The following is a 56,416-nucleotide window of genomic DNA, read 5'->3' on the forward strand; positions in this document are numbered from 1 at the left end:
GCGGAGGGAGCGCTAGCGAGTGGAGCGGCCCCGCCCGACGGGCGACAGGCTGTTTCGCGCGGAGCGCCAGCGGCGCGGGAAACCGCCTGTCGACCGCGACGGGGGGTTCCAGGGGGTCGTCCCCCTGGGTCACATCGGCGGGCGCTGGAGTTCCAACGGGTCGTCGGCGGAGGGCCCAGTCGTGAGGGTCTTGGCCTGGGCCTGGACGCCGGCCCAGCGCAGCACGTCGGCCTTCGCCTTCGACTGCTGCGCGGCGGGCAGGTAGCCGATCAGGCGGCCGCTGTGGTTCATGCCGGGGGCGACGTAGACGGCGGAGTCGCGGCTGCCGCCGCCGAGGCGGAACGGCTCGGCTCCCCACGGGTCGTTCTGGCCGTAGAGGAACAGCATGTGGTCGGCGTGCCGCTTGACCCAGGTGTCGATGTCGCGCATCGCCTTGCCGTTGTCGAAGCGCATCGGGATGTCGCGCGGGACGTAGGTGCGCGGCTGGTAGCTGCTCTCGTACCGCAGCAGCGGACGCAGGTAGGTGAACTTCGGCGACGGCCAGCCGAGCTGGGTGCCCGCCTGGTAGTAGTACGGGATGTAGGGGGCGAGGCCCTGGTCGGTGTAGAACGACAGCCCGGAGATGTCGTCGAGGGTCTTGTAGAGGTCGTCGTCCGAGGCGTTCACCGCGGGCAGCGAGGCGCAGTCCGACTGCAGGTGGTACTGCCAGAAGCCCCACACGTAGTCCATGACGGAGTTCTCGAACGCGCGGTCCGGGGTGCGCAGGATGTCGAACGTCCACTTGTTCTGCGCGGCGGCGGCCTTGAACCGCTCGAGCATCGCGGGGCGGCGCTTGAGGAACTCGCGGGCGAGCGCTTCGACGTGGGTGCGGCACTCTGGGTCGGTGCCGACGGTCTTGAAGAACTTGTCGTAGGCGCCGTCGGCGTTGTTGTCGACGTCGTTGGGCGCCACGTAGACGACGCTGCCGTCGACGTCGCGGGGGTAGAAGCGCTTGTGGTAGACGACGGTCATGCCGCCCTTGCTGGCGCCGGTCGAGATCCACTTGCCCTTATAGATCGTCTTGAGCGCGCCGATGATCCGGTGCTCGTCGGTGGCGGCCTGCCAGATCGTGTCCTTCGTCCAGTCCGCGGGCTCGGGCCGGGACGGGGTGAAGTAGCGGTACTCGACGGAGATCTGGTTGCCGTCGACGAGCGCGGTCGGCTCGGCGGTGAACATGGTCTCGGGGGTGTCGTAGCCGCTGGTGTAGAGCACCATGGGCCGGTCCGCCGACTTGTGCTGCAGCATGATGCGCTGCTCGAACCACTTCCCGTTCGGGTGGCGGTGGTCGACGGGCTGGCGGTACTCGAGCCAGAACCAGCGGTAGCCGGGAATCGTGGAGGCCTTCTCCGTCACCTGCATGCCGGGGATGGCCTTGAGCCGGGCGAGGATGTCGTCCGACTGGGCCGCCTCGCCGGCCGTCGCGGGGGTCGCCGCCTGCGCCGCGGTGGCGCCGGTGCCGGCCATGCCCGCGGCGAGCAGCAGGGCGATCGCTCCTCGTGAGATGCGCCGCATTTCATCCCTTCCACGTGGGTTCGCCACATTTCGCGACGCGACACTAGAGGGATATCTGCAGCGAAAGCGGATCCTGGTGCGCTTGTTACTTATCCGTGACTGCGCCGGTCACTCCGCGGGGACGACGTACCGTCCGATGAACTCGCGCTCCTGCGGGGTGAAGCGGCGCAGCCGGTTCGCCTCCACGTCGAACGCGACGAGCGTCGAGGTGGCGGTCGCGTAGACGTTCTCGTCATCGCGCACCTCGTAGGCCAGCTTGAACGACGCTGCGCGCACCTCGGTCACCCACGTCTCGACGCGGATCGGGTAGACGGTCGGCAGCAGCGGCAGCTTGTAGTCGATCTCGTGCCGGGAGATCACCATGCCGCGGACCGGCTGCTCGCCCTTGCGCACCGGGTCGCCGTGGAGCATCTCCAGGCGCGCGTCCTCCAGGTAGCCGAGGAACTTGACGTTGTTCACATGGCCCTGGGAGTCAATGTCCCCGAACCGGATGTTGAACTCGTAGACGTGCCGGTACTCGGCCGCGGGCAGGTCGGTCTGCTGCATGTCCTCGCCTGGGGGTCGGGTGCCTGGGGCCGGCGACGGGGGTCTGCACCGGTCGGCCCGATGTTACCGGCCGGTGGCCGCGTCCCGAGCGGGCGCCCTGCTCAGTCCCGGGCGTCCCGGACCAGGCACGGGCGCTTCGGGTCGAACGTCCAGCCGGGCACGAGGTACCGCATCGCCGCCGCGTCGTCGCGGTCGCCGAGGCCGTGCTCGCGGTACAGCCGGTTCGCCGCCGCGACCCGCTCCTCGTCGATCTGCACGCCGAGGCCGGGGGCGTCCGGCAGCGCCACCTCGCCGCCCTCGATCCGCAGCGGGTCGCGGGTGAGGCGCTGCCCGTCCTGCCAGATCCAGTGCGTGTCGATCGCCGTGATGTCGCCGGGCGCGGCCGCCGCCACGTGCGTGAACATCGCCAGCGACACGTCGAAGTGGTTGTTGGAGTGCGACCCCCAGGTCAGCCCCCAGGCCTGGCAGAGCTGCGCCACCCGCACCGAGCCGCGCATCGTCCAGAAGTGCGGGTCGGCGAGCGGGATGTCGACCGCGTCGAGCCGGATCGCGTGCCCGAGCTCCCGCCAGTCCGTCGCGATCATGTTGGTGGCGGTCCGCAGCCCCGTCGCGCGGCGGAACTCCGCCATCGTCTCGCGGCCGGAGTAGCCGCGCTCGGCGCCGCACGGGTCCTCGGCGTAGGCCAGCACGCCCGCCAGGTCCCGGCCGACCCGGACGGCCTCGTCCAGCGACCACGCGCCGTTCGGGTCCAGCGTGATCCGCGCGGACGGGAACCGCGCGGCGAGCGCCACCACCGCCTCCGCCTCCTCGTCGGGACGCAGCACCCCGCCCTTCAGCTTGAAGTCGGCGAAGCCGTACCGGTCCCGCGCCGCCTCCGCCTGCCGGACGATCGCGTCCGCCGTCAGCGCCTCCTCGTGCCGGACGCGCGGCCATCCGTCCGCGCCGTCCTCCGGCTCCGGGTAGGGCAGGTCCGTGCGGCGCCGGTCCCCGACGTAGAACAGGTAGCCGAGGACCGGGATCCGCGTGCGCTGGACGCCGTCGCCGAGCAGCGCGGCGGCGGGCACGCCGAGGTGCTTGCCCATCAGGTCGAGCAGGCACGACTCGATCGCGGTCAGCGCGTGCACGGCGACCCGCGTGTCGTGCGTCTGCGGGCCGCGCCCGGCCGCGTCCAGGTGGCCGAACGCGGCCCGCACGCCGCTGAGCACCTCGTCGGACCGGCCGATCCGGCGTCCGACGACGAGGTCCCGCGCGTCCTCCAGCGTCCGCCGGATGGCCTCGCCGCCCGGCACCTCGCCGGCGCCGGTGTTGCCGGACTCGTCGGTGAGCAGCAGCAGGTTCCGGGTGAAGAACGGCGCGTGCGCGCCGCTGAGGTTGAGCAGCATCGCGTCGCGGCCGGCGACCGGCACGACCCGCATCTCGCTGATCCTGGGCGTGCTCATCGTCGTCCCGACCTCCCGGCTGTCCCCGTCGACCCCACCTCACGGACGATAGGAGCCTGCGGTGATACCCGTCCAACACTGTTTGCGCATCGTCCGATGCTCGTACTGGATCAATCGACACCTCGTCCCAGCCCGGAGACGCGGAGGTGAGTGAGGGCGTGGACGGTGGACGAGTCGCGCCACTCGTACGACCGCAAGGCCATGCCGGGGAAGCGCGCGAACAGGCGGGGCAGGGTCTCGACCGCTTCCATGCGGGCGAGCGCCGCGCCGAGGCGGTAGTGCATGCCGCCGCCGAACGCCAGATGCGGCAGCGGCCCCCGCGCCAGGTCCAGCGGCCCCCGAGCCCGGTTCGCCGCGTCGAGGTGCACGCGGACGGCCTCGCCCGCGCGGACGTCCCGGCCGCCGAGCCGGTGGTCGGTGAGCGCCGTCCGGACGACCTGCCTGACCGGCCCCTCCACGCGCAGCAGCTCCTCGACCGACCGTCCCGGATCGGCCGCCAGGTCCTCGCGCTGCGCCGGATCGCGCAGCAGCGCCAGCACCGAGTTGGCGATGAGGTTCGCGGTCGTCTCGTGCCCCGCCGCCAGCAGCAGGACGCAGGTGCTCGCGATCTCGTCGAGCGCGAGCCCGTCCGGCACCGTGAGCATGGCGCTGATGAAGTCGTCGCCCGGCCGCCCGCGCCGACGACGTCAACCCGCGACCGCATCATCGATGTCGCGATGGAGCTCTTCGCCCGCAACGGCTACAAGGGCACGAGCGTCACGCAGATCGAGCGCGCGGTCGGCCTGACGCCCGGCGCCGGCGGCATCTAGCACCACTTCCGCAGCAAGGAGGCGGTGCTGAAGGCCGGCATCGAACGCCACATCGGCCGCATCGCCGCCCTGCGCGACATCCGGCACGTCTTCGCCGGGGTCGGCGACCCGCGCACCGAGCTGACGCTCACCGCCCGCTACGCGCTCACCGAACTCGACAACGAGGCCGAGCTGCTGCGCATCGTCGCCTCCGAGGCCCGCGCCCGGCCCGAACTCGTCGAGGACGCCGTCCAGCAGATCATCAGCACCACCTACGGCGGCTTCGCCGGCTGGCTCCGCGACCGCGCGGGCGTCCCCCCGGAGCAGGCCGACGCGATCGCCGCGGTCGGCCTCGGCGCGCTGCTGTCGTCCCGGCTCCTGCGCGCCCTCCTCGGCACCGACCCCATCGGCGTCGACGACGACGCGCTCGTCACCACCTGGGTCGCCATGATCCTCAGCCGGATCCCGTCCTGACGGCCGGTCCCGGAAAGCCGGACGGCCGCGCCGGCACCATCGAGGCGCCGGCGCGGCCGTCCGTCAGCGGATCAGTCGCGGGTGAGCTTGCGGTGCGTCACCCGGTGCGGGCGGGCGGCGTCGGCGCCCAGCCGCTCGATCTTGTTCTTCTCGTAGTCGGCGAAGTTGCCCTCGAACCAGAACCAGTTCGAGCCCTCCTCCCACGCCAGGATGTGCGTGGCGATGCGGTCCAGGAACCACCGGTCGTGCGAGGTGATCACGGCGCAGCCGGGGAACTCCAGCAGCGCGTTCTCCAGGCTGGACAGCGTCTCGGTGTCCAGGTCGTTGGTCGGCTCATCCAGCAGCAGCACGTTGCCGCCGAGCTTCAGGGTCAGCGCCAGGTTCAGCCGGTTGCGCTCACCGCCCGACAGCACCCCGGACGGCTTCTGCTGGTCGGGCCCCTTGAACCCGAACGCCGCCACGTACGCGCGGGACGGCATCTCGACCTGCCCGACGTTGATGTGGTCCAGGCCGTCGGAGACCACCTGCCACACCGTCTTCTTCGGGTCGATGCCGCCGCGCCCCTGGTCGACGTAGGACACCTTCACGGTCTCGCCGAGCCGCAGCTCACCGGAGTCCGGCTGCTCCTCGCCGACGATCATCCGGAACAGCGTGGTCTTGCCGACGCCGTTCGGGCCGATGACGCCGACGATGCCGTTCGGCGGCAGGTTGAACGACAGGTCCTCCATCAGGGACCGGTCGCCGAACCCCTTGCCCAGCTTGTCCGCGACGATCACCGTGTTGCCGAGGCGCGGACCCGGCGGGATCTGGATCTCCTCGAAGTCCAGCTTGCGGGTCTTGGCCGCCTCCGCCGCCATCTCCTCGTAGCGCTCCAGGCGCGCCTTGCTCTTCGTCTGCCGCGCCTTCGGGTTCGAGCGGACCCACTCCAGCTCTTCCTGCAGGCGCTTCTTGCGCTTGGCGTCCTTGTTGCCCTCGACCTTCAGCCGGTCGGCCTTCTTCTCCAGGTACGTGGAGTAGTTGCCCTCGTAGGGGTAGCAGCGGCCGCGGTCCAGCTCCAGGATCCACGTCGCCACGTTGTCCAGGAAGTACCGGTCGTGGGTGACGGCCAGGACGGTGCCCTCGTACTTGGCGAGGAACTGCTCCAGCCACTGCACGCTCTCGGCGTCCAGGTGGTTGGTGGGCTCGTCCAGCAGCAGCAGGTCGGGCGCCTCCAGCAGCAGCTTGCACAGCGCCACCCGCCGCCGCTCACCGCCCGACAGCTTCGACACGTCGGCGTCGCCGGGCGGGCAGCGCAGCGCGTCCATCGCCTGGTCGAGCTGGCTGTCGAGGTCCCAGGCGTTGCGATGGTCGAGCTGCTCCTGCAGCTTGCCCATCTCCTCCATGAGCTCGTCGGAGTAGTCCGTCGCCATCTTCTCGGCGATCTCGTTGAACCGGTCGAGCATCGCCTTGGTCTCGGCGACGCCCTCCTGCACGTTCCCGAGGACGGTCTTCTCCTCGTTCAGCGGGGGCTCCTGCTGGAGCATGCCGACGGTGAACCCCGGCATCAGGCGCGCGTCGCCGTTGGACGGCTGTTCCAGACCGGCCATCATGCGCAGCAGCGTCGACTTACCGGTGCCGTTCGGCCCGAGAACGCCGATCTTGGCGCCCGGAAGAAAAGACAGGGTGACGTCGTCCAGGACGACCTTGTCGCCATGTGCCTTGCGCACTCGCTGCATCGTGTAGATGTACTCGGCCATGTTTCAAGACTAGGGGGTCGCCACCACCATTTCGTCGCCCTCCACCCCACGCCGACCCGAAGATCCCCGGCGGGGAGACCCCTGGGCCGGGCGGGTGACCCGCGGGCCCTGCGGGCACGGCCCTCGGCACCGGCAGGCGCAGACCTCACCACCGGCGGTCGCAGGACTCACCACCGGCGGTCGCAGGCCTCGGCGCTGCGGAGGAGCGGGCCTTGGCGCCGCGGAGGGGATCAGGCTTCGCCGGGGCGGGGGGTGTCCACGGCGGGGAGGCAGACGCGGTCGCGGCCGGACTCCTTCGCGCGGTAGAGGGCGAGGTCGGCCGCCGCCAGCAGCTCGATGAGGTCCTCCCCGTGGGTGCGGAACAGCGCGACGCCGACCGAGACCGTGACCGTGACCGTGCCCTCCTCCGCGGGGACGGCGAGCCGGCGGACGCGGCCGCGCAGGCGTTCGGCGACCCGGCAGGCCTCGACCGTGTCGGCGCCCGGCAGCAGGACCACGAACTCCTCGCCGCCGAACCGGCCCACGACGTCGTAGTCGCGCAGCTGGTGGCAGAGGGTGCTGGCGACGCCGACGAGTACCTGGTCGCCGATCAGGTGGCCGTGGGTGTCGTTCACCCGCTTGAAATGGTCGATGTCGATCAGCAGCAGCGCCAGCGCGTCGTGCGTGCGCTGGGCCCGGGACAGCTCGGTGTCGGCCTCCCGCTGCCAGGCCGCCGCGTTCAGCAGCCCGGTCTTGGCGTCGGTGCGCGCGGCGGCCTGCAGCTGCTGGTGCATCAGGCTGCGCTGCAGCAGCATCACCGGCGGCAGCGCCAGCAGCAGCAGCCCGAGCGTCAGCGCGCTCGTGATCGCGACGAGGATGCCGACGCACAGCTCCACCACGTCCAGCAGCAGGATCTCGCGCGTCCAGAGGACGTCGCGCCAGCGGCTCTCGGGGTTGGCGGCGTGCGCGGCCACCGCGACCAGGGCCGTGTTGACGATGGTGAACAGCGCCGCGCAGCCCACCGCCGCCGGGATGCCGGGATACGCCTGCACCACCCAGTGCGGCGCGCCCTCCAGCGGCTCTGGAACGACCCAGTGGAACACCAGCGAGGCGCATGCCCCGGCGATGCCGTGGGCCGAAGCGACCAGACCTCTCCTGTAGACGAGGGTCCGGCGCACCCGGAACTGCAGGAGCGCCTGCATCGGTATCGGGATCAGCAGCGCGTACAGCGGCGGCAGCAGCAGTGCGACGGGCAGCCACCAGGCCGACAGGAGGTCGCGGGCCACCCCGGCCGGCATGCCGAGGCGGCGGCACCCCTCGATGCAGACCGCTCCGCACGCCAGCAGCGCCGCGAAGGCCGCCGCGTCGTGGAGCCGGAAGGGCGTGCGGAACAGCAGGGCGACGATCAGCCCCAGATGGACGGCGACGACCGCCGGCACATAGACCACGAGCAGGGACGGGCGCCCCAGAAGCGATCGGCGGCGGGGCACGCGGGTGAGTTCCCCGCCCCGGTCCTCGGCGGACGACTGCACTGCCGTCATCCTTCCCCCTTACACGCATCACGTTGTGTAACACGATAGTTGCAACGTGTGCGGAACGGGCGGGAAACAGGTACCTTCGGTAGGGCACATGCTGGTGACCGTTCTGGGCACCATGCATAGGAGGCCGCGGATCCGCGGACCTCGGCACATCCTGAGGGGGGCAACACCATGCGCGGCGTTTCCTGGATCTAGGCGGGCCGCAGGACCCCGACGGCGCGGGGGCGAAGACCGGCAGCGATCGATCTGCCGGCCGCGCCCCCGTCCGCTCAAGGCCCGACCTCCCCATCCGGACGCCCCGGCGCCCGTCGTGGACCTGTGCACACCACCCCTCACTCACCGCACGGCCCCGGTGACTCTTCGAACCCTCGCCCGCACAGCACTCTTCCTTCCGTCTCCCGGCGGCTTCCTCTCACCACGCCCCCTTCGCCCCCTCCACCCCAGCCCTCAAGGCCCGTCCCGCGCCTGCGCTCGCCCCCGCCCGCCGGGGCTCGAAGTCAGGCGGCTTGAGTGGCGGGTTCGGCTTCGGTGTCGGGCGGGGCGGTCAGGGCCCACTGGTCGGCGGCGTCGCGTGCGGCCTGGCGGTCCTCGTCGGTGAGGGCGCCGCCGCGCTGGACGGGGCGGAAGTCGGCCGTGCCCCGGCTCAGGTCGTGGCCGACGGTGCTGGCCTCGACCTCGGCGGAGAACCGCCACTGGCCGTCGCGCTCGTACTGCCGGACCCGGAGCCGGCCGGTGACCAGGACGGGCGTGCCGCGGCGGAAGTCCGAGGCGTTGACGTTGTCGGCGAGGCCGCGCCAGCAGTTGACGGTCAGGAACATGGTGTCGAGGTCCTGCCAGGAGCCGGTCTCGCGGTCGTAGCGGCGGGGCGTGCAGCCGACCCGCAGGGACAGGAACGGCGTGCCGTTGCCGGTGACGATGTAGTAGGGCTCGGCGGCGGTCCAGCCGATGACGGTGACGTGCGCTTCGTTCACGAGTCCTCCGTTGATTCGTGGCTTGCGGAACCAACGGTGCCCGAGCCGTCACCGTGCGCGACAGCCCCGTGGAAAATGTGGATAACTACGCGGGCGGGCGGCCGAGGGCGATGTCCACGTCGTGCCGGAAGCCCGCGTAGACGCGCAGGTCGGCGGCGACGGGCTCGAGGACCTTGTCGCGGGCGACGCGCTCGATGCCCTCGCGCATGTGCTCTTCCATCTTGTCGCCGTGCTTGGCCGAGGACAGCGCGACGAGGTTGCGGCAGGCGGACGCGGTGAGCCAGCCCATGCCGAGGGTGCAGACGACGAGGACGGCGACGTAGGGGATGAGGCCGGCCTGGCCGATGAGGCCGCCCGGGTCGTCCCCGCCGATCTCGAGGACGCCGTAGGCGACCAGGACGCCGATCCAGATGACGCTGAGCACCGCGACGAGGACCAGGAAGTACTGCCAGGTCTTGATCAGCCACCACCAGCGCGGCACCTGGTTGAAGGTGGGCAGCGCCTCCTTGAGGGACTCGCCGAGCGCCTCGGGGATCTCGGTGGCGTGCGAGCGGGCGGCGGCGCGCACGGAGCGGGCCCAGTGGACGGGCAGTTCGCCGGTGATGCCGTCGGTGACGCCGGCGAGGGCGTTGTCCACGTCGCCCTGCTGGGCGCCGATGGGGCCGGTGAAGGCGTTGCGGAGCTCCTCGCGCAGCTCGGTGAGGCGCATCCGGCGCAGCGGGTCGGAGCGGAGCCGGGTGATCAGGGCGCTGACGGGCCAGCCGACGAAGTCGGCGGCGCGCAGCTCGTAGGCGCTCTCCATGGCCTCGGCGACGGCGGGCGCGCCGGCGGCGTCGCTGAGGGCCTGGACGAGCTCGGTGCGTCGGCCCTCGTCGACGGCGGCGGGGGGCTCGGCGGTGAAGCGGTGCTCGGCGAAGCGCTCGGCGACCCGGTCGACGTCGGCGGCGAGGCGCTCGCTGCGGGCGCGGCGGGCGGCGACGGTGTCGACGAGGACGTCGCGGAAGCCGTGCACGCCGTCCTCGGCGACGGCGGAGGTGGTGATGATGCGCGGCTGGGCGAGCCCTTCGGCCTCCAGGAGGCGGCGCAGGTCGGCGACGCAGTCGTCGATCTCGTCGGGGGCGAGCCGGTCGACCTGGTTGAGGACGATCAGGGTGACGCCGGCGTACCGGGCGAACGGGACGATGTAGTTGCGGTGCAGGGCGGCGTCGGCGTACTTCTGCGGGTCGACGACCCAGACGAGCAGGTCGGCGATCGCGACGAACCGGTCGACCTCGGCGCGGTGCATGGCCTGGACGGAGTCGTGGTCGGGCAGGTCGAGCAGGACGAGGCCCTGCAGGGAGCTGTCGGCGCGTTCCAGGTCGAGGGCGCTGGCGCGGGCGTAGCGGTGCCGCTTGTCGACGTCGAGCCAGTCCAGCAGGGGGCCGGCGCCGTCGAGGCCCCAGACGCAGGCGTGCGCCTTGGAGGTCATGGGGCGGCGCATGCCGGTGGGTGAGAGCTCCAGCCCGCAGATGGCGTTGAACAGGGAGGACTTGCCGCTGCCGGTGCCGCCGGCGAGGGTGACGACGGTGTGCTCGCCGGACAGCCGCAGCCGCTGGCCGGCCCGGTCGAGCAGCGCGTCGGCGTCCTCGAGGAGGGGGCGGTCCAGCCGTCCGGCGCCGGCCTGGACGAGGCGGTCCAGGCCGTTGAGCCGGTCGGTCAGGGTGGGGGCGGCGGGCTCGGCGCGTCCGGCGGGCACCGCCGGGTGCGCGCCGGGGACGTCCGTGCCGGGGACCGGGATGCCGCCGGGGCTCGTCGGCGAGCCGGCGGGCAGGGCCGAGGTGGTCATCGGGCGACCTCGAGGTTGTAGGTGGCCTGGTACAGCTGGACGGGGACGGTCTCGTCGGGCAGGCCGGCGCCGTCGAGCACCTGCCCGAACCGGATGGCCTCCTCGTCGAACAGCATGCCGATGCGGCTGCGCAGGTCGGCGCGGGCCTTGGCGCCCATGCCGCGCAGCGACTCGGCGCCGAACAGCGCCTTGAGCAGCCGCTGCGGGACGGCGCTGTTGCCGCCCTCGACGGCGACGTCGGAGGTGCCGTAGCCGAGCAGGCCGATCATCAGGACGAGGGAGACCGCCTCGGTGTCGAACGAGACGAGCTTGGCGACCGAGCGCTTGGTCACGCCCTCGGTGCGGATCAGCTCCTGGACGTGGTCCTGCCAGGAGCTGACGGCGCGGGTGACGCGGCGCGACAGCTCCGGCGAGACGTGCCCGATCTCGTCGCCGCGCCCGGCGAGGACGGTGCCGCCGGCGGGGTGGTCGCGCCAGCGGGCGACGACCTGCTCGGCGCCGTGCTCGGCGGACGACATGATCAGCGATTCGAGGCCGCTGCGCAGCGCGGCCTTGAGCGCGCGCACACGGGCGGGGCTGCGGCGGCGCCGGCTGGAGCCCCGGCCGCGGCGCGCGCGCTGGACGTGCAGGGCGCGCAGCAGGTCGCCGGTGCCGGCGAAGTCCTGCCAGCGGGCGAGGACCTCGCCGCGCAGCAGGGAGCCGTTGCGGGTGGCCTCGTCGAGTTCGGCGAGGGCGGTGCCGTAGGCGGCCTCGACCTGCTGGGCGAGTTCGGCGCGCTGCTCGACCTGCGCCTCGACCTGGCGGGCCAGCTCGGGGACGCGGGTGCGGAAGCTGTCGAGGACGGCGGCGAGGGTGTCGCTGATGACGATCTCGCGGTCCTCGACGTCCTCGGCGACGCCGGTGAGCCAGGCGCGGATGTCCTCGACGGTCTCCTCGGGGAGCCGGCTCTCCTCGATCCGGGTCTCGGGGATCGTGAAGCGGCGGGCGTCGCCGACCTCGTGCTCGTCGAGCATCCGGCCGAAGTGCTCGACGACGTCGGAGCTGGCCTGCCCGACCGATCCGGCGCGCCCGCCGGGGCCGTCGCCCTGCGGGACGCGGGAGAGCACGACGCCGATGGTGGCGCCGTTCTCCTTGGCGCGCTGGAGCATCTGCCACACCTGCGCGTCGGCGTAGCGGGCGGCGGTGGTGACGCACAGCCACAGGTCGGCGGCCGCCATCAGCTTGGTGGCGAACTCGTAGTGGTCCTCGAAGACGGAGTCGAAGTCGGGGCTGTCGAGCAGCGCCAGGCCGGGCGGGAGCGCCTCGCTGGCGATGATGACCAGCTGGTCGCCGGCGATGGCGTCGGGCGCGGGGCCGCGGACGCGTCCCATGCCGGGCAGCATCGGCCCCTCCATGAACCACTGCACGTGGTCGGGGTGGCAGACGAGGATCGGGCTGCTGGTGGTGGGGCGGAGCACGCCGGTGGCGCTCACCCGGGCCCCGACGAGCGTGTTGACCAGCGTGGACTTGCCCGCGCCGGTCGACCCGCCGAGCACCACCAGCATCGGCGCGCCGGCCGCCTGCAGGCGGGGCAGGACGTAGTCGTCGAGCTGGTTGCGCAGCTCGTCGCGGGCCTCGCGGGCCTCCTCGACCCCGGGGACGTCCAGCAGGAAGTCGAAGGCGCCGAGCTGCTCGCGGAGCGCGGTCAGCGCCCTGACCAGCTCGCCCTGCCGCACCGTCGCGCCGCCCCACGGCGCGGGCCGGGGCCGGGCCGTACCGCCTCCGCGCGCTCTGCCGCCCGGCGCCTTGCGCTCGGCCGTATCGCCGCCCGGCGCCTTGCCGCCGCCTTCCGGCGCCTCGTCGGCGCCGGGCTCCGGCTTCTCGCCGGCGCCGGACGCGGGCTCCTCGGCGGACGCGGGGGTGTCCGGCTCTTCGGGCATGGCGCTCCCGGACGCGGGCTTCACGGGGTCGTCGCCTCCGCGTCCGGTGCCCGCCTCCTCGTCGTGGACCGCGCTTCGCTCTGCGGGGGGTGTCACGGATCCCGTCCCAAGTCGGCTCGAATCATGTCGATCTCTCGCGCCACGTCGACCACGTCGCCCACGACCACGATCGCCGGGGGCCGGACTCCGCCGGCGGCCATCTCGTCGGCCACGGTGCCCAGCGTCGCCGTCAGCGTCCGCTGGCCCGGGAGCGTGCCGTCCTGGACGACGGCGACCGGCGTGTCGGACGACCGACCATAGCGCACGAGGGCGGGCGCGATGAGGGCCATCCGCTCCACGGCCATCATCAGCACGAGCGTCCCGCGGGCGCGGCCGAGCGCCTCCCAGTCGACGGTGGACTCGGGGTGCCCCGGCGGGACGTGCGCGGAGACGACGTGGAACTCCTGCGCGACGCCGCGGTGGGTGACCGGGATACCGGCCGCGGACGGCACCGCGACCGAACTGCTGATCCCGGGGACCACCATGACCGGGACGCCGTTGCGGGCGCAGTGCAGCGCCTCCTCGCCGCCGCGGCCGAAGACGAACGGGTCGCCGCCCTTCAGCCGGACCACGAACTTCCCCTGCTTGGCGTGCTCGACGAGGTAGCCGTTGATCTTGTCCTGGGTGACCGTCCGGCCGTAGGGGATCTTCGCGGCGTCGATCACCTCGACGTCGTCGGCCAGCTCGTCCAGCAGCCCGCCGGGGGCGAGCCGGTCGGTGACGACGACGTCGGCCATCGCGAGCAACTGCCGGCCGCGGACGGTGATCAGGCCCGGGTCGCCGGGGCCGCCGCCGACCAGCGCGACGCCGGACGGCTTGCGCCGCGAGTTCCGGGACTCCAGGGCGCCGTCGCGCAGCCCGTCCACGACGGCGTCGCGGATGCCGGCGGCGCGGCGCGGGTCGCCGCCGAGCAGCACCCCGACGGTGGCGTCGCCGGCCTGCCCGCTCGCGGGCGTCCAGGCCGGGGACGACTCGGCGTCGTCGGCGCGCACCGACCAGATCCGGGCGGCCTCCGCGTCGGCGACGACGTCCCCGTTGGTCTTGGCGTCGTCGGTGACGGCCTGCACCAGCCAGGCGCCGGCGCAGTCGCCGCGCCGGTAGGGGCGCGCGTGCCAGGCGATCCGGCCGGCCTCCGCGAGGCCCTGCAGGGAGGGCGTCACCTCGGGCGAGACGAGGACGACCTCGGCGCCCGCGTCCAGCAGGGCGGGGACGCGGCGCTGCGCGACCCGGCCGCCGCCGACGACGAGGACGCGTCGCCCTCGAAGGCGCAGACCTAGCAGGTACGGGGGCACGTGGTGATTCTTTCGGACGCCGGTGACGGACAAGTGTCTTTGCGGAACAAAGGTACTCGGGTTGGGGAGTTCATGGAGAGGGGCTCCGGCCGTTCGATAGCCGAGCGTGACTCATTCCGAGATCATGTCGTTACGGGGCGCGGTCTCCTTTTCGGTGACCCCGGCCGAGTCGAAGGTGGCGACCTCGTGCAGCACCCGCACCGCGCCCTGGACCAGCGGCAACGCCAGCAGGGCGCCGGTGCCCTCGCCGAGCCGCAGCTCCAGGTCGACCAGCGGGCGCAGGCCGAGATGATCGACGGCGGCGGAGTGGCCGGGCTCGGCGGAGCGGTGCCCGGCGACGCAGCCGGCGAGGGCGTCGGGGCTCAGCGCGGCGGCGGCGAGGGCGGCCGATCCGGCGATGACCCCGTCCAGCACGACCGGGACGCGCAGCGCCGCGGCGCCGAGGACGAACCCGGCGATCCCGGCGTGCTCGAAGCCGCCGACGGCCGCCAGCACGCCGAGGGGGTCGCGGGAGCCGGCGCCGTCCAGGAGGCCGTGCCGGGCGAGGGCCGCCCGGACGACCTCGACCTTGCGGGCGTGGGTGGCGTCGTCGATGCCGGTGCCGCGGCCGGTGACCCGCTCGGGCGGCAGGCCGGTGAACGCGGCGACCAGCGCGGCGGACGCGGTGGTGTTGGCGATGCCCATGTCACCGGTGATCAGGCAGCGGGCGCCCTGGGCGGCGAGCTCGCGGGCCACCTCGATGCCGGTCGCGACGGCGCGGCGGGCCTGGTCCGGGGTCATCGCGGGGCCGGCCGTCATGTCGGCGGTGCCGGGCGCGATCTTGCGGGACAGCAGGCCGGGCGCCGGCTCCAAAGGCGCGGCGACGCCGATGTCCACCACGGTGACGCGGGCGCCGACCTGCTTGGCGAACGCGTTGACGACCGCGCCGCCGGCCACGAAGTTCGCGACCATCTGCGCGGTGACCTCTTGCGGCCACGGCGTGACGCCCTGTGCGTGGACGCCGTGGTCGGCGGCGAATACGGCGACGGCGGCGGGCTCGGGCAGCGGCGGCGGGCACCGCCCGGCGAGCCCGGCGAGCCGGATCGAGACCTCCTCCAGTACGCCGAGCGACCCCGGCGGCTTGGTCAGGCGGCCCTGCAGGTCGCGGGCCTCGCCCATCGCGGCCTGGTCGGGCGGCGCGACGGCGGCCAGCGTCTCCTCGATCATGCGGCCCGCTTCGTTGTCCGGCACGTCGTCTCCCTCAGATTCCCAGCTCACCGAGCACCTCCAGCAGGGCGTCGTTGGACGGGCGGTCGCGCACGGCGATGCGCAGCCAGTCGGTGCCGAGGCCGGGGAAGGTGTCCCCGCGCCTGACCGCGTAGCCGCGCTGCCGCAGCAGTGCCCGGATGCCGAGCGCGTCCGGCACGCACAGGCACAGGAACGACGCGCGGGCCTCGGGCACCACGTACAGGCCCCGGGCGGTCAGCTCGCCGGCCAGCCGGTCGCGTTCGGCGGCGAGGTCGAGGGCCCAGGCCGTAGCCTCGGCGACCGCGTCCGGCGCGCAGCACGCCTCGATCGCCACCAGCGCGGGCGTGGACACCGCCCACAGCGGCTGCGCTGCCGCCAGCCGGCTCACCAGGTACGGGTCGGCGAGCAGGTACCCGGCGCGCAGCCCGGCGAGGCCCCAGGTCTTGGTCAGCGACCGGATCACCACGATCCCGGCGGGCAGCCGGGACGCGAGGGTCTCCGGCTCGCCCGGGACGCAGTCCATGAACGCCTCGTCCACCACGACCGTCCGGCCGGGCCGGGACAGCGCGGTGATCGCGGCGGCCGGGTGCAGCACCGAGGTCGGGTTGGTCGGGTTGCCGATCACGACGAGGTCGGCGTCGTCCGGCACGACGGCCGGGTCGAGGGTGAAGTCCTTGGCGAGGACGGCCCGCTCCACCGCGTGCCCGGCGGACCGCAGGGCCGCCTCCGGCTCGGTGAACTGCGGATGCACCACGACCGCCTTGCGGGGCTTCAGGACGCGCGCCAGCAGCACGAACGCCTCGGCGGCGCCGGCGGTGAGCAGCACCTCCTCGGCGGCGCGGCCGTGCCGCCGCGCGACGGCCCGCCGGGCCGGCCGCGGGTCGGGGTAGCAGGCCAGGTCGGCGACCGACGCGCGGAGCCGGTCGGCGAGCCAGGCGGGCGGCGTGCCGGTGCGCACGTTGACGGCGAAGTCGGCGAGCCCGTCGCCGACCTCGGCGTCCCCGTGGTGGCGCAGGTCGACCTCGCCGGCGTCGTCGGCGGGGCCGGCGGCCACCGGCCGGTGCCCGATCACGGCGCGCCCTGCCGGAAGGAGGACCCGCCCTGCCCGAAGGGCTGCGGAGTCTGCTCGAAGTACAGCAGCGCGTTGACGGCCGCGGCGGCGACCGCCGGGCCGCCCTTCTCCGAGACGTTGCTGAGCTGCGGCAGCCCGCTGGCCCGCAGCGCCTCCTTGGCCTCGGCGGCGCCGACGAACCCGACGGGCGTGCCGACGACCAGCGCGGGCCGGACCCGGCGCGCGATGATCTCGAAGATCGCCTCGGGCGCGGAGCCGACCACCCAGACCGCGCCCGGCCCGACCTCGGAGTAGGCGATGCGGACCGCGGCGGCCGGGCGGGTGATGCCGGCGGCGCGCGCCATCCGCGCGGCCGCGGGGTCGTCGGCGTGGCAGGCCGTCTCGCGGGCGGTGATCCCAGCGGCGGTCATGTGCTCGTCGGTGACGATCGGGGCGCCCGAGCGCAGCGCCGACCAGCCCTGGACGAGGAAGTCCTCGCTGGTGACCAGGTCCACCGCGTACTCCAGGTCGGCGGTGGCGTGGATCACCCGCTCGGCGACGGCCCGCCACAGCGGCGGCATCGGGGACAGGTCGACCCGGGAGCGCAGGATCTCATAGGACCGGACCTCGATCGGGTGGGGCTGGCGTACGGTCACTGCGCCTCCGGATTGAGCACGGTCGGGTGGGTCACGGTCGGTCCTCGCGGTCGCCGGGGGTTCGTCGTCGGGCACCTAGGGTTTCACGGGTCGCCGGTCGCCATGACCCGCCTTCGCCGGGTTCGCGGGCTTCGCCGGGATCATCGGGTTCGCCGGGACGATCCGGGCCACCGCCGCCGTGGCGCGCGCCGTCGCGCGCTTCTCCACGACGAGGCGGGCGTCGCCGCCGAGCGCGCGGGCCCCGTGCAGGGCCGCCGCCTCGGCCACGCTCGCCGTCCCGGTCCGGGCCCGTACGCCCTCCGCCGGGTTCGGCACCGCCACCTGCGCCAGCACGCCCACAGGGTAGGCGACGAGGTGAAATCCGAGAATTCGGGCGGCGTCGCGGACACCGCCCGTGCCCGCGCGCGCTTCGGCGGTCGCCACGCACGCGACGTCCTCGCCGCGCAGGTCGTCGCGGTCCAGCACGGCGGCGATCAGGTCGCCGATCTCCCGCGCGTCCGCCCGGCTGGACGCGCCCACGCCGATCACCAGGGTCATAGGACCGAGCGTCCGGGCGGGGGCGGGAGGGTCTCGATGCCCCTGATCCGCTTCGCGGCCGGCGGTTCGGGGACGGGCGCGGGGCGTTCGGCCCAGAGGAGCGTGATCGGGGACGGCGGTTCCGGGGGGCCGGTGAGCGGGGTCGTCTGGACGGTCGTGGCGCGGGCGGTAAACCCGTGACCTGCGAGGACGTCGATGAGCGCGGGGGCGGCGCCGACCGGTGCCGTGGCGGCGAGACGGCGCAGGGCATGCGCGGCGCACGTGGCGAGCGCCTCCGGGGACGCGTCCGCCAGGAAGACGGCGTCGGGTACGGGCAGGTGATCGACGACCGTGCCGATCTCGCCCCGCGACACCGCGACCCGGACGCCGTGCCTGCGGACGTTCTCCCGCAGCCGGACGCAGACGGAGTCGTCGCGGTCGAGAGCGACGGCCGCCGCGCCGAAGCGCGCGCATTCGATGGCCACCGAGCCGTCACCGGAACCGATGTCCCACACCATGTCCCCTATGCGCGGCCCCAGTTTCGCCAAGGCGAACGCACGCGCCTCCGGTGTGAGAGCCGGTTCTCCAAGGAAGGCCTCCTGAGGCAGTGCCCAGGCCGGTTCCCTTAGTGCCGGGCCCGCGATCCATGTGGGCGCGTCCTCCGCGCGCCGGTTGTCCAGCACGAGGACCACGTCCGGCTTGTTCCACGGCCGGGTGGTCGCCTCCGCCGGACGGACGTGGACGACGCGCTCGTCGGGCCCGTCCACGTCCTCGCACACGATGAAGGAGCGCGGCGTCTGCGGGAACAGGGCGCGTCCCAGTTCGGCGGGCCCCGTGCTCGGGGCCGTCAGGACGGCCACCTTGGGGTGCGCGCGGCAGGCGTTCACCGCGCGCCGGAACTCCGCGGCGGAGACGACGAGCGCGTCGTCCCAGGGCACGCCCGCCAGCGCGAAGGCCCGAGCCGCCAGCGCCGTGCCGGAGCGCGGCGCGCCGTCGCGGCCGCTGACCGTGAGCACGGCTACCGCGCCATCCGCCCGAACATCCCCACCATGCGCTCTCCCTTCGCGTCGACCAGCACGACCTGCGCCGCCACCGGGCTCTCGGCCGCGCCCGCCGCCTCGGCGGCGAGGCGTTCCAGCTCGCCGGCGGTCCGCCGGCACAGTTCCCGCCCGCACGGGCCGAGCCGTCCGGCGGCCTCCCACAGCTCGTAGGCGCGCTGCGGCGTCCCGGCGGCCTCGACGCCGGCCGCCAGCGCCGACCCGCCGTCCATGTCCGCGGTGATCGCGGCGAGCGCGGGGACGCCGCCCGCGATCGCGGCCTGCTCGTCCACCCCGGACACCAGCACGACCTGCGCGAGCCCTTCCGCGACCGCGCCGCGCAGCGCGTCGAGGCCGATGGGGGCGAAGCAGTCGTCCGGCAGGTCCGGCAGCATGCGGCGGGCGGCGTCCGCCGTGTCCGCGCCGTGCATCACCAGCGTCCGCCGTACCGCCGGTGCCTCCGTCGCCTGTGTCCCGGTCATGCCCGTCCTTTCCCGTCATGGGCGCTGTCGTGGGCGTCGAGCCTCCAGGAGGCCGCGCCCGGCCCGGAGCGCGGCGCGCCGCGCGCCCCTGGATCGATCAGCATTCCGGGCCGTCCTGCCGGAGATCGGGGGCGATGCGGCTGAAGACGAACATGTCCCGGTTGACGCCGTCGGCGTCGCGTTCCGCGCCCCGCGCAACGCCTTCGCGCACGTAGCCGGCCTTCTCCGCGACCCGGATCGAGGCGTGGTTGGTGGTCAGGGCGCGCAGTTCGACGCGGAACAGCCCGCAGTCGCGCAGCGCCCAGTTCGAGACGATGGTGAGGGCCTCGGTCGCGTACCCGCGCCCGCGCGCGCTTGACCGCACCCCGTATCCGACCTCGCAGGTCAGCTGCGCCCAGTCGACCTTGAACAGGCCGATGGTGCCGACGAGGCCGCCGGTGTCGCGGTCGGTCATCGCCAGATGGATGCCGAGGCCGAAGCGGTGCACCTTGTGGACGCCCTCGCGCAGGAACCAGGCGAGCGGCTCGGCCTCCAGCGCGTCCGGGAAGTTCGGCGGGAGGAAGTCCTCGCCCGCGCGGATCACCTCGATCAGGTCGGGCGCGTCGTCGAGCCCGAACGGGCGCAGGACGAGGCGCCCGGCCTCCAGGCGCACGCTCCCGGTGAAGACGTCCACACCGCTCCCCTCCCCGCCCGTACCGTCACAGGCAGGCCGCGACCATCCGGCTGGCGAACCACGGCGATCCGGCCCAGTGCAGGTGGAGGTAGGACGCGACGCAGTCGCCCCGCACGAAGCCCACCGGGCCGGACGCGGACCACTGCCAGGCGGCGGTCTCCCCGCGGTCGGGGACCGTCACCGTGCGGTGGAACTCGTGCCCGTGCACCCGTTCGCCCGCGCGCGCGACGACCGAGTCGGCCACCGCCACCGCGGCACGATAACCCAGCGCCAGCCGCGGGGCCATGGCCGCTTTGGCGCCATTCAGCACACCGCACATGGGCGCGCCGTCGAGTTCCTCCGCGAGGTACAGGAGCCCGGCGCACTCGGCGTACACGGGCCGGGACGCCTCCGCGAACGCCGCAAGTTCCTGGCGCAGCGGCTCGTTGGACGACAGCTGCGCCGCGTACACCTCGGGGAACCCTCCCCCGACGACGACTCCGCGCGTCCCTTCCGGCAGGCCCTCGTCCTGCAGCGGATCGAACCGGACGACCTCCGCGCCCGCCGCTTCGAGCAGTTCCTCGTTCTCCGCATAGCCGAACGTGAAAGCGGGACCGCCCGCCACAGCGATCCGGGGCCGTCCTGGATGCTTCTCCGGTACGGCCTCGGACGGGTCCCACGGCACGGCGTCCAGCTTCGGCGCCTGCCGGGCCAGCGCGAGCACGGCGTCGAGGTCGCACGACGCCGCGACCAGTTCGCCCAGCCGCCGGACGGTGTCCACAGCCTCCGCGTTGCGCTCGGCGGCGGGGATCAGCCCGAGGTGCCGGGACGGCGTCGCGGCGTCGTCGGCGCGGCGCAGCGCGCCCAGAACGGGCAGCCCGAGGTCCTCGACGGCCTCGCGGCACATGCGCTCGTGGCCGTCGGAACCGAGCCGGTTCAGCACGACGCCGCCGACGCGGACCGTCCCGAACGACCGGAACCCATGGACGAGCGCGGCGACGGACCGTCCCGCGGCGGCGGACGCGTCCACCACCAGCACCACGGGCGCGTCCAGGAGCGTCGCGACGTGCGCGGTCGAGGCGTAGTCGCCTCCCCCGGCCGAGTCGGACGGTCCGAGCCCGGCGGCGCCGTCGTACAGGCCCATCACGCCCTCGACGACCGCTATGTCCGCGCCCTCCGCGCCGTGCAGGAACAGCCGCGCGACCAGGTCCTCGGACGTCAGCCAGGGATCCAGGTTCCGGCCGGGCCGTCCCGTCGCGAGCGCGTGGTAGCCGGGGTCGATGTAGTCCGGACCCACCTTGTGCGGCGACACCCGCAGGCCGCGCGCCGCGAACGCGGCCATCAGCCCGGTCGCCACGGTCGTCTTGCCGCTGCCCGACGAGGGCGCCGCGACGACGAGCCGCGGGACGGTCACCACTCGATGCCCTTCTGCCCCTTCTGGCCGCTGTCCATCGGGTGCCGCACCTTGGACATCTCCGTGACCAGGTCGGCCGCCTCGATCAGCCGCGGGTCGGCGTCCCGGCCGGTGATCACCACGTGCTGGTTGCCGGGACGGTCCGCGAGCGCGGCGACGACGTCGTCGACGTCGACCCAGCCCCACTTCATCGGGTAGGTGAACTCGTCCAGCACGTAGAGGCGGTACGTCTCGGCGGCCAGGTCGCGCTTGATCTGCTCCCAGCCCTCGCGGGCGTCGGCCTCGTGGTCGGCCTCGGTGCCGGGCCGCTGGATCCACGACCAGCCCTCGCCCATCTTGTTCCAGAACACCGGCCCCCCTTCGCCGGTCCGCTCGTGCAGGCGGCCGAGCGCGAGCAGCGCGTTCTCCTCGCCGATCCGCCACTTCGCCGACTTGACGAACTGGAACACCCCGATCGGCCAGCCCTGGTTCCAGGCCCGCAGCGCGAGCCCGAACGCGGCCGTCGACTTCCCCTTGCCCGGTCCGGTGTGCACCATCAGCAGCGGCCGGTTGCGGCGCTGCCTGGTGGTGAGCCCGTCGTCCGGCACGTACTCCGGCTTGCCCTGCGGCATCTCAGCCCCTGCTTCCTGCATCTGTGGCGGATTCCCCGGCGGTCACGCGGATGCCCCGGCGGTCACGCGGATGCCCGGCGCTCACGCGACGTTCCGTGCGCCGCCGCGCGCGTCGCGGACGACGCCGGCGAGCGAGTCGGCGGCGAGGCGGTCGAGCCGGACGACCTCGGCGCCGAGCCGGGCGCCGAGCGCGGCGGCCAGCCCGAGCCGCACCGGCCCGGACTCGCAGTCGACGACCACGGACGCGACGCCGGCGAGCAGCCCGGCCGCCCGCGCCGGGTCGGGGCCGTGGGTGGCGCGGCCGTCGGTCACCACGACCAGCAGCGGGCGGCGGGCCGGGTCGCGCAGCCGCTCGACCCGCAGTACCTCCGCCGCGCGCATCAGCCCCGCGGCCAGCGGGGTGCGGCCCCCGGTCGGCAGCGCGTCGAGGCGGCGCGCCCCGGCCTCCACCGACGATGTGGGCGGCAGCGCCAGGTGGGCGTCCTTGCCACGGAAGGTGATGAGGCCGACCTTGTCGCGCCGCTGGTAGGCGTCGAGGAGAAGGCTCAGGACGGCGCCCTTCACCGCGCGCATCCGCTTGCGCGCCGCCATCGAACCGCTGGCGTCGACCACGAACAGGACGAGATTGCCCTCCCGCCCGTCGCGGACCGCTTCGCGCAGGTCTTCGGGGTGGACGACCAGACCGGAACCACTGCGTCCCCGCGCGCGCTGGTGCGGTGCCGCCGCGCGGAGCGTCGCCGTGAGGTGCAGCCCGCGCGCCCCCGGCCGGGCGCCCGACACGCGTCCGTACGGGCTGCGCGCCTTGGAACGCCGTCCGGGCGCGCCCTCGCCCAGTCCTGGGACGGTGAAGAGGCGCGGCTTGTAGGCGGCGTCCGCAGGCGCGGGCTCGCTCTCGCCCGACCGTCCCGGACCGCCGCTCTCCACGGGCGGCTCCGACTGCTCGGCCTGCGGAGGAGTGGCGGGCGGCGGCACGGACGCGTCCTGATCCGGGCCGTCTGGAAGGCCGCCGCCTCCGCCGTCCGGTCCGCCGGGCCCGTCATCGGGAGGGCCCGGGCCGTCGGGCGGCGGTTCCGGATCGTCGCCGTGCTCCTCGAGGACCTCGTCGAGCTTGCGCCGATCCAGGCCGGGCGCGTCGAACGGGTCGCGGCGGCGCCGGTGCGGCAGCGCCAGCCGCGCCGCCGTCCGCACGTCGTCGGCCGTCACCGCGTCGCGGCCGTGCCAGGCGGCCAGCGCGATCGCGGCGCGCGCCGTCACCAGGTCGGCGCGCAGGCCGTCCACCTCGAACGACGCGCACACGGCGGTGATCTGGCGGAGCGCCGCGTCGGTCAGCTCCACGCCGGGCAGCCGGCCGCGGGCGGCGGCGATCCGCCCGGCCAGGTCCGCCTCGGCCGCGGCGAAGGCCGCGGCGAAGCCGTCCGGGTCGTCCTCGAACCGCAGCCGCCGCCGGACGACCTCGGCGCGCTCGGCCGGGTCGCGGGTCGCGGCGACCTCGACGGTCAGCCCGAACCGGTCGAGCAGCTGCGGGCGCAGCTCGCCCTCCTCCGGGTTCATCGTGCCGACCAGCAGGAACCGCGCCGCGTGCCGGACGGAGACGCCCTCGCGCTCCACGTACGACTCGCCCATCGCCGCCGCGTCCAGCAGCAGGTCGACCAGGTGGTCATGGAGCAGGTTGACCTCGTCGACGTACAGGACGCCGCGGTGCGCCGCCGCGAGCAGGCCCGGCTCGAACGCCCTGACGCCCTCGGTGAGCGCTCGCTCGATGTCCAGCGAGCCGGTGAGCCGGTCCTCGGACGCGCCCACCGGCAGCTCGACCAGCCGCGCGGCCCGCGCCCGCGCGTCCGCCGCGGCGTGCGGACCGTCCGGGCACGCCGGGTCGGGATCGGCCGGATCGCAGGAGAACCGGCAGCCCGCCGCGACCGCCACCGGCGGCAGCAGCCCGGCCAGCGCGCGCACGATCGTCGACTTCGCGGTGCCCTTCTCGCCCCGGACCAGCACGCCGCCGACGCCCGGCGAGACGGCGTTGATCAGCAGGGCGAGCTTGAGATCGTCCATCCCGACGACGGCGGAGAAGGGGTAGCGCGCGCGGGCGCGGCGCTCCGGCCGGCCGGCGTCCGTCATCGACGCGGGTCGCACGTGTCGTCGTCCTTCCTCGGGTGTCCACGCCCGTGGCGGTGCCTGTCCGACGGCCGGAGTCTCCTGGCTCCCGGATCAGCGCGCCCCCTCGGCCTTCCAGCACCGCGTGCCGTGGCCGCGTCGAGGGGGCGCTCCCCTGGTCACAGTTGCGGGACAGCCCCGGATTCGCACCGGGTTCCTCCGCGTCCGTCGCCCGCCCAGCATCGCACACCGGCCGGACGCGCTCGACCGGCGGTCTATCGGCTGACTGTTGGCCAATGTTGGCGATACGCCAATGAGAATGGTCTACTGGTCCGTATGGAGCGACGCGCAGCCCCGCGCGGCGAGGCCGCCGGGGCCGCGACGCCGCGCCGGGGCGCCACCGGGAGCCCGAAGGCCCGCTATCAGCGCCTGCCGCGCGACGAGCGGCGCGACCAGATCCTCGCCGTCGCGCGCCGGATGTTCACCGAACTGCCGTACGCGGAGGTCGCGACGGCGGCGATCGCGCGGGAGGCCGGGGTCCGGCGCGGGCTCATCCACTACTACTTCGGCACCAAGCGCGAGCTGTTCCTCAAGGTCGTCCGGGGCCTGACGGCCACCGCGGCGGTGCAGGCGCCGCCGCCCGACGAGCGGATGACGCTGCCCGAGACCGTCGAGCTGTGCGTGAACCTGTTCCTCGACACCGCCGAGCGGAACGCCACCACCTGGTTCGCGGCGCAGGACGCGGAGGGCTTCGGGCAGGACCCGGAGCTGCTCGGCATCGTCAACCGGTTCCGGGACCGGACGGTCGAGCACATGCTCGCCGTCCTGCGGGTGCCCGCGCCGACCGGCACGCTGCGGGCCGTCCTGCGCGTCTACTCCGGGCTCGCGGACGCGGCGACGCGGCAGTGGCTCCAGGAGCGGACCCTCGACCGCGCACAGGTGCAGACGCTGCTGACCAGGTCGCTGCTGTCGATGGTCACCGACATCGCCCCCGCGCTGGAGGCCCAGGACAAAGGGCTTGTGAACGGGGAGCGCCTAGAAGCCGGGGACCGGCCGCTGCACGCCGCCGCGTACCGGGACGGCGAACCAGACGGCCTTGCCGCGGACGCCCGGGCCGAGCCGTGACAGCGTCCGCAGCGTGCCCCAGCGTCCGCGCGACAGCTCCCGGACGATGCTGAGCCCGCGCCCGCAGTCACCGGACGTCCACGAGTAGCCGGGCAGCGCCGCCTCGGCGTAGGCGTCGAAGACCGCGCACCGCACCTCGGAACCGGCCGGCGCTTCGGAACCGCCGGACGGGCCGCCGGACGAACCGCTGGACGGGCCGCCGGACGCGCGGGCCTCGCCGCCGGCCGCCGGGTCGCCGAGGTAGAGCCACAGCTCGTGCGGGCCGTGGTCGCCGGCGTGCTGGTGGGCGTTGGTGGCCAGCTCGCTCACCATCAGCTGGGCGTCGCCGATCGCCTCGTCCCGCACCCCGAGCGAGACGAGCGCGTCGCGCAGCACGCGGCGGGCGTGGCTCGCACAGCCCGGACCGCCGGGCAGCGCCCACACCCAGCCGGGCCTGGCGCCGTCCGGTCCGCGCGCGGCACCCTCCGCCAGCGCGTCGGCCATGGTGGCGGCGGCGAGGTCGGCCGCCGGATCGGACATCCCCGGATCGGAGGGGGTGCCGGGCGGAGCCGCGGGGCCGGCGGCGGCCGGATCGGCGGCCGGGGCGTCGTGCCCGGCGCGCGGCCCGGCGGTGTGCCGCGTCGCGCGCGGGCTCGCGTCGGTGGTCTCGGGCGGGGTCTTCACGGGTGCCTCCCGCGGGCCGCCTGCCCGGGCGTGCGGTCCGGTGGCCGTCACTATCGGTCCCCGAGCAGTCACGCATTCAAGCGTCTCGTGAGATTCTCACGCCCGCAAGCGCCTTCACGGAATTGTCCTGCCCTTCGTGCCGGGTTCGCCAATCGCGTTGTGGCGCGGCCCGAGAGCGGCGAGACTTCGCTCCCATGACCTACCGCCCCACCGTTCGTGGCCGCCGTCTGGCGCGGGAGCTCCGCAAGCTGCGCGAGGAGCAGGGACTCACCCTGCAGGAGGTGGCGGACCGCCTCGACTGGTCCCGGGCCACCGTCTCCCGGCTGGAGACCAGCCAGACCCGGCCGCGCCCCGGCGACATCGCCGACATCCTCGACCTGTACGGCGTTCCGAGCCCCGACCGCGACGCGCTGATCACGCTCGCCAGGCAGGCCGGGCAGCGCGGCTGGTGGACCGCCTACCAGGACGTCTTCGCGGGCAGCTACGTCGCGCTGGAGGACGAGGCGTCGCACATCCGCACCTGGGACCCGCAGCTCATCCACGGGCTGCTGCAGACCGAGGAGTACTCCCGCGCCGTGATCACCGCGGGCCGGCTGCTGCCCGCGCAGGAGGACATCGAGCGCCGCATCGCCGCCCGCAAGATCCGCCAGGCCCTGCTCGACCGCGACAGCGCCCCCCGCCTGCAGGTCATCTTCGACGAGGCCGTGCTGCACAGGCGCATCGGCGGTCCGGACGTGATGCGGGCCCAGCTGGAGCATCTGGTCGAGGCGATGAACCGCCCAACGGTGACCGTTCAGGTACTCCCGTACGCACAGGGGGGCCATGCGGGCCTTGACGGACGTTTCACCATATTGTCGTATCCGGACCCCGCAGACCCCGATATCGCCTACGTAGAGGGGACCATGGGTGACGTTTACCTCGAGAGCAGTGAGGCAATAGCAAAACATAGAGACCGCTTCGATCTGATCGAAGCGGCCGCACTGTCCCCCGAGGAATCCGCGCACCTCATAGCCGAGGCAGCAAGGAGCAGCCCGTGACCAACCTGCAGCGCGAACTCAGCGGAGCCGCCTGGCGCAAGTCCTCCCACAGCGGGAGCGGCGACCAGTGCGTCGAGGTGGCCCCCCTCTCCAGCGATCTGCGCGCTGTCCGCGATTCGAAGGACCCTGGCGGCCCGGCCCTGGTGCTGACGCCGGACGCATGGCAGAACCTCCTCGACTCCATCCGGGAGGTCTGAGCACGACCCCGGAGGGCCGCGGCGCACGTCGCCGCGGCCCTCGGCCATGCCCGCCCCCGGAGCCGCGCCCCGCCCTTCCCCCGAAAGTAGAACGTGTTCTAGTATCGCCCGTGCGCCGCCGCCCCGGCGGCGCGCACCGCGACCGGAGGATGGCAACGTGACCGCGGAACTCAAGCTCGGCATCAACGTCGGCTACTGGCAGCGCGAGCCCGAGGACCAGACCGAGACGGTGCTGGCCGCCGAGCGCTGCGGATACGACTCGGTCTTCACCGCCGAGGCCTACGGCTCCGACGCGTTCACCCCGCTCGCCTGGTACGCGGCCCGCACGTCCCGGATCAAGCTCGGCACCGCCGTCGTGCAGATGTCCGCGCGCACCCCCGCCGCCACCGCGATGCACGCGCTCACCCTCGACGCCCTCTCCGGCGGGCGCGTGATCCTCGGGCTCGGCGCGTCCGGCCCTCAGGTCGTCGAAGGCTGGTACGGGCAGCCGTTCCCCAAGCCGCTCGCCCGCACCCGCGAGTACCTCGACATCGTCCGGCAGGTCTGGCGCCGCGAGGAGCCCGTCACCAGCGAGGGCCCGCACTACCCGCTGCCGTACCCCGGCGGCGCGGGCCTCGGCAAGCCGCTGAAGTCGATCGTCCACCCGGTCCGTCCGGACATCCCCGTCTACCTCGGCGCCGAGGGGCCGAAGAACGTCGCGCTGTCCACCGAGGTCGCGCAGGGCTGGCTGCCGCTGTTCGTCGACCCCGAGCAGATCGAGCCGGTGTTCGGCGCGTCGCTGGCGAACCGCCCGGACGGCTTCGAGATCGCCGCGACCGTCACCACGATCGTCACCGACGACCTGGCCTCCGCCCTGGAGTTCGCCAAGATCCCGCTCGCGTTCTACATCGGCGGGATGGGCGCCAAGGACCGCAACTTCCACCTCGACCTCATCGGCCGGCTCGGCTTCGCCGAGCAGGCGCAGCGCGTCCAGGAGCTGTTCCTGGACGGGCGGCGCCCCGAGGCGATCAAGGCCGTCCCGGACGAGCTGGCCGACTCGATCTCCCTGCTCGGCCCGCTCGGCCGGATCAAGGAGCGGCTGCAGCTGTGGCGCGACAGCCCCGTCAGCACCGTGCTCATCGCCGGCGTGAAGGACGAGCCGACGCTGCGCGCGATCAAGGAGATGGTCGACGGCTGAGCAAGAGGTTTGGACCTTTTCGCCCAGAATTATCACGTAACGGAAAGTTCCCGCCGCCGACGCGCGGGTTCTACGTTCGTGATCAGGCCACCCCGAGTTACCGGGGCATGGGGAGGGGCCGCCCCCCCCCCCCCCCGCCCCCCCCCCCGCCCCTCCCCATTTCGGGGTGGGCCCGCTCGTAACCGATCGCACACGGCGCGATGGAATGGAGGCGGCGAACCGGGCGCTGCACCGAAGGCACCCGGAGATCACGGACTGGAGATGGGACACACGATGTCCACGCAGCAAGACGCCGCTCGGCTGCTCGTCAGGACCCTCGAGGCGGAGGGCGTCGACTACGTCTTCGGCATACCGGGCGAGGAGAACATCCACTTCGTCCACGCCCTGAACGACTCGTCGATCCGCTACATCCTCGTCCGGCACGAGCAGGGCGCGGCGTTCATGGCCGAGATCTACGGCCGCCTCACCGGCAAGGCCGGCGTCGCCTCCGCCACCCTCGGCCCCGGCGCGATCAACCTGCAGCTCGGCGTCGCGGACGCCACCACCAACAGCACCCCCGTCGTCGCGATCTCCGCGCAGGTCGGCCTCGACCGCATCTACAAGGAGTCGCACCAGATCGTCGACCTGGTGTCGCTGTTCCGCCCCATCACCAAGTGGTCCGAGCTGGCCCCGACCGCCGAGGCGCTGCCGGAGATGGTCCGCAAGGCGTTCAAGACCGCGCAGACCGAACGCCCCGGCGCCGTCTACCTCGCCATCCCCGAGGACGTCGAGTCCGCGACGGTCGCGGACGCGCTGACGCCCCTGCCGGTCAACATCGTCCGGCCGCAGGAGCCGTCGCCCTCCCAGATCGCCCGCGCCGCCGACGTGATCGCCCTCGCCCGGCAGCCGATCGTCCTCGCCGGCCACGGCGCCACCCGCGACCGCGCGAGCGACGCGCTGGTCCACTTCTCCGAGCGCCTCGGCCTGCCCGTCGCCACCACCTTCAACGGCAAGGGCGTCTTCCCCGACGACCACCGCAACGCCCTCGGCGCCGTCGGCTTCATGCGCCACGACTACGTCAACTTCGGCTTCGACGAGGCGGACGTCCTGATCGCCGTCGGCTACGAGCTCCAGGAGTTCGACCCCGTCAAGATCAACCCGACCGCCGACAAGAAGATCATCCACATCCACCAGTCGCCCGCCGAGGTCGACGACCACTACCCCGTCACCGTCGGCATCCAGGGCGACATCTCCCGCTCCCTGCGCGCCCTCGCCGACAGCGTCCACCGCCGCTGGGACGTGGGCGGCACCGGCGAGAAGATCCGCAGGATGATGCGCGAGGAACTCGCCGAGGGCGCCACCGAGGACGGCTTCCCTCTCTCCCCCCGGCGCATCGTCGCCGACGTCCGCGCCGCCATGGGCCGCGGCGACATCGTCCTCGCCGACACAGGCGCGGTGAAGATGTGGATGGCCCGCATGTACCCGACGTACGAGCCGAACACCCTCCTCGTGTCCAACGGCCTGTCGTCCATGGGCTTCTCCGTCCCCGGCGCCATCGCCGCCAAGCTCGCCCGCCCCGACCGCCGGGTCCTCGCCGCCACCGGCGACGGCGCGTTCCTGATGAACTCCCAGGAACTGGAGACCGCCGTCCGCGAGAACGTCCCGATCACAGTCCTGATCTGGGACGACTCCGCCTACGGCCTGATCGAGTGGAAGATGGACCTCGACATCGGGTCGAGCTCCCACATCAAGTTCGGCAACCCCGACTTCGTCACGTACGCCGAGAGTTTCGGCGCCCGCGGCTACCGCGTCGAATCCGCCGGCGAGCTGCTCCCCACCCTCCGCAAGGCCCTCGCCGAGGACACCGTGTCCGTCATCACCGTCCCGGTGGACTACTCCCACAACCTCCAGCTAACGGACAAGCTGGGCGACCTGACCGGCCCCTTCTGACCACTCTCGAACGCGCTTATGGTCTCGAATAACCATTCGAGACCATAAGCGCTGCGCAACCTTTCGATCACCTTTAGTGTGCATTCCATGCCAACGAGCGCACACGAGCTCCCGCTGGAGATGGTCCGCAACCGGCCCGAGCTCGTCCCCACGATCCTGCGGACCGTCTTCGACCTGGACATCCTCGGCGAACCCACCATCACGTCCGAGAACTTCGCCGACCACAACCCGGCCGAACTCCGCTGCGACGCCACCGTCATGTTCGACACCGGAGACGAGCGCACCCACGGCGTCATCGTCGAGTCTCAGCAGCGGTTCGACGGCGGCAAGCAGCACAGCTGGCCCGCCTACATCGCGCTGCTGCGGCTACGCCACAAGTGCGGCGCGACGCTGCTCGTCCTGTGCCCGGACGAGAACAGCGCCCGCAGATGCGCCGCCCCCATCGACATGGGCCACCCGAACTGGGTGCTCGAACCCCTCACCGTCCACCCCGGCATGCTCCCCCCGATCACCGACCCCGACCAAGCCGCCCGCATGCCCGAACTCGCCGTCCTCAGCGCCCCCGCGCACGCCGACGGCCCGCACGCATCCGCCGTGGTCAGCGCCGTCGCCGCGGCCATCGACACCCTCACCGGAGACACCGGCCCTCTGTACCATGACTACCTGAGGACGCTGCTCTCCGACGCTGCCCGCAAGCTCCTGGAGGACACTGTGAAGACCACCGGCTACGAGTGGCAGTCAGACTTCGCCAAAAACCACATCGCCGAGGGCCGCGCCGAGGGCGAGGCTAAGTCGGTGCTGCTGGTTCTAGAGGCGCGCGATCTCGCCGTGCCCGACCACGTCCGCGAACGCATCACCGCCTGCACCGACACCGACCAACTCGAACGCTGGATCCAGCGCGCCGCGACCATCGACCACGCCGACCAACTCTTCGACTGACGCCCCTGGCCGCCCCCGCCACCAAGCGGGGGCGGCCATCCACAGACGGACGCCACCGACACCCTGCGGCCTGCGCACATCCACAGCGTGCACCGCTCTCGCGGAAAGAGACCATGGACCTCAAGAACTACGAGTGGCAGTCAGACTTCGCCAAGAAGTACATCGCCCAGGGTTACCGCGAGGGATTTCGCGAGGGCATGGCCAGGTGGTGTTGCGGGTTCTCGACAGGCGGGGAGTCGTCGTCACTGATGAGATGCGCGGGCGGATCACCGGTTGCGAGGACGTCGAACAGCTTGAGCGCTGGCTCGAACGCGCGGTCCGCATGGACGTCGGCGACAGCCTGTTCGGCTGATGTGGTCTCGGCTCCGGCCTGTGCCGGGCGGGCCGGTCCGTTGAGGTGAGCGGGGTGCTGGCTGGGCGGGTGGCGGTCGTCACGGGGGTCGGGCGGCGGGCCGGGATCGGGTTCGCGGTCGCGCGGGAGCTGCTGGCGGCCGGGGCGAGCGTGCTGGTGCAGTCGTGGACGCCGCACGACGAGGAGCAGCCGTGGGGAGCCGATCCGGTCGAAGAGGTGCTCGGTGCGCTCGGCGGGGTGGGGCCGCGGTTGGTCCATGTCGAGGCGGACTTCGCCGAGGCGGACGCACCGGGACGGGTCGTCCGGCGGGCGGTGGAGGTGTTCGGGGCGGTCGATGTGGTGGTGGCGAACCATGCGCGCAGCGCCGAGCAGGCGCTTGCGGAGGTCACGGCCGACGAGCTGGACCGGTGCTGGGCGGTGAACGCCCGGGCGAGCGTGCTGCTCGCCCAGGCGTTCGCGGAGGTCCATGACGACGCGCGGCCGGGCGGGCGGATCGTGCTGTTCACCTCGGGGCAGCATCTCGGGCCGATGGGGCGGGAGATCCCGTACGCGGTGAGCAAGGGGGCAATCCACCAGATGACGCTGACGCTGGCGGACGTGCTGGCCGACCGGGGCGTCACGGTCAACGCGGTCAATCCAGGGCCGGTGGACACCGGGTGGGCGGACGAGGAGCTGACCGCGCGGGTCGCGGGGGCGCTGCCGTTCGGCCGGTGGGGGCGGCCGGACGACGTGGCGCGGCTGGTGCGGTGGCTGGTGTCGGACGAGGGGCGGTGGATCACCGGCCAGGTGATCAACTCTGAGGGGGGTTTCCGGCGGTGGAGCCTTTGAGGAGGAGGCCGCCGACGGCGAGCAGGACGAGGACGATCACCGCGCCGCCGTAGGCGTCGGCGGTGTCGCGCAGGCCGATGTGCGTGGTGGCGAAGCCGGCGGCGATGGCGGGGAGGCTGAAGGCGAGGTAGCTGAGGGTGTAGACGGTCGCGAAGAGGGCGGCGCGGCGGGCCGGTTCGGCGAGGGACGCGGCGATGCGGAAGGCGCCGAGGAACGCGGCGCCGAAGCCGAGGCCCGAGATCACGGTGGCGGTGAAGAACAGCGGCGTGGACGCGGTGGCGAGCGCGGTGAGGGTGAGGGCGAGGCCCACGGCGAGGACGACCGAGCCGCCGATCATCATGGGCCGGGGGCGGCGGGCGCCGGTCCCGATGACGGCGCCGGCGCTGGCGGCCATGAGCGCGAAGACGACCAGGCCGCCGACGAGGTGGCTGCGGACGCCGAGGACGCCGGCGGCGAGCGAGGGGCCGAGCGACATGTAGAGGCCGACGACGCTCCAGGTCGCGATCAGGCTCGGGACGATCAGCACGAAGGTGCCGCGGGCGCCGCGGGGGACGCTGACCTGCGGGCGCAGCGAGGCGAGCGCGCCGGGACGGCGGGCGGACGTCTCCGGCATGGCGAGGATGCCCGCGACGGCGAGGGCGCAGAGCGCGGCGAGCAGCCAGTAGACGAGGGTGGTCGGCGCGGGCGCGTACTGGACCAGCAGGCCGGAGCCGAGGGCGCCGGCGCCGAGGCCGATGCCGGGGGTGGCGCTGTTGACCAGGGACGCGAGGCGCTGGTCGTGCGGGGGTTGCAGGTCGACGAGGCCGGCGCTGATAGCGCCGGTGGCGGTGCCGGTCGCGAGGCCCTGCAGGATGCGGGCGGTGACGAGCCAGCCGACGCCGTCCGCGGCGACGAACAGCAGCATGGCGGCGACCTGGGCGATCAGGGCGGCGGCGAGGACGGGACGGCGGCCGATGTGGTCGGAGAGGGCGCCGACGGTGACGAGGGCGGCCAGCAGCGCGAGCGCGTAGACGGCGAAGACGACGGTGAGGGTGGTCGCCGAGAACTTCCATTCGTCCTGGTAGACGACGTAGAGGGGGGACGGTGCGGCGGCCGCGGCCATGAAGGCGAGGAGGGTGGCGGCGAGGGTCCAGAAGGCGGCGGCGCGGGGCAGCCGGCGGGAGCGGGGGCCCGAGGCGGGTTCGGCGGCCGGGAGGGCGGTGGTCACGGCGGACTCCTAAAGCAAAGATATTAGCTTTAGCAGACGGTACCCGTCCTCCGGCGCTAAAGCAAAGGATATTGCGTTAACCTGGGCGCCATGAGCACCGGCACCCGTTCCACGAAGGCGCGGCCCGGCGGGCGCAGCGCCCGCGTCCGGGACGCGGTCCACCAGGCGGTCACCGAGCTGATCTGCGAGCGCGGCGCCGACCGGGTCACGATCCCGCTGGTCGCGGGGCGCGCGGGGGTCAATCCGACGACCGTCTACCGGCGCTGGGGCACCGTGCCCGCGCTGCTGGCCGAGGTGGCCGCCAAGGAGCTGGACGCCGACGCCCCGCCCCCGCCGAGCGGCGACCTGCGCGCCGACCTCGCGGCGTACGCCGAGTGGGACCTGGCGCATCTGTCGCGTCCGGGCGGCATCGCGTTCTTCCGCGCGGAGGTCGCGGCGGACCTCGACGAGCGCAAGGCGGGCCTGCGCGAGTGCCTGCGGCAGGTGAACGACGCGCTGGAGGCGATCGTCGCCGCGGCGCGGGCGGGCGGCGAGGCCGACCCGCCGCCGGTCGAGGAGATCATCGACCGAGTGGTGGCGCCGCTGTACTTCCGGGTCGTCTTCTCGGTCCCGGGCACCGACGCCCGCGTCGCCAGGCGGCTGGCCGAGGAGTTCCTCGACGGGCGGTCCTGACCGGGACGCGACGGCCCCCGGCGCCGCGTCCCGTGGTCGAGATCAGGCGCGGCAGATGATCTCGCCGTGCACGACGGAGTACCAGCCGTCCTCCGCGGCGGCCCACTCCTTCCATCCCTCGTACACGCGCTGCAGTTCCTCGCGGGTGGCGTGGCCGCCGGCGACGGCCTTGTCGGCGAGGGACGAGTCCCGCATCCGGCCGCCCCACGACTCGCTCCACCACTCGCGCTCCTCGGGGGTGGCGTAGCACCAGGCCGACGCGGACGCGGTGACGTCGGTGAACCCGGCCCGCCGCGCCCAGGAGACCAGCCGGCGTCCGGCGTGCGGCTCGCCGCCGTTGCCGCGCGCCACTTTGTCGTAGATGTCCAGCCAGGGGGCCATGGCCTCGGGCTCCGGATACCAGATCATGGTGCCGAAGTCGGCCTCGCGGGCGGCGACGATGCCGCCGGGCTTGGCGACCCGGCGCATCTCGGCCAGCGCCCGCACGGGGTCGGCGATGTGCTGCAGCACCTGGTGGGCGTGGACGACGTCGAAGGTGCCGTCGGGGAAGTCCAGGTCGTGGACGTCGGCGACGGCGAACTCGACGTTGGCCGCGCCCTTGGCCTCGGCGTTGCGGCGCGCGTCGGCCAGGACGACCTCGGCGGCGTCGGTGGCGACGACGCGTCCGGGCGCGACCAGCTCGGCCAATCCGGCGGTGATGGTGCCCGGACCGCAGCCGACGTCCAGGACCGACATCCCGGCGCGCAAGTGCGGGACCAGGTAGGCGGCGGAGTTCTCGACGGTGCGCCACCGGTGCGCGCTCAGCACGTTCGCGTGGTGGCCGTGGGTGTAGGTCGCGTTCGCGGACATCGGGATCACCTCTCTGCCGGTGCCTGCACCCTACGCCGACTTCTCAAAATTTGAGAACTGGGTCTCAATATATAAGACACCTGGACATGCGAGAGGGGGCCGGGGCACGATGCCCCGGCCCCCTCTCGGAGCCGATCCGTCAGGCGGCCGCCGTCAGGCCGCCTTGCCGCTGTGTCCGTGTCCTCGTCAGGCCGCCAGGGCGATGCGCCGGCCGGCGACGCGCCGCGCGGCGGGGACCGCCGGGACGGCCGCCGCGGCGGGCAGCGGTTCGATCACCGCCAGCGCCGGCGGAACCTCGGCGTAGGCGTTCAGCGTCGCGTGGGTGAGTTCGGTGAGCCACGGCTGCACGATGGTCCGCTCGGCGGGCCCGTCCAGCCGTGGGTGGGTGAGATGGAATGTGCCGGTCGCTTCGCTCACTGTCGACACCCCTTCCTTGACCCGGCGGCCCCGCGCCTGTGCAATGGCCACCGGTTGTCACATACCCCTAGGTACGTAGTCACAAGCCACTCGGTTCGGCGGCTGTTCCCAAGCGCCCCAGGTTGTCCCCTAAGTCACAGCCCAACCTAGAGCCCGCCTCGGACATTCTTCGAACGCTTATTCGGTCAGTCGAGCCCCGGCTCGTCGCGGGCCCGGACGCGGCGGACCCGCCGCGCGTGGTGATCGTCACGACGTTCGACATGGACGAGTACGTGTACGGGGCGCTGCGCGGCGGCGCGGTCGGGTTCCTGCTGAAGGACAGCGGGCCGGCGCTGCTGGTGGAGGCGGTGCGGGCGGCGGCGAACGGGGAGGCGCTGGTGTCCCCGTCGATCACCGTGCGGCTGCTGGAGCACCTGGCGCGCCCGCCCCGCAGTCGGGCCGGGCACCGCGCCGGCGCCGCCCCGCGAGCGGCCGACGGAGCGGGAGCTGGAGGTGATCCGGCTCGTCGCGCGGGGCCGCACGAACGAGGAGATCGCCGGGGAGCTGTTCGTGTCGCTGTCCACGGTGAAGACGCACCTCGGCAGCGTGCACCGCAAGCTGGGGGCGCGGAACCGGGTCGAGGTGGCGGCGTGGGCGTGGGAGTCTGGGCTGACGGCCTGATCGCTCCCGGACGGGAGGCACGGCGCGCACTTCGCGGAGGCGGCGCGCACATCGCAGAAGCACGGGGGAACGGCACTGGCACCGGAGTCGATCGACGGCATCCCCGTGACCGTTGTGGTCGTGTGGATCCTGGGCGCCACTGGATGGGGGGTGGTCCTCGCGGGGCTGCGCCGCGGGCTGCGCGGCCGGGACCGGGGACCGGCGCTGTTCGCGCACACCGCCACCCCGGCGGGCGTCGTCCTGATGTTCGCGGTGCTCGGATACGGGTCGCTGTACGCGACGATCGCGCTGGCCGCGGAGTGGTGGTCGCTGGCGGTGGTGACGGGTTTCCGGCCGGCCCGGCTGGTGGCCGGCGGCGGGCTGCGGCGGCTGGCCGCGTGGCTGCTGCTGACCGCCGCCGTGACGTATGCGGCGGGACGGGTCGTCCTCGGCGGGTAGCGGCGGGCCCGCACCTGAAGATCCGCTGGAAGAGCGTGAACCCTTCGGGGGCCAACCCACTCAAACCTACGTAGTATCCGAAGCAGCGAACGGTAAAAAGGGGCCCTCGGAGGTGAAACCATGCCGTGTGCGCTATGCGGCGACATCATCCCGTCCGAGGTCGCCCGGTGCCCGGCGTGCGGGGCCTGGGCGCGGCGCCGCGACTTCCGCGCGGTCGGGGTGGCGGTGTTCATGCTGCTGGGCTTCGACGCGTTCGTCTCGCTCGGGTCGGGGATCAGCCTGCTGCGGATGGCGCGCCCGCTGCACGACGCGACCCATGACACCTATGACGCGTCCGTGACGGACAAGGCCCTCGCGCCGTACCAGGACGTGTTCCTGATCGGCGCGATCATGGCCGCGGTGACCGGGATGCTGTACCTGGCGTGGCTGTGGCGCGCGTACGGGCAGTCGCCGGGGCCGCACCGGCACCACCGCGCGTGGGTCCTGTTCGGGTGGTTCTGCCCGGTGGTGAACCTGTGGCTGCCGCCGCGCATGGTGTACGAGGTGTGGGTGAACAGCGGCCGGTACCGGACGGCGGAGCGGCAGGCGGCGGGCCTCGTCGTGGCCGGCTGGTGGGGGTGCGCGCTCGTCGGGCTGCTGCTCGCCCGGATGTTCGGCCATGGCAGTGTCGACACGCTCGCGGACGCCCGGTTCGACGTGCACGTTGGTGTCGCCGCGTCCGCGTTCCAGGCGCTCGCCGCCGCGCTGTGCATGGCGACGGTCTTCCAGATCACCCGCCTCCAGGTGAAGGGCGACTAGTCCGGGGCCGGCCCGGACGAGCCGCCGCTGGTGTGCCAGAGCGGCGCGCGCGGGGGTCGTTTGACGGCGGGTCCGGCGTGGCCGATGTCGGAGTAGAGGGACATCGCGAAGCCGGTCGGCTGGACGACGCGGCGCCCGACGGGGCGGACCTGGGGTCCGCGCCGAGCCATGGCGGCACGGACGGCGTCGATGCCGCCGCGCCGCCATTCCTCGTAGAGGGTGTTCAGGTCCCAGCAGGCGGTCGCGGTGATCGAGACGGCGCGGGCGCCGGCGTGCCGGACGCGGCCGCGGACGACCAGCAGCCACGAGCCGAACACGGTCGCGGCGCAGCGCTCCTGCACCGACTCGAAGAACGCCAGGTCGACGGGGCCGGTGGAGTCGTCCAGCGTGGCGAAGATGATCCGCTGCCCGGACCGCACCGCCGGGGTCTGCGTCGCGACCTTCACCCCGGCGACCAGCACGTCCGATCCGGCGGGACGGCCGGGCAGCGCGGCGGCGCGGACGATCCCGAGGGCGTCGAGGAGCCCGTCGTAGAAGCCGAGGACGTGCCGGCTGACGTCCATGCCGAGGACGTCCAGCTCGGCCTCGACGATCTCGGCGGGCGTCATCGGCGGCAGCTCGCCGAGCGGGACGGGTTCGGCGAGGCCGGTCCCGGCGCCGGACGGGTCGCCGTCGCCGTCCTCGTCGCCGAGCGGCAGCTGCCCTTCGACCACGGCGGGGCCGGATCGGCGGGCGGTGGCGCGGTCGAGGGCGCCGACGCGGCACAGCAGGTCGCGGCGCGGCACCGGCTCGCCGCCGGGTCCGCCCGGGTACAGCCCGTCGAACGCCCCGGCGAGGACGAGCCGTTCGGCGGTCGGCCGCGAGACGCGGGCGCGGCGCCAGAAGTCGGTCAGCGACGCGTACGGCCGGGCGCCGACGATAGCGTCGACCTCGGCGTCGCTGATGCCCCTGACCTCGTTCAACGCGACGCGGATGCCGGTGGGGCCGCCCTCGGCGACGGGTTCGGCGTGCCAGTCCGGCGCGGACCGGTTGACGTCCAGCGGCAGGATCGGGACGCCGAAGTGCCGCGCGTCGTCCAGGATGACCCGCTTGGGGTACATGCCGGGGTCGTGGGTGAGGACGCCGGCGTAGAACGCGGCGGTGTGGTGCCGTTTCAGCCAGGCGGACTGGTAGGTCGGCAGGGCGAACGACGCGGCGTGCGCCTTGCAGAACCCGAACGCGCCGAACGCGGTGAGCGTCCGCCAGACGCGCTCGACGGTCGGCTCGTCGTAGCCGCGCGCCCGCGCCCTCTCGCGGAACCAGGCGCCGACGGCGGCCTGGCCGCGCTCCTGGTTCAGGCTGCGCCGCGCCGCCTCCGCCGTCGACAGCCCGCAGCCGGTCATCACGTCGAGGACGCGCAGCACCTGCTCGTGGAACACGACGACGCCGAGGCTCTCCCGCAGCGCCGGCTCCAGGTCGGGGTGCGGGTAGTCGGGCTCGCGGATACCGGCGCGGGCGTCCAGGAACGGCGACACCATGTCGGAGTTGACCGGTCCGGGGCGGAACAGCGAGATGTCGATGACGAGGTCGTCGAGGTTCCACGGCTGGAGCCGGCCGATCAGCTCGCGCTGGCCCGGCGACTCGATCTGGAAGCAGCCGAGCGTGCGGGACGTGCGGATCAGCGCGAAGGTGTCGGGGTCGTCGCGCGGGACGGCCTCCAGGTCGATCTCCTCGCCGGTGGTCCGCGCGACCTCGGCGACCGCGTGCGCCATCGCCGACTGCATCCGGACGCCGATGACGTCGAGCTTCAGCAGGCCCATCGCCTCGGCGTCGTCCTTGTCGAACTGGCTCATCGGGAACCCGAGCGCGCTCTGCTCGACGGGCACCCGGTCGCGCAGCGTCGCGTTGGACAGCAGCACCCCGCACGGGTGCATCGCGATGTGGCGGGGCAGGCCGTCCAGCCGCTCGGCGATGCGGAACAGCACGTCGAGGCGGCCCCGCGACAGGTTGCTCTGCCGCAGTTCCGGCAGGTCGCGCAGCGCGGCGCCGATCTGGCTCGCGCGGATCTGCGGGAACGCCTTGGCGATCGCGTCGATCTCCTGCGGCGGCAGCCCGACGGCGTTGCCGACGTCGCGGATCGCGCTGCGCGCCCGGTAGGTCTCCATCATCGACACGCATGCTGTGCCGTCGGCGCCGTACCGGTCGAACAGCGCCTCGTAGGCCTCCAGCCGCCGCGCCGACTCCACGTCGAGGTCGATGTCGGGCAGGCCCTCGCGGCTGTCGGCGAGGAACCGCTCCATGACGAGGTCGTGCCGGAGCGGGTCGAGGTCGCCGATGCCGAGCAGGTGGTTGACCAGGCTGCCCGCGCCCGACCCGCGGATCGCGCAGCGGATGCCGCGCGAGCGGATCAGCGCGGCGGCGTCGGCGACCGTGAGGAAGTACGGGGCGAGCCCCTTGCGGGCGATCACGCCCAGCTCGTCGGCGAGCCGCGCCCGCGCCCGCCGGGATCCGCCGAGCCCGCGCCGTGCCATCCCCTCCGCGCAGCGGGCGGCGAGCCGCGCCTGCGGGTCGCCGGTCACCTCGGGCAGGTGCACCGCGTCCATCCCCAGGTCGCGGCCCGGATCGAGGACGCACCGCTCCGACAGCCGCCGGGTCTCGGCGAGCAGCGCCTCGGCCTCGTCCGGGCCGCAGGCCAGCTCCGCGACCCGGCGCATCTGCGCCTCCGACTTCAGGTAGGCGTGCCCGGTGCGGTCGTCGAGGTGCCGGCGGTCCAGCGGGACGAGCCGCCGCGTCACGTCGAGCACCTGCGCCACCGGATGATCGGCCGGCTCCAGGTACCGGACGGCGTTGGCGAGCACCGCCGGCACGCCGGACTCCCGGGCGAGCGCGAGCATCCGCGCCGCGCGGTGCCCGTCGCCCACGTCGTGGTGGTCCACGATCTCGATCACCGTCTCGGCGGTCTCCCGCCACCGCGCCAGCAGCCGGGACGCCAGGTCGGGGCGGCGCGCCGCGACGGCCCGTCCCACGTCGGAGGCGGGCCCGAGCAGGACGACGAGCCCCTCGGCATGGGCGCCGACCATCTCCCGGGTCGCCACCGGACGGCCCCGCTCGCCCGCCGCGTGCGCCGCGGTGACGAGCCGGCACAGCGACCGCCACCCGGCGCGCCCCTCCGCCAGCACCACGACCCGCTCCCCGCCGCCCAGGTTCAGGTCGGCGCCGACGACCGCGCCGATCCCCGCGGCGCCGCATGCCCGGACGTGCCGGACCGCGCCGTACAGGCCGTCCCGGTCGGTCAGCGCGAGCGTCTCCAGGCCGAGATCGGCGGCACGCGCGGCCAGCGCGGCGGGCGGCGCCGCGCCGTACCGGAGCGAATACGCCGAAGCGACGTGAAGGTGCACGTCAATCCCATACCCGGGAGAGCAGCCAGGTGTCGGAGACCGCGTCGTAACGCAGCTCGTAGACCCCGATCTCCCGGTCCGGGGTCGCCTCGACCCGCCAGAACTCCCGCTCGCCGGTGGCCTCGCCGTCGGGATGCTGCTCCCGCCACCAGTCGCGGGTCGTGACCCAGTGCTCCAGCACCCGCCGGACGCGGTAGAGCCGGCCGCGCCAGACGAACCGGACCGGACGCCCGTCGCTGGTCCAGACGTCCACCGGGTCGCCGAACACGCGTGTCATCTGCCTCCCCCTCGTGCCCGCCGCACGGGGGAAGGAGCATGCGGCCGTTCGAACATACGTTCGCGGCCGAGTCTAGAGACCCCGCCGACCCGCAGGCAAGGCGGGGTCGGGCGGGCCCGCGCCGAGGACGATGCGGACCGGACCGGAGGCGGGTTCAGAGCAGGAGGCGGATGCGGTCGGCCACGGCCGGGGCGGCGGCGACGTCGGCCATGCCGCCGCCCGGCCACAGGTAGGACCAGCCGGCGCCGGTCGGGGTGGCGACGACCATGAGCCGCCGGCCGGCGCCCGGGCCGTGGACGCTCAGCACGCTCTCGCCGGGACCGGCGAGCCGGCAGGCCAGGCCGCGGGCCCGCAGTTCGCCCGCGAGGGCCGCCAGGTGCCGGCGACGCACCTCGGCGATCTCTCCTCCATCGAGTACAGACACCCGCATCAGCCGCCTCAGCATGGACCGGACCGTCCACCGGCGACCTTGGGCGATCGGGCGGCGACGGTTGGTGACCGGCTCTCAGGATGACCCGAACCGGCGGGCCGCGCAGCGGAAACGCCGAAGGTGGGACGGTGTTTTCCTGACCTGCGGCGATGGTCCGGAAGGGCGGCTCGGCAGGCTGTTGGCGGGTGCGCCAATCGGCCGCCGGGCGGCGCGCGCTCCCGGCGAGCGGAACCCGGTTCGGAACCGGAGGGTGCATCCGTGATAGAAGCCTCTCTGAGACGGGCGTCCGGCGCCCGTCCCCGGAGAAGGAGTCAGCCGATGACCGCCGCCCCCGCCGGCGATGATCCGGATCCCGCAGAGCGCGGCGAGGCCCGGGACCGCACCGGGCACGAGCTCGCCGGGCTGCGCGAGCGCAAGAAGCAGCGGACGAGGCTCGCGCTGGTCGACGCGGCCCTCGACCTGTTCCTCGCGCAGGGCTACGAAGCGACGACGATCGACGAGATCGTCGCGGCGGTGGAGGTGTCTCAGCGCACCTTCTTCCGCTACTTCGCCACCAAGGAGGACGTCGTCACGGGCTTCCTCGCCGAGCACGACCAGGTGCTGGAGGACGCGCTGGCGGCGCGGCCGCCGCAGGAGCGCCCGTTCGCCGCGCTGTTCGAGTCGCTGCGGGTGGTGCTGCGCACCATCGCCGGCGGCGATCCGGCCGACAGCGAGCGGTTCCGCCGGGTACGGCAGGTGATCGAGGCGACGCCGACGCTGATCTCGGCGCAGATGGCGCGGTACAAGGCCTCGGAGAGCAAGCTCGCCGAGGAGATCGCGCGGCGGGAGGGCGTCGACCCGTTCGCCGACCTGCGGCCCCGGATCGTCGTGGCGTTCTACTCGGCGGCGACGCGGGTCGCGTTCGAGGACTGCGCGCGGCAGGACATCTGGGATCCGGAGACGGTCGCGGCCCGGGTCGAGGAGGCGGTGGCGCTCGTCCACCGCACGATGCACGACTGGGTCTGAGCACGACCGGGTCTGACGGAATAGCCCGCCCGGGCCCCGGGTTCGGCGTTGTCGTAGGTTCCCGAACGGCAGGAGTGGAAATGCGCGCGATCGTCGTCTCCGCGAGCGGCGGCCCCGAGGTACTGGTGCCCGGCGAGCGTCCCGACCCGGTGCCCGGCCCCGGCGAGCTGCTCGTCGACGTGGCGGCGAGCGGCGTCAACTTCATCGACGTGTACTTCCGGACGGGCGCGTACGCGCAGCCGCTGCCGTACGTGCCGGGCGTGGAGGGCGCGGGGACGGTCGCGGCGGTCGGCGAGGGCGTCGCCGGCGTCGCGGTGGGCGACCGGGTTGCGTGGGCGAACGTGCAGGGCTCGTACGCGGAGAAGGCCGTGGTCCCGGCGGACGAGGCCGTGCCCGTCCCGGACGCCGTCGGCCTGGACGACGCGGCCGCCGCGCTGCTGCAGGGCATGACGGCGCACTACCTGACGCGTTCGGTGCACGAGGTGAAGCCCGGTGACACGGTGCTCGTGCACGCGGCGGCGGGCGGGATGGGCCTGCTGCTCACCCAGGTCTGCAAGGCTGCGGGCGCGCGCGTCATCGGGACCGCGTCGACGCCCGGGAAGATGCGGACGGCGCGGGACGCGGGCGCCGACGAGGTGCTCGGCTACGACGGCTTCGCCGACCGGGTGCGGGAGCTGACCGGCGGCGAGGGCGTCGCGGTGGTGTACGACGGGGTCGGCGCGCCGACGTTCGACGGCAGCCTGGCGAGCCTGCGGCGGCGCGGCGTCCTCGCGCTGTACGGCGCGGCGGGCGGGAAGGTGCCGCCGTTCGACCCGCAGCGGCTGAACGCGGCGGGATCGCTGTTCCTGACGCGGCCGACGCTGGTGCACTACACCGCGACCCGCGAGGAGCTGCTGGAGCGCGCCGCCGACGTGTACGGCTGGATCGCGTCCGGCACGCTGGAGCTGCGCATCGGGAAGCGGTACGACCTCGCCGACGCCGCGTCCGCGCACGCCGATCTGGAGGCGCGCCGCACCACGGGCAAGCTGCTCCTCATCCCCTAATGATGATCAGAGCGGTGCCGGCTCCCCTAACCTTTCCTCCATGACGACACAGACCGCCGAGCCTCTCGAACAGGACGAGCCGCGCGTTCTCGGTCCGTACCGCCTGCTCGGCCGGCTCGGCCGCGGCGGCATGGGCACCGTGTACCTGGCCGCCGAGCCGGACGGGCGCCGGGTCGCGGTGAAGGTCGTCAACCGCGAGCTGGCCGGGGAGCCGGCGTTCCTCGCCCGGTTCCGCCGGGAGGTGACCGCCGCGCGCCGCGTCCACCGGTTCTGCACGGCGCCGGTGCTGGACGCCGAGCTCGACCAGGACCCGCCGTACGTGGTCACCGAGTACATCGACGGCCCGAGCCTGGAGACCGCCGTCGCCGAGCGGGGCCCGCTGCCGGGCTCCGACCTGGAGGGCCTCGCCGTCGGGGTGGCGACGGCGCTCGCCGCGATCCACGGCGCCGGGATCGTGCACCGCGACCTCAAGCCCGCCAACGTCCTGCTGTCGGCCACCGGTCCCCGCGTGATCGACTTCGGCATCGCCCGCGCGCTCGACGCCGCCGACGGCCCGACCCGCACCGGCCAGTTCGTCGGCACCCCGTCGTACATCGCGCCCGAGGTGCTGCACGGCGGGCCGGTCGAGCCGGCGTCGGACGTCTTCGCCTGGGGCTGCGTCATCGCCTTCGCCGGGACGGGCCGCCCGCCCTTCCAGGGCGCGTCGGTCGCGGACACGTTCCGGCGGATCGGCGCCGAGGAGCCGGTGCTGGACGGCCTGGACCCGCGGCTGCGCGCCATCGTCGCGACCGCGCTCGCCAAGGACCCGCGCCGCCGGCCGACCGCCGAGCGGCTCCTCGCCCGGCTCGTCGGGCAGGAGAAGCCGGATCCGGCGCGGACCGCGGAGACGCTCTCGGCGACCTGGCGGCGTCCGGGCGAGGCCGCGCCGCCCCTTCCGCCGCCCGCGCCGGCGCCGGAGCCGTCGCCCGAGCCCGTCCCCGCGCCGGCCGCGGACGTCCCGGACCCGCGTCCCGCCGAACCGCCCGCGGCCTCGCCCGCGGCGCCGCCCGCCGGGCGGGCGCCCGCCGTCCCGCACCCGGCGACGTCCCCCGGCCGGGACGAGGAGACCGTCGTGGTCGACCTGCCGTTCCCGCAGGCGTGGCGGGGGCCGCGGCGCTGGTTCACGCTGCTGCGCGGGCTGCTGGTGATCCCGCACCTGGCGGTGATGCTGCTCATGTACGCCGTGCTGGTGGCCGTCATGCTGGTGAGCTGGCTGGTCATCCCGTTCACCGGCCGCTACCCGCGCGCGCTCTACGGCCTGGTCGTCGGCTGCCAGCGCTGGTCGAGCCGCGTCGTGGCGTACGCGTTCGGGCTGACCGGCGAGAAGATGCCGCCGTTCCGCACGCTGCCCCGCGCGCGCCGGTCCCGCTGACCCTCGCCGCCCGCGCGGCCCCTGAACCCGGCCGGTGCTTCGCGCGTCAGAAACGTCGGTGACCACTAGGGTGCTATCCGAAACCTCCCGAAAGAGCCGGAACCCCCTTCCCAGGAACTTCACACCATGACCACGCACGCAGGAGAGAACGGCGAGGCCCTGCGCCCCGAGGACCCCACCGGGCTCGGCCCCTACCGGCTGGTGGGGCGGCTCGGCCGCGGCGGCATGGGCACGGTCTACCTCGGCGAGGAGGCCGCCGGGCGGCGCGTCGCCGTCAAGGTGATCAACCGCGAGCTGGCCGGGGAGGCGCCGTTCCGCGACCGGTTCCGCCGCGAGGTGACGGCGGCGCGGCAGGTCCGCCGGTTCTGCACGGCGCCGGTGCTGGACGCCGAGCTCGACCAGGACCCGCTGTACGTGGTCACCGAGTACATCGACGGCCCGAGCCTGGAGACCGCCGTCGCCGAGCGGGGCCCGCTGCCGGGCTCCGACCTGGAGGGCCTCGCCGTCGGGGTGGCGACGGCGCTCGCCGCGATCCACGGCGCCGGGATCGTGCACCGCGACCTCAAGCCCGCCAACGTCCTGCTGTCGGCCACCGGCCCGCGCGTGATCGACTTCGGCATCGCCCGCGCGCTCGACGCGGCCGACGGCCCGACCCGCACCGGCCAGTTCGTCGGGACGCCGAACTACCTGCCGCCCGAGCTGCTGCGCGGCGAGCCGGTCGCCCCGGCCTCCGACGTGTTCTCCTGGGGCTGCGTCGTCGCCTACGCCGGGACGGGCGCGCCGCCGTTCGCCGGGAGCACCGTCCCGGAGATCTTCTACCGGGTCGCGCACGGCGAGCCGAGGCTCGACGGCCTCGACCCGGGCCTGCGCGACATCGTCGCCGCCGCGCTCGACAAGGACCCGCGGAACCGGCCGTCCGTCCAGGACCTGCTCGGCCGCCTGGTCGGCGCCGGGCAGACGCCGGACCCGGCGGTGCTCGCGCACACCGTCCAGGCGAGCTGGCACGGCGCCGGGACGGACCGGACCGCGCAGGCAAGGCACGCGCAGCCGGGCCCGTCCGCCCTGCTCGGCGCGGACGCCACCCGGCGCGACGCCCGCCCCGCCGGCGGCCCGGGCGCCGGCCTCGGCGGCCTGCCGAAGCGCCCGCTGGTCATCGCGGGCGCCGCCGTCGCCGCGCTGGCCGTCGTCGCCGCGGTCGTGGCGTTCACCGTGTTCGGCTCGGACGACCCGCCGGACAAGCTCGCCACCGTGTTCAGCGACGACTTCTCCAGCGAGGAGTCCGGCTGGAGCGGCGGCGTGTACGGCAACCAGTACGGCTACCGGGACGGCAAGTACTGGCTCGACGTCGACTCCTACAGCGCCACGCGCTCGCGGGACGTGCCCAAGGACCCCAAGGACGTCCCGGAGAAGATGCTGATGACCGTCACGGCCGCCGTCCAGCAGGGCGCGCCGGACGCGCACTACGGCATGGCGTGCCGGTCGGGCGCCGACGGCAAGCAGCAGTACACGTTCCTCGTCCGGCACGACGGCAAGGGCGCGACGCTCCGCAAGACCAGCGCCGCCCTCGGCTCCAAGGAGCTGGCCTCGCCCGACTCCGTTCCCGGCTTCGCCGCCAAGGGGCCGAACAAGGTGCAGGTCGCGTGCGAGGGCGAGGACGGCGGCAAGAAGGTCCGGCTGCGGCTGTGGGTGAACGGCGAGCAGGTCCTCGACAAGACCGACGGGGACCAGCCGCTGCCGAACGGCGGCGCGAAGCTGCAGATCGAGCGGGGCGGCAACCAGGCCGACAAGAGCGTCGTCGGCTTCGACGACTTCGACCTGTCCAAGATCACCGGCTGACGGCGCGCACCCGCCCGGCGCGGGGTCAGCGGTCGGCGGGCAGGTGGCCGGCGATCCAGCGGGCCAGCTCGGCGAACACCTCGCCGCGGGCGGGCTCGGCGGACAGCGTCAGGTCGTGCAGCCCGCCGTCGATCCGGACGAGGGTGACGTGCCGGCCGAGCCGGGGCGCCCACTTCGCCATGTGCGCGACGTCCAGCACGGCGTCGGCGCCGGTGACGTCCAGCGCCTTGCGGGTCGGCCGGACGCTGCGCGCCGACGCCATCACCAGCACGGGCACGTCGATGTCCAGGCCGCGGTGCGCGCGGAGCTGGCCGCGGCGGATCGCGGCGAGCCACGCCGCGCGCACCGGGAACCCCTCGATCGGCTTCCAGGCGAGGTCGAAGTCCCATTCGCCCTCGTGGTCGCGGTGGATGCTGCGCGGGTACCGGTCGGACACCCCGGCGGGCAGCGTCGCCTTCGGGAAGCGGGGCCGCAGCGCCCGCGCCAGCCCGGCGCCGATCGCGCGCATCGCCGGGGGCTCGTTGATGTCGAGGAACGGGCTGTTCAGGAACACCCCGTCGACCAGGCCCCGGCCCTTCGCCCGGTCGGCCCAGAGCGCGGCGATGAGCCCGCCGGTGGAGTGCCCGTTCAGCAGCAGCGTGTCATGCCCGTCGACGTCCCGGACGATCCGGACGGCCTCGTCGATCTCCGCGAAGTACTCCGTCAGGCTCTCGATGTAGTTCGGGGTCTGGTGCGGCCGCAGCGACCGCCCGTACTTGCGCAGGTCGAGGGCGTAGAAGTCGAAGCCGAGGCCGAGGTAGAAGTCGGCGAGGTGCGCCTGGAAGAAGTAGTCGACGAACCCGTGCAGGTAGAGCACCGCCCGGCGGGACGGCTCGGCGCCGCTGCGCCGGACGAGGGTGGCCACGACCTCGCCTTCGGCGTCGCGTCCCATCGGCAGCTCGATCGCCTCGTATCCGGGACCGAGCACGTCCTCCGTCACGTCCTCTGTCACGTCCACCGCGCCTCCTTCGCCGTGCCACCGCCGGACCGCCCGTCCCACAGCGTACGGCCAGGTCCGCCGCACCCGGACGCCCATATTCGGCCGACCGATTTACGAGTCACAGTGGTCCCAAAGTCCCCTAAGGTGAGTGACGACCCCGTCACGGGTCGCGACCCCCGGCAGCGGACACGGAACCAGGAGCGATGACCGACACCACTGACGACCGCTCGACCCGGCTGCGGACGGGACTGCGCCGCCGCCACATGACGATGCTCGCCGTCGGCGGCGCGGTGGGCGCGGGCCTGTTCGTCGGCAGCGGCGCCGTGATCGGCACCGCCGGGCCCGCCGCCGTGATCAGCTACGCCGTGGCCGGCGTGCTGGTGCTGTGCGTGCTGCGCGCGCTCGGCGAGATGGTGGTCGCGCGGCCGGTCGCCGGGTCGCTCGCCGAGTACGCGCGCATGGCGCTCGGCCCGTTCGCCGGGTTCACGATCGGCTGGCTGTACTGGTACCTGTACGTCATCCTCGTCGGCGCGGAGGCGACGGCCGGGGCGGCGATCCTGGCGGGCTGGATCGACCTGCCGGAGTGGTTCCTCGCCGCGGTACTGCTGGTGGTGATGACGGCGGTCAACCTCGTCTCGGTCCGCTCGTTCGGCGAGTTCGAGTTCTGGTTCGCCTCGATCAAGGTCGCCGCGATCCTGGTGTTCCTCGTGCTCGGCGTGCTCTGGGTCGCCGGCCTGTGGCCCCACTCCCCCGGCGGCCTGGACGTGCTCACCGGGCACGGCGGCTTCGCCCCCAACGGCGTCAAGGCGATCTTCACCGCGATCGTGGCGGTGATGTTCGCCTTCGGCGGCACCGAGATCGTCACGGTCGCCGCCGCCGAGAGCGCGGAGCCCGGCCGCGCCGTCGCGAAGGCCACCGGCAACGTGCTGTACCGCGTCGCGCTGTTCTACGTGCTGTCCATCCTGCTCGTCGTGTCGATCCTGCCGTGGAACGACGCGAAGGTGCTGACCAGCCCGTTCGTCAGCGCGCTGGACCGGCTGGACGTGCCCGCCGCCGGCACGGTGATGCAGGCGGTGATCCTCACCGCGGTGCTGTCGGTGCTGAACTCGGCGATCTACGTCTCGTCCCGGATGCTGTACGTGCTGACCCGGGACGGCGACGCGCCCGCCGGGCTGGTGCGGCTGAACCGGCGCGGCGTCCCCGTCCGCGCGATCCTGCTCGGCACGGTCGCGGCATGGGCCGCGGTCATCGCCTCGTACACCTCGCCCGACCAGGTCTTTAAATTCCTGATGAACTCGATCGGGGTCATTCTGGCGTTCGTCTACCTGGCGATCATGTGCTCGCAGCTGCGGCTGCGCGCCCGGCTGCGGCGCGAGGACCCGGGCGGCCTCACCTACCGGATGTGGCTGCACCCGTACCTGTCGTGGCTGGTCATCGCCGCGCTGCTGGCGGTGCTGGTGTCGATGGCGTTGCTGCACGCGCAGCGCTCGCAGCTGATCGCCTCGCTCGTCAGCCTCGCCGTGGTCGCCGCCTGCTACCCGCTGCGCGCCCGGTTCGGCCGCAAGCCGCCCGTCGCGGCGCCCCGGACCCTCACGAAGGCGCCCCCTTGTTCAGCGGACTCCTAGTCCTTCCTGCCGGTCGCGGCGATGGTGACGCCGAGGCCGATCATCATGAGGCCGCCGGTGCCGCCGATCGCGGCGAGCCGGCGCGGCGACCGGGCGAACCAGCTGCGCGCGGCGCCGGCGGCCAGCCCCCAGCAGCTGTCGCACAGCAGCGCGATCACCACGAAGATCAGCCCGAACACCAGCATCTGCAGCGGCACGTGCCCGCGCCCGCGGTCCACGAACTGCGGCAGCACGGCGGCGAAGAAGACCGTCGTCTTCGGGTTGGTGACCCCGACGACGAAGCCCTGCCACAGGTCGCGGGCGCGGCTGCGGCCGGGCGCACCGTCCGCGCCGCCGATCGCCGCGGTCAGCGACCGGCGGCGCCGGAACGCCTGGACGCCGAGGTACACCAGGTACGCGGCGCCCGCCAGCTTCAGCGCGGTGAACACCACGACGGACCGTTCCACGACCGAGCCGATGCCGAGCGCGACGGCGGCGACCAGCGCCGCCGCGCCGATCTCGTTGCCGACGACGCTGGTCAGCGCGGTGCCACGGCCGTGCGCGAGGGCCCGCCCGACCACGAACAGCACGGTCGGGCCGGGGATCAGGATGATGGCGAGGGCCATCGCGGAGAAGGCGAGCAGGTGTCCGGTCGACATCATGGTCGAACAGTACGCACCGGACATCCCGCCCGCCCACCGGTTTTCACGCCGCCTCGACCCGCCAGGACGCGCCGGCCGCCGCCAGGAAACCGAGGAGGTCCGCCGGGTCGAACGCCTCGGCGGGCGCGCGGGTGCCGGCGGGCGCCCCGTCCGCGACGAGCCGCCGGGCGCCCTCGACCGCGAGCACCGCGGTGGTCCCGTACGCGTCGGTCCCGGTGACCTCGCCGCGCACGGTCCGCCCGGACCGGTCCGACGCCTCGGCCAGCATGAACCACCGGGCGGCCGCGCGGGACGCCTCGTCCGGCCGCTCCGGGACGGTCTCCACGACCTCGGCGGTCAGGCCCCCGAACAGCGCGGCGACCTCGGCGCGGATCGCGCCCCGGACGCGCCGCGCCCGCACGTGGCGCGGGACGGTGACGACGCCGGGCAGCGCGAAGGAGGCGACCTCGACCTTGTCCGGCTCGCCGGGCAGGGCGATCGAGCTGCTCGGCCGCGAGCTGGACGGCGGCACGCGGCACGGCGGCGACGCCGCGCTGCCCGCGCTGCTGGACCTCCTGCAGCTCTACATGGTGCGCGCCTGGTACGAGGACCGTCCGGCGGGCGAGGCGACGGGCTGGGCGGCGGCGCTGCGCGATCCGGCGGTCGCGGCGGCGCTGCGGGGCGTCCATGACGAACCGGGCCGACCCTGGACGGTCCGGACGCTGGCCGAACGGGCCGGCCTGTCCCGCGCCGCGTTCGCGCGCCGTTTCACCGCCACGGTCGGCTCGTCTCCGCTGGCGTACGTGACGTGGTGGCGGATGACGGTCGCCGCGCGGCTGCTGCGCGACACCGACCTGCCGCTGCGGGCGGTCGCAGAGCGGGTGGGGTACGCGTCGGAGTTCGCGTTCGCGAAGGCGTTCAAGCGGGAGCTCGCGGCGGCGCCGGGCCGGTTCCGGGAGGCGGCGCGGGGAGATGACCGGCCCTGGCCGGAGGAATGATCGTGACGTAGCCCACATTCGCGACATACGTTGATCGCATGTCCGCTCCCGCGTCCGCCGCGTCCGGGCCCGTCGACGCCGGCGCCGCGGACGGCCCGGCACCGGTGGCCTGGAGGCCCGTGCTGCTGATGGCGGGGGGGCTCGGCGCGCTGCTGCTCGCGGTCGCCGCCCGCTACGGCCACCACCGCGACGAGCTGTACTTCCGCGTCGCCGGACGGCACCTGGCCTGGGGCTACCCGGACCAGCCGCCGCTGCTGCCGCTGCTGACCCGCGCCGCGACCGCGGCGTTCGGCGACACGCTGGTGGCGCTGCGCGTCCCCGCCGCCGTCTTCGCCGCGGCGGGCGTCGTGGTCGCCGCGCTGGCGGCGCGGGAGATGGGCGGCGGGCGCCGCGCCCAGCTCCTCACCGCCGCCTCCTACGCGGTGTGCCCGTTCGCGGTCGCGGTCGGCCACAGCTTCTACACCGCGACGCTCGACCTGCTGCTGTCGACGGCGCTGGTGTGGCTCGTCGTCAGGTGGGTGCGGACGTCCGACCAGCGGATGCTGCTCGCGGCCGGCGCGGTCGCGGCGGCGGCGCTGAACGTCAAGTACCTGGCCGGGTTCCTGCTCGCCGCGATCGTCGCCGGCCTGCTGATCTCCGGGCCCCGGGACTTCCTGCGCCGCCCCATGCTCGCCGCCGGCGCCGCCGTGGCCGTGGCGGCGGTGGTGCCCGGGCTGGTGTGGCAGGCCCGGCACGGCTGGCCGCAGATCGACATGGCCGGGGAGATCGCCGACAGCGGCGACTTCGCCGGACGGCCCGGCTTCATCCCGTTCCAGATACTGATGACCGGAATCGTGCCGTCCTGGCTGTGGATCTACGGGCTGTGGCGGACGTACCGGTCGGACGCCCTGCGCCCGTTCCGCTTCCTCGGCCACGCCTACCTGCTGCTGAACGTCCTGTTCATCGCGACCGGCGGCAAGCCGTACTACCTCGCCGGGCTGTGGGCGGCGCTGTGGGCGGCCGGCGCCGTCGAGGTCGAGCGGCGCGGCGCCCCGCGCGGATGGGGATGGGCGGCGACCGTCCCCGCGTACGCGGTGACGGCGGTGTGCAGCGTCGCACTGACGCTGCCGATCTACCCGGTGAAATGGCTGGCCGACACGCCGCAGCCGGTCATCAACGCCGACTCCGCCGAGACCGTCGGCTGGCCCCGCTTCGCGCACGAGATCGCACGCGTCTACCGGGCGCTGCCGCCCGGCGAGCGCGCCAAGGCCGTGATCGTGACGGGCAACTACGGCGAGGCCGGCGCGCTCGACCGCTACGGCCCGAAGCTCGGCCTGCCCCGCGCCTACAGCGGCCACAACGGGTTCTGGTACTTCGGCCGGCCGCCCGACACCGGAGGCCCCACCATCGTCGTCGGCCCGGACACCGTCGCCGACGGCGCCCGCCTGCGCCGCTACTGGGCCGATGTCCGCCCGGTGAGCCGCATCGACAACGGCGTCGGCCTCGACAACCAGGAACAGGGCAAACCGGTATGGGTGTGCCGGGGGCAGCGCGCGCCCTGGTCACGGCTCTGGCCCGATTTCAAGACCCTCGGCTGACCTCTCCGAACGCGGTCAGGCGTGGATCTCCCAGCCGGATGCGCGGCGGACCAGCAGGTCATGGGTCAGCAGGCTGCCCGCTGGGACGTCCCACGCCGGGTCGGAGACGCCGTCGCCGCGGTTCTCCGCCCACACCTGGCCGACCGCCCAGCGCAGCTTGTCGACACCGTCCGGGTGCCCGGTGCCGGACGCCACGAACACGTCCCGCGCGGGGGCAGCGACGACCAGGTCGCCGTCCACGTCCTGCGCGAGCTTGTCGAGGAACCCCTCGTCCAGCAGCAGCGCCGCCTCCAGGCCGCCCCGCCGCGCCGGCGCGCCCATCGGCCCCGGCTCGCCGAGCGTCACCGTGACCGCCCGCACGTCCGGATACCAGCTGAGCCCGAGCTCCGGCCTGCGGTCCCGCAGGTTGATCACCGCGTGGCGGCGCAGGTCACCGGCCGCGACGCCGAGCTCCGCGCAGTGCCGCGGCGCCACATGCTCGTACCGGCGGCCCGCCACCGCCGACTCGTCCGCGATCTCCAGCGCGTAGGTGACGTACAGGTCGCCGGCGAACGCCTCGCGGACCGGCTCCTCGTCCGGCGGCAGCGGGAACTCCAGCTGGATCTCCGCCGGAACCCGCGCCTTCATCAGCGGGACGATGAGACCCGACCGCTCCTCGGTCACCGACATTCCTCTCGTATCAATTGCATTGCCCTTGGCGTCAGGCGCTGGAGCGCCTTCCTTCGGCGGGCGATGCGTGCGATCGCAGCATCGCTCCGACTCGCCCAGGGGCTCGCTGCGCGATCGGATTCTCGCAAGCTCGAATCCGGCTTCGCACGCGATCGCAACGCTGAGGTCGTTGGGCCCCGAGCTTAGTACGGGTGCGGGGCGGGCGCGTTCGCGCGCGTGGTGCGGGTGTGATCGGGTGGGGGCGGTGGGTAGTGATCACGTCGGAGATGCTGAAATGGGACAAGAAGCGGATCGCGGAGCGCGTCGACGAGCTGCTCGAACTCGTCGACCTCGATCCCGCCCAGTACCGCGACCGGTATCCGCGCGAGCTGTCCGGCGGCCAGCAGCAGCGCGTCGGCGTCGCACGGGCGCTCGACTCCGACCCGCCCGCCATGCTGATGGACGAGCCGTTCGGCGCCCTCGACCCGATCACCCGCGGGAACCTCCAGGATTCGCTGCTGCGGCTCCAGGAGGAGCTCGGCAAGACGATCGTGTTCGTCACGCACGACATCGACGAGGCGCTCAAGCTCGGCGACCGCATCGCGATCCTCGACAAGGGCTCGCGGGTCGCGCAGTACGCGACGCCGCAGGAGATCCTGCTGAACCCGGCCGACGCCCACGTCGAGCAGTTCCTCGGCGGCGGGCAGGCGATGCGGCTGCTGCAGTTCAGCCGGGTCGCGGACGTCCCGCTGCAGGACGTGCCGCACGCGCGGACCGGGGACGACGCGGCGGACGTCCGGCGCCGGATCGGGGGCAGCCGTCGCGGCGCCGATCCGGGCCCGCGACACCTTCCAGCAGGCTCTGGAGACGCTGATCCAGATCGAGCACGAGCGGGTGCCGGTCGTCGGGCCCCGCGGCGTGTACCGCGGCACGGTCACCCTCGGCACCCTGCAGAACGCGATCAAGGACAGGAAGGACGCGCGCGGGCCCGGCGGCGGCCCTCGTGAGCGGCGGCGCACCGCCCGCCGCCGCGGCGCCGTCCGAGGAGGCGCCGGCGGAGGACCCGGGCGCCGCCGGCGAGCCGCGCGAGTCGCTGCACACCCCGACCGGGCGGTCCTGGCGGGCGTGGCTGGAGCCGGTCGCGATCGTCCTGATCGGCGCCGCGTGGCCGCTGTACGTGGAGAACTCCAACCTCGACAGCATCGCCCGGCGCAGCCTCGCGACCCGGTCCGTCGGGCAGAAGACGTGGGAGCATATCGAGCTGACCGTCGTGTCCACGCTCGCCGTGCTGGTGATCGCGATCCCGCTCGGCGTCCTGCTGAGCCGCACGTGGGCGCGGCCCGCGACGCCGTTCGTGCTGGCGGTCGCCGACATCGGGCAGTCCGCGCCCGCGATCGGCGTCGAGCTGCCCCTCGCCGTGCCGGTGATCCTGGCCGGGATCCGCACCACCTGACGGACGCGACGATCCGGGTCACCTCGAAGGAGCTCACCGAGCAGATCATCCTCGGCAAGATCGCGGTGCTGGCGCTCACCGCCGCCGGCGCGAACGCGGTCGACCACACCAACGTGCAGGGCAGCGTCACCGCCCGCAAGTCCATCACCAGCGGCGACAACGACCTCGCCTGGGAGTACACCGGCACCGGCTGGATCACCTACCTCGGGCAGGAGAACCCGATGGCCGACCCGCGGAAGCACTTCGAGGCCGTCCGCGACCTGGACATGAAACGCAACCACATCACCTGGCTCGCGCCTCCGGCGCCGCTCAACAACACCTATGCGATGGCCGTCACGACCGCTGACCAGAAGCGATTCGGGCTCACCGGCCTTTCCGACATGGCGAAGGTGCCGGAGGGTCAGCGGACGTTCTGCGTCGACCCCGAATTCTTCACCCGCAACGACGGGCTGCGCGGAATGCTCAAGGCGTACGGGCTGTCCTACGGGTCGAGCGTTCCCGCCACGAACGTGCGGCAGATGTCGTCGGGCGTCGTCTACAACGCCACGTCGAGCGGGAAATGCACGTTCGGCGAGGTGTTCACCACCGACGGCCGCATCCAGGCGCTCCACCTGTACGTCCTCGGCGACGGCAGGCACTTCTTCCCTAACTACAACCCGGCCATCACCGTCCGCGACTCGGTGCTGCGGGCGCATCCCGAACTCACCGGCCTCTTCGCGAAGATCAGCCCGAGACTAACGACCGGCGTCATGCGGAACCTCAACAGCAAGGTCGACGTGAACGGCGACGACCCGGTGCTCGTCGCGCGCGACTGGATGCGCGAGCAGGGGCTCGTCAAATAGCCGGCGCACCGCCCGGCGGCACCACCGGCAGGCCGTCCGGCGCGCCCTTCTCGATGAGCCTCCACACGGCGCCTGTGTCGAGATGCTCCTCGACGAGGTCGCCGAGCGCGTCGAATGTCGCCTCCCTCAGCGCGGCGAACGATACGTCCGGCGCAGGCGTGAAATCCCGCCCGGCCGTTTCCGCGACGTCCTTCAAAAAGGCCCGGCGGAACCCGTCGTTCTCCATGGCGCCGTGCCAGGTCGTCCCCCAGACGGCGCCCACGCGGCACCCGTCGAGAAAAGGCTCGCCGCCTTCCACGGACACGACGCCGTGGTGGATCTCGTAGGCCTCGACATTCTCACCATAGGCGCTCCCCCGTGGCCGCCCGAGCGTCTTGCCGCTTTCGAAGACGACGTTCGTGGGCAGCAGGCCGAGCCCTTCGACGAGCCCGGTGCCCGATTCGACGCGGTCCTCGATCCGCTCCGCGAGCATCTGGTGGCCGCCGCAGATGCCGAGCACCGGACGCCCCTCCCGGGCCCGCCGCACGATCTCGTCGGCCATTCCGCGCTCGCGCAGCCACGCCAGGTCGCTCACCGTCGCCCGCGTCCCCGGCAGCACGACGAGATCGGCCTCCGCGAGGTCCCCGGCACCGGCGGCATAGCGCACCACGACGCCCGGCTCGCACGCCAGCGCGTCCAGGTCGGTGAAATTCGAGATGCGCGGGAACCGCACGACCGCGATTCGCAGCGTCTGCCGCCCGAAAGGCGCGGCGGCGCCGGGACGCGGCGCGTCCAGCGCGAGGGTGTCCTCCGAATCCAGATAAAGGCCGAGCGTCCAGGGCAGCACGCCCAGCACGGGACGCCCGGTGAGCCGCCGCAACTGCTCCAGGCCCGGTTCGAGCAATTCCTTCGCGCCCCGGAATTTGTTGATGACGAATCCCGCGATGAGCGCCTGATCGGCCGGCTCCAGCAGCGCGACCGTCCCGAACAGCGACGCGAAGACCCCGCCGCGGTCGATGTCCCCGACCACGACGACCGGCAGGTCCGCCATTCTCGCCAGCCCCATGTTGACGATGTCGCCGGCCCGCAGATTGATCTCCGCCGGGCTTCCCGCGCCCTCGCAGACCACCACGTCGTACTCGCTCCGCAGTTCCTCCAGGCTCTCCTTCACCACGCCGCGGAGCCATTCCT

At 73.7% G+C, this 56,416-nt stretch carries 55 protein-coding genes, 1 pseudogene and 1 riboswitch (1 of these 57 only partly in view); of the genes and pseudogenes, 24 read left to right on the forward strand and 32 right to left on the reverse strand.

Translation table 11 applies throughout. The features are described 5' to 3' along the window. Positions 1-129: 129 nt before the first annotated feature. The 4 genes from F8568_RS26245 to F8568_RS26260 all read right to left on the reverse strand — a co-directional run bounded on the left by F8568_RS26245 (position 130) and on the right by F8568_RS26260 (position 4,180). Positions 130-1,551 carry a S28 family serine protease gene (locus tag F8568_RS26245; protein ID WP_151596359.1) on the reverse strand — a complete coding sequence of 474 codons (1,422 nt, stop codon included), beginning with the start codon at positions 1,549-1,551 and terminating at the stop codon, positions 130-132. Between the two features lie 108 nt (positions 1,552-1,659). Beyond that, the gene (locus F8568_RS26250; protein WP_151596360.1) at positions 1,660-2,097 is read right to left on the reverse strand and encodes an acyl-CoA thioesterase; all 438 of its coding nucleotides are present in this window, start codon (positions 2,095-2,097) and stop codon (positions 1,660-1,662) included. Between the two features lie 101 nt (positions 2,098-2,198). Next, entirely contained in the window at positions 2,199-3,536 is a 1,338-nt protein-coding gene (locus tag F8568_RS26255; RefSeq protein ID WP_151596361.1) for an enolase C-terminal domain-like protein, read from the reverse strand. A gap of 110 nt (positions 3,537-3,646) precedes the next feature. Next, positions 3,647-4,180: a cytochrome P450 family protein gene (locus F8568_RS26260; RefSeq protein ID WP_151596362.1), complete on the reverse strand. Its 534-nt coding sequence runs from the start codon at positions 4,178-4,180 to the stop codon at positions 3,647-3,649. On the opposite strand from F8568_RS26260, the gene F8568_RS50610 reads away from it, so the two are divergent. Together F8568_RS50610 and F8568_RS26270 are read left to right on the forward strand one after the other, a co-directional pair. Further along, on the forward strand, positions 4,106-4,345 hold the full coding sequence (locus F8568_RS50610; RefSeq protein ID WP_328601017.1) for a TetR/AcrR family transcriptional regulator: 240 nt from the start codon (positions 4,106-4,108) through the stop codon (positions 4,343-4,345). The two genes, F8568_RS26260 and F8568_RS50610, sit on opposite strands and share 75 nt — an antisense overlap. A 24-nt stretch (positions 4,346-4,369) precedes the next feature. Continuing rightward, a complete protein-coding gene (locus tag F8568_RS26270) occupies positions 4,370-4,798 on the forward strand; it encodes a TetR/AcrR family transcriptional regulator (RefSeq protein WP_151596364.1) in 429 nt (142 codons plus the stop codon). A gap of 71 nt (positions 4,799-4,869) precedes the next feature. Here the strand turns inward: F8568_RS26270 and ettA are convergent, their stop codons facing one another. The 16 genes from ettA to F8568_RS26350 form a co-directional block, all read right to left on the reverse strand. Continuing rightward, entirely contained in the window at positions 4,870-6,534 is a 1,665-nt protein-coding gene (gene ettA / locus F8568_RS26275) for an energy-dependent translational throttle protein EttA (protein ID WP_151596365.1), read from the reverse strand. Between the two features lie 230 nt (positions 6,535-6,764). Further along, on the reverse strand, positions 6,765-8,054 hold the full coding sequence (locus tag F8568_RS26280; protein ID WP_151596366.1) for a GGDEF domain-containing protein: 1,290 nt from the start codon (positions 8,052-8,054) through the stop codon (positions 6,765-6,767). A 494-nt stretch (positions 8,055-8,548) separates the two neighbouring features. Next, entirely contained in the window at positions 8,549-9,022 is a 474-nt protein-coding gene (locus tag F8568_RS26285) for a single-stranded DNA-binding protein (protein WP_151596367.1), read from the reverse strand. A gap of 85 nt (positions 9,023-9,107) precedes the next feature. After that, positions 9,108-10,847, reverse strand: coding sequence for a GTPase family protein (locus tag F8568_RS26290; RefSeq protein ID WP_236009161.1), 1,740 nt, complete (start codon positions 10,845-10,847; stop codon positions 9,108-9,110). Then, positions 10,844-12,862, reverse strand: a complete 2,019-nt coding sequence (locus F8568_RS26295) for a GTPase family protein (RefSeq protein WP_328601018.1) — start codon at positions 12,860-12,862, stop codon at positions 10,844-10,846. The genes F8568_RS26290 and F8568_RS26295 overlap by 4 nt, the downstream gene beginning before the upstream one ends. Further along, positions 12,859-14,097, reverse strand: coding sequence for a uroporphyrinogen-III C-methyltransferase (gene cobA, locus F8568_RS26300; RefSeq protein WP_151596368.1), 1,239 nt, complete (start codon positions 14,095-14,097; stop codon positions 12,859-12,861). The genes F8568_RS26295 and cobA overlap by 4 nt, the downstream gene beginning before the upstream one ends. Positions 14,098-14,208: 111 nt before the next feature. Further along, positions 14,209-15,327: a nicotinate-nucleotide--dimethylbenzimidazole phosphoribosyltransferase gene (gene cobT, locus F8568_RS26305; RefSeq protein ID WP_328601019.1), complete on the reverse strand. Its 1,119-nt coding sequence runs from the start codon at positions 15,325-15,327 to the stop codon at positions 14,209-14,211. Between the two features lie 10 nt (positions 15,328-15,337). Continuing rightward, a complete protein-coding gene (gene cobC, locus F8568_RS26310) occupies positions 15,338-16,396 on the reverse strand; it encodes an Rv2231c family pyridoxal phosphate-dependent protein CobC (protein ID WP_328601020.1) in 1,059 nt (352 codons plus the stop codon). After that, entirely contained in the window at positions 16,393-17,031 is a 639-nt protein-coding gene (locus F8568_RS26315) for a precorrin-8X methylmutase (RefSeq protein ID WP_151596369.1), read from the reverse strand. The genes cobC and F8568_RS26315 overlap by 4 nt, the downstream gene beginning before the upstream one ends. A 75-nt stretch (positions 17,032-17,106) precedes the next feature. Continuing rightward, positions 17,107-17,568 carry a cobalamin biosynthesis protein gene (locus F8568_RS26320; protein WP_151596370.1) on the reverse strand — a complete coding sequence of 154 codons (462 nt, stop codon included), beginning with the start codon at positions 17,566-17,568 and terminating at the stop codon, positions 17,107-17,109. Beyond that, positions 17,565-18,563 (reverse strand): hypothetical protein, encoded by a 999-nt coding sequence (locus tag F8568_RS26325; protein WP_328601021.1) that lies wholly within the window; start codon positions 18,561-18,563, stop codon positions 17,565-17,567. The genes F8568_RS26320 and F8568_RS26325 overlap by 4 nt, the downstream gene beginning before the upstream one ends. Positions 18,564-18,565: 2 nt before the next feature. After that, positions 18,566-19,066 (reverse strand): hypothetical protein, encoded by a 501-nt coding sequence (locus tag F8568_RS26330; RefSeq protein ID WP_151596371.1) that lies wholly within the window; start codon positions 19,064-19,066, stop codon positions 18,566-18,568. Positions 19,067-19,163: 97 nt separating this feature from the next. Then, positions 19,164-19,739 (reverse strand): GNAT family N-acetyltransferase, encoded by a 576-nt coding sequence (locus F8568_RS26335; protein WP_151596372.1) that lies wholly within the window; start codon positions 19,737-19,739, stop codon positions 19,164-19,166. A 25-nt stretch (positions 19,740-19,764) separates the two neighbouring features. Further along, positions 19,765-21,135 carry a cobyrinate a,c-diamide synthase gene (locus F8568_RS26340; RefSeq protein ID WP_328601022.1) on the reverse strand — a complete coding sequence of 457 codons (1,371 nt, stop codon included), beginning with the start codon at positions 21,133-21,135 and terminating at the stop codon, positions 19,765-19,767. After that, on the reverse strand, positions 21,129-21,743 hold the full coding sequence (gene cobO, locus F8568_RS26345; RefSeq protein ID WP_151596373.1) for a cob(I)yrinic acid a,c-diamide adenosyltransferase: 615 nt from the start codon (positions 21,741-21,743) through the stop codon (positions 21,129-21,131). The genes F8568_RS26340 and cobO overlap by 7 nt, the downstream gene beginning before the upstream one ends. 81 nt (positions 21,744-21,824) lie before the next feature. Next, entirely contained in the window at positions 21,825-23,861 is a 2,037-nt protein-coding gene (locus F8568_RS26350) for a putative cobaltochelatase (RefSeq protein WP_151596419.1), read from the reverse strand. 72 nt (positions 23,862-23,933) lie between these two features. Then, a riboswitch (cobalamin riboswitch) is annotated at positions 23,934-24,056 on the reverse strand. A 117-nt stretch (positions 24,057-24,173) separates the two neighbouring features. Here F8568_RS26350 and F8568_RS26355 point away from each other — a divergent pair. Beyond that, entirely contained in the window at positions 24,174-24,962 is a 789-nt protein-coding gene (locus tag F8568_RS26355) for a TetR/AcrR family transcriptional regulator (protein WP_151596374.1), read from the forward strand. Here the strand turns inward: F8568_RS26355 and F8568_RS26360 are convergent. After that, positions 24,873-25,625 (reverse strand): ATP-binding protein, encoded by a 753-nt coding sequence (locus tag F8568_RS26360; RefSeq protein WP_236009162.1) that lies wholly within the window; start codon positions 25,623-25,625, stop codon positions 24,873-24,875. The two genes, F8568_RS26355 and F8568_RS26360, sit on opposite strands and share 90 nt — an antisense overlap. 194 nt (positions 25,626-25,819) lie before the next feature. Between F8568_RS26360 and F8568_RS26365 the strand changes: the two genes are divergently transcribed. The 7 genes from F8568_RS26365 to F8568_RS26395 all read left to right on the forward strand — a co-directional run bounded on the left by F8568_RS26365 (position 25,820) and on the right by F8568_RS26395 (position 32,084). Then, positions 25,820-26,662 (forward strand): helix-turn-helix domain-containing protein, encoded by an 843-nt coding sequence (locus F8568_RS26365; RefSeq protein ID WP_151596375.1) that lies wholly within the window; start codon positions 25,820-25,822, stop codon positions 26,660-26,662. Then, a complete protein-coding gene (locus F8568_RS26370; protein ID WP_151596376.1) occupies positions 26,659-26,859 on the forward strand; it encodes a DUF397 domain-containing protein in 201 nt (66 codons plus the stop codon). Before F8568_RS26365 ends, F8568_RS26370 begins: the two co-directional genes overlap by 4 nt. A gap of 157 nt (positions 26,860-27,016) precedes the next feature. Further along, on the forward strand, positions 27,017-28,036 hold the full coding sequence (locus F8568_RS26375) for an LLM class F420-dependent oxidoreductase (RefSeq protein WP_151596377.1): 1,020 nt from the start codon (positions 27,017-27,019) through the stop codon (positions 28,034-28,036). 273 nt (positions 28,037-28,309) lie between these two features. Next, positions 28,310-29,965 carry an acetolactate synthase large subunit gene (locus tag F8568_RS26380; protein WP_151596378.1) on the forward strand — a complete coding sequence of 552 codons (1,656 nt, stop codon included), beginning with the start codon at positions 28,310-28,312 and terminating at the stop codon, positions 29,963-29,965. A gap of 87 nt (positions 29,966-30,052) precedes the next feature. Further along, the gene (locus F8568_RS26385) at positions 30,053-30,904 is read left to right on the forward strand and encodes a hypothetical protein (protein ID WP_151596379.1); all 852 of its coding nucleotides are present in this window, start codon (positions 30,053-30,055) and stop codon (positions 30,902-30,904) included. Positions 30,905-31,109: 205 nt separating this feature from the next. Continuing rightward, positions 31,110-31,256: a hypothetical protein gene (locus F8568_RS26390; RefSeq protein ID WP_160573764.1), complete on the forward strand. Its 147-nt coding sequence runs from the start codon at positions 31,110-31,112 to the stop codon at positions 31,254-31,256. Between the two features lie 54 nt (positions 31,257-31,310). Further along, positions 31,311-32,084, forward strand: coding sequence for an SDR family oxidoreductase (locus F8568_RS26395; RefSeq protein ID WP_328601023.1), 774 nt, complete (start codon positions 31,311-31,313; stop codon positions 32,082-32,084). On the opposite strand, the gene F8568_RS26400 is transcribed toward F8568_RS26395, so the two are convergent. Next, entirely contained in the window at positions 32,047-33,291 is a 1,245-nt protein-coding gene (locus F8568_RS26400) for an MFS transporter (protein WP_151596380.1), read from the reverse strand. The genes F8568_RS26395 and F8568_RS26400 overlap by 38 nt on opposite strands. Before the next feature lie 90 nt (positions 33,292-33,381). On the opposite strand from F8568_RS26400, the gene F8568_RS26405 reads away from it, so the two are divergent. Further along, positions 33,382-33,963, forward strand: a complete 582-nt coding sequence (locus F8568_RS26405) for a TetR/AcrR family transcriptional regulator (protein ID WP_151596381.1) — start codon at positions 33,382-33,384, stop codon at positions 33,961-33,963. A 42-nt stretch (positions 33,964-34,005) separates the two neighbouring features. Here F8568_RS26405 and F8568_RS26410 read toward each other — a convergent pair whose 3' ends face one another. Then, the gene (locus F8568_RS26410) at positions 34,006-34,812 is read right to left on the reverse strand and encodes a methyltransferase domain-containing protein (protein WP_151596382.1); all 807 of its coding nucleotides are present in this window, start codon (positions 34,810-34,812) and stop codon (positions 34,006-34,008) included. Positions 34,813-34,998: 186 nt separating this feature from the next. Further along, the gene (locus tag F8568_RS26415; protein ID WP_151596383.1) at positions 34,999-35,229 is read right to left on the reverse strand and encodes a hypothetical protein; all 231 of its coding nucleotides are present in this window, start codon (positions 35,227-35,229) and stop codon (positions 34,999-35,001) included. A gap of 197 nt (positions 35,230-35,426) precedes the next feature. On the opposite strand from F8568_RS26415, the pseudogene F8568_RS26420 reads away from it, so the two are divergent. From F8568_RS26420 to F8568_RS26430, 3 genes and pseudogenes are all read left to right on the forward strand, one after another. Continuing rightward, positions 35,427-35,889, forward strand: a pseudogene (locus F8568_RS26420) (LuxR C-terminal-related transcriptional regulator); the annotation flags it as partial. Positions 35,890-35,994: 105 nt separating this feature from the next. Then, positions 35,995-36,327 carry a hypothetical protein gene (locus F8568_RS26425; RefSeq protein WP_328601024.1) on the forward strand — a complete coding sequence of 111 codons (333 nt, stop codon included), beginning with the start codon at positions 35,995-35,997 and terminating at the stop codon, positions 36,325-36,327. A 120-nt stretch (positions 36,328-36,447) separates the two neighbouring features. After that, positions 36,448-37,125 carry a DUF4328 domain-containing protein gene (locus tag F8568_RS26430; protein ID WP_151596385.1) on the forward strand — a complete coding sequence of 226 codons (678 nt, stop codon included), beginning with the start codon at positions 36,448-36,450 and terminating at the stop codon, positions 37,123-37,125. Here F8568_RS26430 and F8568_RS26435 read toward each other — a convergent pair. The 3 genes from F8568_RS26435 to F8568_RS26445 form a co-directional block, all read right to left on the reverse strand. Further along, the gene (locus F8568_RS26435; protein ID WP_328601025.1) at positions 37,122-40,502 is read right to left on the reverse strand and encodes a DNA polymerase III subunit alpha; all 3,381 of its coding nucleotides are present in this window, start codon (positions 40,500-40,502) and stop codon (positions 37,122-37,124) included. The genes F8568_RS26430 and F8568_RS26435 overlap by 4 nt on opposite strands. A 1-nt stretch (position 40,503) precedes the next feature. Further along, entirely contained in the window at positions 40,504-40,779 is a 276-nt protein-coding gene (locus tag F8568_RS26440) for a DUF6504 family protein (RefSeq protein WP_151596387.1), read from the reverse strand. A gap of 154 nt (positions 40,780-40,933) precedes the next feature. Continuing rightward, positions 40,934-41,224: a hypothetical protein gene (locus F8568_RS26445; RefSeq protein WP_236009163.1), complete on the reverse strand. Its 291-nt coding sequence runs from the start codon at positions 41,222-41,224 to the stop codon at positions 40,934-40,936. Positions 41,225-41,527: 303 nt separating this feature from the next. On the opposite strand from F8568_RS26445, the gene F8568_RS26450 reads away from it, so the two are divergent. The 4 genes from F8568_RS26450 to F8568_RS26465 all read left to right on the forward strand — a co-directional run bounded on the left by F8568_RS26450 (position 41,528) and on the right by F8568_RS26465 (position 46,504). Next, the gene (locus tag F8568_RS26450) at positions 41,528-42,214 is read left to right on the forward strand and encodes a TetR family transcriptional regulator (RefSeq protein WP_151596388.1); all 687 of its coding nucleotides are present in this window, start codon (positions 41,528-41,530) and stop codon (positions 42,212-42,214) included. A gap of 80 nt (positions 42,215-42,294) precedes the next feature. Next, positions 42,295-43,257 (forward strand): quinone oxidoreductase family protein, encoded by a 963-nt coding sequence (locus F8568_RS26455; protein WP_151596389.1) that lies wholly within the window; start codon positions 42,295-42,297, stop codon positions 43,255-43,257. 40 nt (positions 43,258-43,297) lie between these two features. Continuing rightward, positions 43,298-44,668: a DUF4389 domain-containing protein gene (locus F8568_RS26460; RefSeq protein WP_151596390.1), complete on the forward strand. Its 1,371-nt coding sequence runs from the start codon at positions 43,298-43,300 to the stop codon at positions 44,666-44,668. A gap of 126 nt (positions 44,669-44,794) precedes the next feature. Beyond that, positions 44,795-46,504, forward strand: coding sequence for a serine/threonine-protein kinase (locus tag F8568_RS26465; protein WP_151596391.1), 1,710 nt, complete (start codon positions 44,795-44,797; stop codon positions 46,502-46,504). Between the two features lie 25 nt (positions 46,505-46,529). On the opposite strand, the gene F8568_RS26470 is transcribed toward F8568_RS26465, so the two are convergent. Further along, a complete protein-coding gene (locus tag F8568_RS26470) occupies positions 46,530-47,501 on the reverse strand; it encodes an alpha/beta hydrolase (RefSeq protein WP_328601026.1) in 972 nt (323 codons plus the stop codon). A 185-nt stretch (positions 47,502-47,686) separates the two neighbouring features. Here F8568_RS26470 and F8568_RS26475 point away from each other — a divergent pair, with 185 nt between their 5' ends. Then, a complete protein-coding gene (locus F8568_RS26475; protein WP_236009164.1) occupies positions 47,687-49,108 on the forward strand; it encodes an amino acid permease in 1,422 nt (473 codons plus the stop codon). Here the strand turns inward: F8568_RS26475 and F8568_RS26480 are convergent. Further along, on the reverse strand, positions 49,105-49,749 hold the full coding sequence (locus tag F8568_RS26480) for a LysE family translocator (protein ID WP_151596392.1): 645 nt from the start codon (positions 49,747-49,749) through the stop codon (positions 49,105-49,107). The genes F8568_RS26475 and F8568_RS26480 overlap by 4 nt on opposite strands. Before the next feature lie 43 nt (positions 49,750-49,792). Further along, entirely contained in the window at positions 49,793-50,260 is a 468-nt protein-coding gene (locus F8568_RS48610; RefSeq protein WP_236009165.1) for a saccharopine dehydrogenase family protein, read from the reverse strand. Between F8568_RS48610 and F8568_RS26490 the strand changes: the two genes are divergently transcribed. Continuing rightward, positions 50,202-50,726 carry a helix-turn-helix transcriptional regulator gene (locus F8568_RS26490; RefSeq protein ID WP_236009166.1) on the forward strand — a complete coding sequence of 175 codons (525 nt, stop codon included), beginning with the start codon at positions 50,202-50,204 and terminating at the stop codon, positions 50,724-50,726. The two genes, F8568_RS48610 and F8568_RS26490, sit on opposite strands and share 59 nt — an antisense overlap. Before the next feature lie 38 nt (positions 50,727-50,764). After that, positions 50,765-52,303, forward strand: coding sequence for a glycosyltransferase family 39 protein (locus F8568_RS26495; RefSeq protein ID WP_151596395.1), 1,539 nt, complete (start codon positions 50,765-50,767; stop codon positions 52,301-52,303). Positions 52,304-52,318: 15 nt separating this feature from the next. Here F8568_RS26495 and F8568_RS26500 read toward each other — a convergent pair whose 3' ends face one another. Continuing rightward, on the reverse strand, positions 52,319-52,966 hold the full coding sequence (locus F8568_RS26500) for a DUF1444 domain-containing protein (RefSeq protein ID WP_328601027.1): 648 nt from the start codon (positions 52,964-52,966) through the stop codon (positions 52,319-52,321). 272 nt (positions 52,967-53,238) lie between these two features. On the opposite strand from F8568_RS26500, the gene F8568_RS50615 reads away from it, so the two are divergent. The 3 genes from F8568_RS50615 to F8568_RS26515 are packed head-to-tail and all read left to right on the forward strand — an operon-like array spanning position 53,239 to position 55,246. Next, positions 53,239-53,958, forward strand: a complete 720-nt coding sequence (locus F8568_RS50615; protein ID WP_151596397.1) for an ATP-binding cassette domain-containing protein — start codon at positions 53,239-53,241, stop codon at positions 53,956-53,958. Further along, a complete protein-coding gene (locus F8568_RS26510) occupies positions 53,955-54,404 on the forward strand; it encodes a hypothetical protein (RefSeq protein WP_202125354.1) in 450 nt (149 codons plus the stop codon). Before F8568_RS50615 ends, F8568_RS26510 begins: the two co-directional genes overlap by 4 nt. Before the next feature lie 11 nt (positions 54,405-54,415). After that, positions 54,416-55,246, forward strand: a complete 831-nt coding sequence (locus F8568_RS26515; protein WP_328601029.1) for a glycine betaine ABC transporter substrate-binding protein — start codon at positions 54,416-54,418, stop codon at positions 55,244-55,246. Here F8568_RS26515 and F8568_RS26520 read toward each other — a convergent pair. Next, positions 55,239-56,416 carry the 3' portion of a cobyric acid synthase gene (locus F8568_RS26520; protein ID WP_151596399.1) on the reverse strand. Its footprint extends 319 nt past the window's final position, so only the last 1,178 of its 1,497 coding nucleotides appear in the window; the start codon falls outside the window, past its right edge; its stop codon occupies positions 55,239-55,241. The genes F8568_RS26515 and F8568_RS26520 overlap by 8 nt on opposite strands.

The sequence above is a fragment of the Actinomadura physcomitrii genome (assembly GCF_008923205.2).
Lineage (GTDB): Bacteria > Actinomycetota > Actinomycetes > Streptosporangiales > Streptosporangiaceae > Spirillospora > Spirillospora physcomitrii.

Bases quoted from the DNA above. Each gene is read 5' to 3' on its own strand.
- F8568_RS26245 (WP_151596359.1), bottom strand. From the start codon at position 1,551: ATGCGGCGCATCTCACGAGGAGCGATCGCCCTGCTGCTCGCCGCGGGC.
- F8568_RS26250 (WP_151596360.1), bottom strand. From the start codon at position 2,097: ATGCAGCAGACCGACCTGCCCGCGGCCGAGTACCGGCACGTCTACGAG.
- F8568_RS26255 (WP_151596361.1), bottom strand. From the start codon at position 3,536: ATGAGCACGCCCAGGATCAGCGAGATGCGGGTCGTGCCGGTCGCCGGC.
- F8568_RS26260 (WP_151596362.1), bottom strand. From the start codon at position 4,180: ATGCTCACGGTGCCGGACGGGCTCGCGCTCGACGAGATCGCGAGCACC.
- ettA (WP_151596365.1), bottom strand. From the start codon at position 6,534: ATGGCCGAGTACATCTACACGATGCAGCGAGTGCGCAAGGCACATGGC.
- F8568_RS26280 (WP_151596366.1), bottom strand. From the start codon at position 8,054: ATGACGGCAGTGCAGTCGTCCGCCGAGGACCGGGGCGGGGAACTCACC.
- F8568_RS26290 (WP_236009161.1), bottom strand. From the start codon at position 10,847: ATGACCACCTCGGCCCTGCCCGCCGGCTCGCCGACGAGCCCCGGCGGC.
- F8568_RS26320 (WP_151596370.1), bottom strand. From the start codon at position 17,568: ATGACCCTGGTGATCGGCGTGGGCGCGTCCAGCCGGGCGGACGCGCGG.
- F8568_RS26330 (WP_151596371.1), bottom strand. From the start codon at position 19,066: ATGACCGGGACACAGGCGACGGAGGCACCGGCGGTACGGCGGACGCTG.
- cobO (WP_151596373.1), bottom strand. From the start codon at position 21,743: ATGCCGCAGGGCAAGCCGGAGTACGTGCCGGACGACGGGCTCACCACC.
- F8568_RS26350 (WP_151596419.1), bottom strand. From the start codon at position 23,861: ATGACGGACGCCGGCCGGCCGGAGCGCCGCGCCCGCGCGCGCTACCCC.
- F8568_RS26355 (WP_151596374.1), top strand. From the start codon at position 24,174: ATGGAGCGACGCGCAGCCCCGCGCGGCGAGGCCGCCGGGGCCGCGACG.
- F8568_RS26365 (WP_151596375.1), top strand. From the start codon at position 25,820: ATGACCTACCGCCCCACCGTTCGTGGCCGCCGTCTGGCGCGGGAGCTC.
- F8568_RS26380 (WP_151596378.1), top strand. From the start codon at position 28,310: ATGTCCACGCAGCAAGACGCCGCTCGGCTGCTCGTCAGGACCCTCGAG.
- F8568_RS26385 (WP_151596379.1), top strand. From the start codon at position 30,053: ATGCCAACGAGCGCACACGAGCTCCCGCTGGAGATGGTCCGCAACCGG.
- F8568_RS26405 (WP_151596381.1), top strand. From the start codon at position 33,382: ATGAGCACCGGCACCCGTTCCACGAAGGCGCGGCCCGGCGGGCGCAGC.
- F8568_RS26410 (WP_151596382.1), bottom strand. From the start codon at position 34,812: ATGTCCGCGAACGCGACCTACACCCACGGCCACCACGCGAACGTGCTG.
- F8568_RS26430 (WP_151596385.1), top strand. From the start codon at position 36,448: ATGCCGTGTGCGCTATGCGGCGACATCATCCCGTCCGAGGTCGCCCGG.
- F8568_RS26440 (WP_151596387.1), bottom strand. From the start codon at position 40,779: ATGACACGCGTGTTCGGCGACCCGGTGGACGTCTGGACCAGCGACGGG.
- F8568_RS26445 (WP_236009163.1), bottom strand. From the start codon at position 41,224: ATGCTGAGGCGGCTGATGCGGGTGTCTGTACTCGATGGAGGAGAGATC.
- F8568_RS26450 (WP_151596388.1), top strand. From the start codon at position 41,528: ATGACCGCCGCCCCCGCCGGCGATGATCCGGATCCCGCAGAGCGCGGC.
- F8568_RS26455 (WP_151596389.1), top strand. From the start codon at position 42,295: ATGCGCGCGATCGTCGTCTCCGCGAGCGGCGGCCCCGAGGTACTGGTG.
- F8568_RS26460 (WP_151596390.1), top strand. From the start codon at position 43,298: ATGACGACACAGACCGCCGAGCCTCTCGAACAGGACGAGCCGCGCGTT.
- F8568_RS26465 (WP_151596391.1), top strand. From the start codon at position 44,795: ATGACCACGCACGCAGGAGAGAACGGCGAGGCCCTGCGCCCCGAGGAC.
- F8568_RS26475 (WP_236009164.1), top strand. From the start codon at position 47,687: ATGACCGACACCACTGACGACCGCTCGACCCGGCTGCGGACGGGACTG.
- F8568_RS26480 (WP_151596392.1), bottom strand. From the start codon at position 49,749: ATGATGTCGACCGGACACCTGCTCGCCTTCTCCGCGATGGCCCTCGCC.
- F8568_RS26495 (WP_151596395.1), top strand. From the start codon at position 50,765: ATGTCCGCTCCCGCGTCCGCCGCGTCCGGGCCCGTCGACGCCGGCGCC.
- F8568_RS50615 (WP_151596397.1), top strand. From the start codon at position 53,239: ATGCTGAAATGGGACAAGAAGCGGATCGCGGAGCGCGTCGACGAGCTG.